The organism is Mycoplasma sp. 613B (assembly GCF_054343485.1).
In genome coordinates this window covers 1-57,671 of the sequence record NZ_JBTGVH010000001.1, presented here as the reverse complement: position 1 = coordinate 57,671, position 57,671 = coordinate 1, and the positions used below count along the sequence as shown (strand labels likewise).

Sequence of the window (57,671 nt, the reverse complement as noted above, 5' to 3'; positions counted from 1 at the left end):
TTGTTATTCAAGGAAATTTCACATCAAGTGAAGCAAAACAGTTAGCTTTAAATATAAATTATGGAACCGATAATTATTCATTAAAACTTTTATCTTCATCATTTGTACCTAGAGATTTAGGAGAGAATGCATTTAATGGAGCTTTAATTGCAGGAATAATTTCAATTTCTATAATTGCTTTATTTATGATAGTTAATTATGGACTTCTTGGTTTCTTATCTACAATTTCTTTAAGTTTATATATATTTCTAACTTTATTATTATTCACAACAGTAAGAGGGGAATATTCACCTTCTACTATTGCTGCTTTAATAATAGGAATTGGTATGTCTGTCGATGCGAATATAATATCGTTTGAATCGATTAAAAAAGAAATTTATATGGGTTCTAGCAGCATTAAAGCAAATAGTAAAGCAAATAAATTTTCTTTTTCTACAATTCTGGATTCGAATATAACGACATTAATTGTTGCTGTAATTCTCTTCTTTTTTGGGACCAAAGATATTAAAGGTTTTGCAGTAACTTTACTATTTTCTGTGTTATTTACATTGTTAATTATGCTGTTCTTTACAAAATGAATTACAACAATGCTTGTAAAAACGGGTGTATTTGATAAAAATAAATTTTTATTAGGGGTTAGAAAAAAATACATTCCTTTATATGCAAGAGGTTATGTTGCAAAAATAGAAAGACCAGAATACCTAAATTATGTTAAATTTACTCACTACATTCCAGTTATTATTTTTATAGCTGCTTTTATTGTATTTACCACATTTGCAGTAATAAATAAGGATTTTATAAAAGGATTTAACCTTTCTTTAGAGTTTAGTGGTGGAACAAATATTTTAGTTGAAACTAAAGATAAAGATTTTGATTTTCTAACTTTAAATAAAGCAAATGAAATCAAAGACTTTCTTGAAAATAAAGGAATAATAAACGATAATCATCAAATTATTATTCAAAAAGTAGATCAACAAGCAGATATTTATAATGTTATAGTTAGAACTAATCAAAATATAACTAATATTCTTAATGAAATTAGTTCAGAATTAAATACTAAGTTTCAAAATATAAATATTATTACATATAGTATTTCTTCAGAAGAAGCAAGAAGTTTAGTAAATAATGCTATTATTTCTGTATTAGTTGCACTATTTGCTGTTATCTTCTATATAATTTTAAGATTAAGATGAACATTTGCAATAGCTGCAATTATTTCGCTAATTCATAATGTTATAATAGTTTTCTTAATCTTTATCATTTTCAGATTACAAATCTCACCAATTTTTATAGCCGCTATACTTTCAATAATTGGTTACTCTATTAACGATACTATAGTTGTTTTTGATAGAATTAAAGAAATCTTTAAAGAATTACCATATAAAGAAGTTAACGACTATAATAGATTAAGATTTATAGTTAATAAAACTATTAAAGAAACTATAAAACGTTCAATCTTTACTTCTTTAACAACAATTTTAACTGTATTAATTTTAATTATTTTTAAAGATTCAACTGATTTATACTTTAACATTGCATTGGTAACTGGTGTTGTGTTTGGAACATATTCATCATTATTTATCGCAAGTCATATTTGATTATTAGTTGAGACTTGAAGAAACAAAAGAAAAGCAAAAAGAATTGCAAATAAATACTGAAATACTCAAAAAATAAAAGAACAAACTTTTGTTGGTATTAATGATTTTGAAGCATAAAAAAGGAAAAAAATGTATATAAAACCAAAAGGCACAAAAGATATATACGATAAAGAAGTGTTCTTGTTACAAAAAATACAAGAAACTTTTTTTAATATTATAAAAAATTGAAATTTTAAATATATAGAAACTCCAATTTTTGAATATTCAAATTTATTTATTAGAACATCTGGAGAAACATCGGATATAGTAAATAAAGAAATGTATTTATTTAAAGATAAATCCGATAGAGAGTTAGCTCTTAGACCGGAAGGAACCGCTTCAACAGTAAGGGCTATTTTGGAAAATAAGTTATATATAAATAATAATAAGTTTGCTTATTTTGGACCTATGTTTCGTTATGAACGCCCACAAAAAGGACGTTTTAGACAATTTTATCAAGCTGGAATTGAATATATTAGCCAAAGCAATTATCTATATGATTTTGAAATTATAAGTTTTGCTACAAGATTTTTAGAACTTTTAAAAATTAAAGAAGTAAAGTTAAAAATTAACTGTTTAGGTTCAAGAGAAGACAGGAAAAAATATTTAGTTGAATTAAAAAAATATTTGATTACTCATCAAGATGAATTAGAAAAAGAATCAATTATTAGATTAGAAAAAAATCCTTTAAGAATTTTAGATGATAAAATAGAACAGACTAAAACATTTATCAAACAAGCACCAAAAATTTTAGACTTTATTAATGAAAAATCAAAAAATGAATTTAATAAATTGCAGGAGTTGATGCAAAAACAAAATATTGATTTTGAAGTAGATGAATTTTTAGTTCGTGGACTTGATTATTATGATGATTTTGTTTTTGAGTTTGAGTCAAGTTCAAAAGCTCTTGGTTCTAAAAGTACATTAATTGGTGGTGGAAGATATAATAATCTTTTTTGAGAACTAAATGGTCCACAAATGTCTGCAATTGGACTTGGAATTGGAGTTGAAAGAATTATTGAAATTTTAGACTTTAATAATGATTTTAATTATAATTCTGGAATTGATATTTATGTAGCAAGTTTTAATGAAGATGAATTTAATATAAATAATAAACTAATTCTAGAATTAAGAAAACACAACTTTAAGGTAGAATCCAATAAAGAAATTCAAAAAATAGCTAAAATTTTTGCAAAAGCAGAAAACATTAAAGCAAAATATATTTTATTTAAAGAAAAGAATCAAAAAAATACAGAACTAACATTAAAAAACCTTAGTACAAATGAAAAAAAGATTTTGCAAATAGTTGATATAAAAGCTTTTATAAAGGAAATACACAATGAAATTAATTAATAATAACGAATTAAATATAAAAAATGTAGGACAAACAGTTACTTTATATGGTTGAGTTCATAACATAAGAAAATTTAAAAATTTCACTTTTATTGATTTAAGAGATCGTTGAGGAATTACACAAATTATCTTTAATAATGAAGAAAAAAACTTGTTTATTGCTAAAGAGTATGTAATCCAAGTTACAGGAAAAGTTTTTGAAAGAAAAGAATATAATGATAATTTAGCTACCGGACAAATTGAAGTTATTGCTGATGAATTAATTATTCTTTCTAAATCAAAAGAATTGCCTTTTGAAATTAATGATAAAATTAATGTATCTGAAGAACTAAGATTAAAATATAGATTTTTAGACTTAAGAAGAAATATTTTAAAAGACACCATTATTTTTAAAAATAAAGTTTTTAAATATTTAAGAGATTTCTTAGATGAAAATGATTTTATCGATATCGAAACCCCAATTTTATCTAAATCAACACCAGAAGGAGCAAGAGATTTTTTAGTACCAACAAGAACTAAAGGAAAATTCTTTGCTTTACCACAATCACCACAATTATTTAAACAAATTTTAATGGTTTCTGGATTTGAAAGATACTTCCAATTTGCAAAAGTTTTTAGAGATGAAGATTTAAGAAAAGATAGACAATTTGAATTCTTTCAACTTGATCTTGAAATGTCTTTTATAGATGAAAAAGATATTCAAAATCTTGTAGAAAAAATGATGAAATACCTGTTTTCAAAATTAAATATTCCTTTAGAAATTCCTTTCCAAAGAATTGATTATGATTATGCAATCGATAATTATGGTAGCGATAAACCTGATTTAAGATACCAAAATAAATTAATTAATGCAAACATTTTAAATAACGAAAATGAATTTTTATTTAGTAACTCTACAACAAAAACTCTTTTTTTAGAAAAAGAAACAATTTCAAAAAAAGATTTCAAACATTTAGATGAAATAGTTCGTAAAAATAAAGGAAATAGATTACTTTATTTAATTTTAGAAAAAGGTCAAATAACATCTACTTCTTTTAAAATTGCTGATTTTTCAAAAATAAACAATTTTATACAAGAGCAAAAATTTAGTGATGGAACATTATTTATAGTTAATGATGAATATGAAAAAGTTTGTCAATCACTTGGAGCTTTAAGAGTAGAATTAAATAATTTATTTAAACTTGCTGATGAAAGTCTTTATAAATTTGCTTGAATAGTAAATTGACCAATGTTTGAATACGATGAAGAAAACAAAAGATATGCAGCTGCTCACCATCCTTTTACAATGTTTCAAGAACAATCAATTGACACTTTCCAAAGTGATCCAAAATCAGCAAAAGCTAAAGCATATGATTTAGTCTTAAATGGTTTTGAAGTTGCAGGAGGTTCTATTAGAATTCACGATAGTGAAATTCAAAGAAAAATGTTTGAAACCATTTCAATGTCTAAGGAACAAGCAGAAAGTCAATTTGGATTCTTTTTAAATGCTTTAGAATACGGTGTTCCACCTCATGGAGGAATTGCTTTTGGTTTAGACAGACTAATTATGATTTTAACAAAATCAGAATCCATTAGAGACGTTATTCCTTTCCCTGTAAATTCAAAAGGTATAAACTTAATGATTGATTCACCTTCAGAAGTTACACAAGAACAACTAGATGAATACTTTTTAGAACCAAAGCAAAAATAACGAAAATAAAGAAAAATCACAAAAATTCATCTGTGATTTTATTTTTTAAACTCCTTCAGGGAATAAAGCAGTATGAGTAAATCCTTCATAATCTGCTTTCATTTTGGTAAGATTTTCTTTATAAGATTTTGTTTGTTTTGGATATTTTTGTTTATTTGATCCATCGATTAAATTATGAGCTGGTCCGTAGAAAGCATCGTCTGCATATTGCGTTAGAAAGACAACGCCACCTTTACCAGAAATATCTTTTCAATCTCCTTTATTGGCTGTTGTTGCAAAAATTCCTACTGCAATACCATATTCATTAAGAGCTAATGAGCCAGAAGAACCTCAAAAGAGACCGGAATTACTTATAAGACCTTGATAACCAATCCCTTTCATTGTTCTATTATTATCAAGTTCAGATTTAACATCTTGGCCATTAGTAAAGTTTGCTCTTTGTGCAAATGCTGCACTGTCTCTTTCTATATTTTTGGAGTAATTACGCATTCAAAATTGTTGATTGTCTGTTGATGGATAACCAGCAATGTATATTGATTTAAGATTTGCGTGAGAACGATTTTTAGAATTATATTGATTAATTTTAGCATCTTCTTTATTTAATCATTGACTTGCATAATCAATATCAAGATAAGGAATAGAATTATTTTCAACATTAGGTATATTATTTTTACCTTTTGATCTTGTGATACTATTTTTTAATGCAGCAATTGCATTATCTATTTTAGTTTTAAATTGAGTTAAATTAGCATCTGTTGCATTTTTCAAATTATTATAGTGAATTTTTAATGAAAAGACTGCAAAATCTTTTCCTACAACTAAATCTTTATTTTTGTCTTCTTCTTGTTTTTGAGCACTTTCTACTAATTTTTTATTCGTTTGATCATCAAAGAAATTTGTAGCAACAAAGACTGTTTTTGGATTATCAAAAACATTTGTAGTTTTAATAAAACTATTTAATGTTGTGTCATCATACTTTGTAGTTTGTGCTGATGTTGCATTAGTATAATAGATTGCTTTATTACCTTGTCCAGGGTGTTCCAAATTATTTATTGAAGCATTATTTGCTATGTTTTTAGGAGCAAAACCGATGTTAAAACTTTCAATTGAATCTGTAGAATTTTTAGAGAAATAATCAGGAAAATCAGTTTTTCATTTTTGATCTAAAGCATTATATGCACGTTGATACACGTGAGCATTAGTAGCAAGGAAAAGAACTAATTCATCAGAATTTTCTTGATTATTTTTTCAAGCATAATCCAATAATCAAGCAGTACCATTTGGATTATTTGCTATTACACCAGATTGATTGTCTTCAGGATCAACTCCGTTAGAATTAAAGGAAATTGCAAAACTTCTATCTAAAATTTCATTATAAGCTTCACTTTCAGAAATAATTAAATCAGAATCTTGTGGACCTAAATCATCCCTTTTTATTTGATCTTCTCTTTCTCGTTTTTCTCTAGCTTCTCTTAATTGTTTTTCAACATTGGAAGGATCAAAATAAGGTGGCATTCCGTTGTTTGGGTTTTCTTTTGGTGTTTCGGTTTCTGGGAGATTATCTTTAGGATTTGTAACTGGCTGTGTTGGTTTGGGTTCTTTTGAAGGAGGATTTTGAGGGTTTTCTGGTTTGTTTTCTTTACTTTTTTGTTTGTAAAAGAAACCAAAACCAAAGGATTCTTCTATATTTTTGATTTTAAAAGCTCAATACATTCTTGTTGGTTGGAGAGTTACAGAACTAACAGAAATATCACTAGAAAGTGTTAAATTTTGTTCTTGTAAAAATTCTTTTAATATTTCTAATTGTTTTGCATGAGAGATTTTATCAATCTTTTTTTCAAAAAATTTAGAAATATTTTTTTCTTCATCAGAGAATGTTTTCTTAGCTTTCTTTAGAGTTTTATAGTCATTTGATTTTTCATATTGATGTTCATTGGTTGGTTTCACAGAAATTTCATTTTTAGTGTTTGAGCAAGAAAAAAGCATTAATGGAGTAAAAGAAGCAAGTGGAATAAATAACTTTTTAATAAATTTTTGTTTTTTCATTTTTGTAAAATATAAAAATAAAATCTAAAAAAATAGATTTTATTTAGTTAATTATTTATTTTGAATTGCTTTAATTCCAGGCAATTCTTTCCCCTCTAAGAATTCAATAGAAGCTCCACCACCTGTTGAAATATGACTAAATGCTTGTTCAAAACCAAGTTTTTCAACTGCTGCTACAGAGTCTCCCCCACCTATTACAGAGTAAGCATCATTTAGTTTAGAAATTGCTTTTGCAACTTCTTCTGTTCCATATTTAAAGTTGGAAAATTCTGTTACTCCCATTGGTCCATTTCAAAGAACTGTTTTAGCACCTTCAAGTTCTTTTTTAAATAATTCTATTGAATATTTGTCAATATCTAGTCCCATTGTGTTATCAAGAATTTGTAAAGGATTTGAGTCATTTAAAATTCTTGGTTGATCTTCAAAAGATTTACCCATAGCGTGATCAACTGGTAAAATAATTTTGTTTTTGTATTTATTTAAATATTCTTTTGCTAACTCAATCTTATCTTCTTCAACAAGAGAAGTTCCAATATTAAAACCTAAAGCTTTATTGAATGTATAAGCCATACCACCACCAATAATAACTTTATCAGCTTTTTCTAAAAGTGATGATACAACACCGATTTTGTCTGAAATTTTAGCCCCACCTATAATTGCAACAAAAGGTTTTTCTGGATTTGTAACAATTTTGGAAAGTGCTTTCACTTCTTTTTCTAATAAGTAACCCATTGCAGATTCTTTGATGTTAGAAGCAATACCCACATTTGAAGCGTGTGCTCTATGAGCGGTTCCAAAAGCATCATTAATAAATACATCACCTAAAGAAGCTCAGTATTTTCCTAATTCTGGATTATTTTTTGATTCAGCTTTATCATTTAAATCTTCAAATCTTGTATTTTCAAATAATAAAATTTGCCCATCTTTTAATTTTTTAATTGCATCTTCAAGTTTTTTTCCTTTAGTTTCGCTAATAAAAAGAACTTCTTGATTTAATTGTTTAGAAAGTTCAATAGCAACTGGTTGAAGAGATTTTTTTGCTTTATCTGCTTCTTCTTTAATTCTTCCAAGGTGAGAAAAGACAATTGCTTTTCCCCCTTCACTAATAACTTTTTTAATTGTTGGAAGAGAAGCTACAATTCTTTTTGTAGAAGTAATTTTACCATCTTTAATTGGAACGTTAAAATCTACTCTTATTAAAACTTTTTTACCTTTTAATTGTAGATCATCAATTGTTTTTTTAACTGTTGATTTCATTTATTCTCCTATTTTTTATTTTTATTAATAATATTATAAAACTTTTTTATTATTATAGTTATTTTTTATCTTTAATATTTAAATTATTTCACTGGTCAATGTTGTTTTCAATTTTGGCAAAAATAGTTTGTTTATGATCTATTTTGGAACTTAAATAAGTAAAAATTATGTCTGCAATGATAAAGGCAGAAATTTTTGAACCAATTGAACCAATTCTGTAATTTTGTTCAATACTATCTAAAAATATTACGTTTTGCACATTTTTAGTAACAGTTATTTTGCTATTTTTAGTCCATATGCTTGTAGCAATGGAAAATTTGTCTAAATATTCCTTTATTTGTTTAATTTCTAATGTTTTGCAACTTTTAGAAATTAAAGTAATATGCATATGGTCTTTTAATAAGTTACTAAAAGAAAAAAATTCGTGGATATCATTGATAAAAATAGTGTTAAAACCTATTTTTCTTAAATTGGTTGCAAGGTATTTTGCTACAAGAGCAGATTCTCCAACACCAAAGAAAATTGTCATTTTCCTGTATTTTAAAAGGGTATTAATATAATCTGTAATGTTTTTTTCTAGATTTAAATTAGTTAAAGTGCTTTCTAAAGAAAAAAGATAATGTGATTTTATATTATTCATTACTTGAGTTAAAGTTAAATTATTTTCATCTTTAATATCTATTTCTAAATCTTTTTTATATTGAATTCTTTGAGATACATAAATTTGTAAATCTTTAAAACTAGCAAACCCTATTTTTGTTGCAAAACGCGAAACAGTAGATTGAGAAATATCTAATTTTTTAGATAAATCCGTTGAATTTGTTTTAATAAAGTTAAAAGGTTCTTTCTCAATAAAATTTCAAATTTTTTTAAAAGAAGAAATAGAAAAGTTCTTTTTATCAATTTCTTCAATTAAATCCTTGTCAAAAATTAAAATGTTTTTATTCATATTGCTTTAATTATATTCATAACTTAAGAATTTGATTAAAAAATTCAAGTCTTTTTATAACTTGAACTTTTTAATTATTCTAAAGGAGCACCGATGTTTGCGGTTATTTGGTTATTTAAAAGTTCTGCTTCAACACCAATAATTACTTGGAATGAATTTTCAGAAATTTTAATTAATCCAAAAGTTCCAGCGCTTTTCATCAGTTTTTCATCGATTTTAGAACCATCTTTAACAATATATCTTAATCTTGTTGAACAGTTATTGTATTCTACAATATTTTCTCAACCACCAAATGCTTTTATGATGGTTACTGCTTTTTTAGATAAAGTACTTTTAGATTTAGAATCTGTTTGTTCTATTTTGCTTGATTTTTGGTTTTCTATTTCTTCATCAGCAATTTTTCCTGTACCTCTACCTGGGGTATTTAGATTTAATTTTTTAATTAATAGTGTTCCAACAAAGAAATATGTAGTTGCTGTTAAAGCACCGATAGGAATTATTCAACCTGGGTTTGCAAATACTTTATTTGCACCAGTAAATCCTGATTCTTTAATTATAGCAAGTGATTTGGGAATACTTAAAATATAATCCATCAATCCAGCTGAAAAACCAAATCCTAATTGAATTCCAAATGCACCTGTTATAAAGGCAAAAATACCAGTTAAAACAGCATGTACAACAAATAATAGTGGTGATGCATAAAGGAATGCAAATTCCAGTGGTTCTGTTATTCCTGAAAGGAAACTTACAAGTGCAGCAGAACCAAGAAGTGCTATAACTCTGATTTTTTGTTCTTTATTTTCTGCTGTATATACAAAAGCTCCAACTAATGCAGGTAATCCAAACATCATCATTGGGAAGAATCCTGATTGGAATAATCCACCTGGGTTGTTTTTAGCAACTCCTTGTAAGAAAATAAAGATATCTCCATTTACAACTTCATCTGCTTTTCCACCTTCTTTAGCAAAACTTCCTAATTGGAATCAGAATAAATTATTTGGGATGTGGTGTAATCCAAAAGGAATTAATAGTCTATTTAAGAAACCATAAACTCCTTCAATGGAAGCTCTTGTGAATCTTACAGAAAGTGTGTTTGCTTCTCCTGGGCTCGTTGCATCAGAAAGTAATTTTGATAGTTTGAATATTACAAATGCTACTCAAGGGAAAATTAGTGAATAAACAACTGAGAAAATTACTGCAAAAACAACAGCTAATGAAGGTATTAGTCTTTTTCCTGAGAAAAATCCAAGCACTTTTGGTAATTCAACCATATTAGTTTTATTATAAATTCAAGCAACAAAAGAACCAACTATAATTCCACTTAAAACGTTGTTTCCAAGAATTGCTTCATATTTACCTCTAAATAATGCTTCAAATCCAAGCACTATAGTTTTTGAATCTTTTGCTCAAGATTCTCCTAAATTAATTTGAGAATATAAAGCTGTAGTTAAAATAGGAACGAGTTTTGCAACTATAAACATTGCAACAGCTCCTGAAAAAGCAGCTTCTCCCCTTCTTGATTTAGTAAATCCAAATGCTAAACCAATAGCAAATAGCAAGTAAAGATTTGAAAAAACAAGATCTCCAGACTGAGTTACAATATTTTGAATAAGTTTAGAAAATGTAGTATCTTGCGGAACATCAGCTCCGATTCTTAATAAAATAGCAGCTATTGGTAAAATAGCTATAGGGAATAATAAAGCAGTACCAATTTTTCCAAGTCTTTCTAACATTTTTTTGAAAAAACCTGAACTTGCTTTTCCATCATTCATTGTTTTTAAACTACTCATTTTTTTGTTTTACTCCTTTCACTTTTTTAATAAAGAATCCATGTATAATAACAGTTGAAAGAATTGCTGCAAAGAAAACAATTACAAAAACCAAAACAAAAGAAGCAATTACATCTGCTCTAACTTTCAATGCTGCTGTTTGAAGTGCAGCATTGCTTAAACTTGGTTTTGTGTAAAGAGTTAGCAATAAAACAACAGTTATTAGTAAAATTGAAAACAAAATTCATAGTGAAATGTATATTCATTGAATTTTTTCAATCTTTTTAAAGTCAATTTTTTTGAAAAGTGACATTTACTTTTCCTCCTTAGTGTTAAATAAGTCTTTAACAATTAAATTATTATACATTTTGAACTTTAATGAAATAAAATAAATATTTTATGCATTTTTTTTGAAATTTAATGAATATTTATAAATTCTTATGCATAATTTATGCAACTTTTTTTTATTTTGTTGATAAATTGTAAAATAAAATAAGGTGAAATATGACAATAATAAAAAACTGTAAAATAATTAATCCAGAATATACTATTGACAATGCAAATATTTATTTAGAAAAAAATAAAATATTAAAAATAGAACTAATAGAAGGACAAGGAAGTAATTTAATAGTTCCAGGTTTTGTTGATTTACATATTCATGGAATTGCAAATTATGATGTTATGGATAATAAAGAATCTTTATATAAAGTTTCTAAAAAATTAGCTAAACTAGGAACAACTTCATTTATGCCTACTGCAATGTCTAAACAATGAACTAAAATTTTGGACTCTTTAAATTTAATGTCTCTTGTAGAAAAAACAGTTTCTAGAAATTTAGGAATTCATTTAGAAGGTCCTTTTATTAATTTTGATAAAAAAGGAGCTCATAGTGCTGAATTTTTAAAAAAAGCAACTAAATTTAAAATTCAAAAACTATTATTTGCTTCCAATAATAAATTGAAAAGAATTTCCTTTGATCCTACAATGGCAAATTTAGATATTTTAAAATTTATGAAAAAGAAAGAAATTTTTCCTTCTATAGGTCATTCATCTGCATCATTTACTTTAGCTTCTAAATATTTTGAAAATGGGTGTGATTCAGTTTGTCATTTGTGAAATGCAATGTCTGGAGTGGATTCAAGATATCCCGGAATAGCACAAGCAACCTTATCAAATAAAAATGTTTATAGTGAAATGATTATTGATTTTATTCATATTAAAAAAGAAACTGTAAAATTCACAATTGATATAAAAGGAGTGGATAAAATTATTGCAATTTCTGATGCTATTAAACCTGCTTATTATAAAGATGGAGAGAGTGTTTCTGGTGATCTTGTTGTTTATAAAAAGGCAAAAGTTATCAAATTACTTGCAACAAATACAATAGCAGGTTCAGGAATAGTAATACATGATGCATTTAAAAATATTTTAAAATTAGGTTATTCTTTAAATGAAGCTGTAAAAATGACTTCATATAATGCTTTTAGATATCTTGGAATTCAAAATTTAGGTAAAATTGAAGAAAATTATTTAGCAGATTTTTTAATTTTAGATTCAAAAAATTATTCAATAAAAAAAGTTTATATTAATGGAGAAGTGGTGAAATAATGAAAATTTTTATAAAAAATAATGAAGAAAAAGTGGCAGAATTTACTGCTAATTTAATAAAAGAAGAAATTTTTAAAAAAGAAGATTTAAAAATTTGTTTTGCTACAGGAAATTCACCTATTTTAACATACAAAAATCTTATTAAAATGTATGAAAATAAAGAAATTTCCTTTGCAAAAGTCACATCTTTTAATTTAGATGAATATGTAGGAGTTTCTAATGAAAATCCTTGTTCTTATCATTATTTTATGTATCAAAATTTATTTAATCATATTGATATTGTTAAAAAAAATATTAATTTACCTAATGGAATTGGTGATATTAAAAAAAATTCACTTATCTATGAAGAAAAAATAAAAAATAGTGGTGGAATTGATTTAATGATTTTAGGAATAGGAACAAATGGACATATTGCATTCAATGAACCGGGTTCTCAAATTTATGATAGGACAAGAGAAGTAACATTAACAGAAAGCACAATTCAATCTAATAAAATATATTTCAATAATGAAAATGAAGTTCCTAAAACAGCTATTTCCATGGGGATTGGAACTATATTAGAAGCAAAAAAAATTCTTTTAATTGCGACTGGAAATTCCAAAGCAGAAGCAATTAAAAGAATGATAACAGAAGAAATTTCTGGTAATTTACCTGCAAGTTTTTTAAGATTACATAAAGATGTAACTATTATTTTAGATGAACAAGCAGCTAAATTATTGGACTTTCAAAATAAAGAAAAATAAAAATTTTAAATTATACTATTTTCTTTCCCAGTTGAAAGTTTATATTATCGATTTTACTTTATTTTAAGGCATTTTAGTCTTTTTCTCTTTATACTTTACTTGTTAAATTAGTAAATATTAAAATAATAAAAAAGATATAAATTTGTAAAATTTAACCTATTAATAAAGATGATATTAAACAACTTTGCAAACCTTGAATTTAAAAACACCACATACTTTTGTGGTGTTTTTGAAATTATAATAAATCTGCAGGTTTTTCAGAAAAATGTTTTGCTCCATATCGTTCTGGGAATAAGTATGAAAGTAAACGAATTTTTTCATAAAATGAATAAGGATTTTGAGGATTGTGTCCGTTACCAATGTAACCAATTCTTTGTCCATCCAGTAACATAATTGAAGCAGTTCCTTGTTCTGCAGTTTGTCCATCTTGATCTTGTGTTACAAGTCCAGCTAAATTACCTTGACTATCAAAAACATTAGAACCTGATGAACCAGCTGCAAAATCAACACTATTTCAACCATATACAATGGTTTCATTTTTATGATTTAAAGAACCAAGACTATTAATATTTCCTTGGAATCTGAAGTTTCCTAATAAATATTCACGGAAACGAGTTTGTCCGTTTTTGCCTACTGGAGAATCAGGGTTTTTAGAATTTTGTCCTGGCATAGAACCAACAAGTCAATTTAAATTGTTGTAAGCATTTTGATGTAATAATTCATTAGAAATTTTAATTTCTTTAGCAGTTTTTCAGTTTAAAAAGAATTTAATAATTCGTTTTTGATCATCACTGAGTTTTTTACCTTCAAAGGTAAAATCAGTGCTATCTATATTTTTGTTTGCAAAATTATTTTCAAATCAAGAGATGTCTATAATTGCAACAGTGATATCTGAATATTTTTCACCTCTGCTAAGTGGATTTCCATAGTTATCGCGAAAATCTTGAAAGTAAGGATCTTTATAGGAATCTTCATCAGATTTACCATTTGCAAAAAAGTGTGAAACCATTTCAATACTTAAATTATTAATCATATTGTGCCCTAAACCATGATTTTCTAAAATGGGTTCTTTATTAGGTGTATTAGCAGTAGGTCTATTTAAGAAAATAGGAGATAGGATATTACTTCTTGTTCTTTTTTCAATGTTTAATCCATCTAGTGATTGACCTGCTCTTACTCATGAAGGACTAGAACCATCATCTAGCAAATCGATATTATGGGAGTTAGAGACAATGTAGTAACGATGATCGTTTGGATCATCTGGTTTTACTTTGTTGAATAAACCTCATGTTCCTCTTCCATGGTAATCAAAAGCGAAAGTTCTTTTTCTTACATCGTTTAATACATCAAATTTATCTTCTAAATAAAGGCGTTTAACAATTCCTTCTTCAGTTTTTAATTTTGATGTTTGTTGAAATTTATCATAGGAAGAATTGTTTCTTTTTCCTTCTTCAGCTTGCTGACGTGATTGGATAGTTTCAGTGAGTGAAATTGACATCGAATCTTTTAGTGCTTTTGCTAGATATGAAGGATTTTTAGTTGGATTAACTTTATTATCAACATAGTTCATAGTTAGAAAGACATTTCCAACAAAAGCTGTTGATTTATTTGCTAAAATATGCTCAGATAAAATATCTGTGAAATAAATATCAGAATTTTTTGGAATTACTTCTAATTTTAACTTTTTATTATTTTGATCATAAGTAATTTTAAAGGAATATCTATCTTTCATTATTGCAACTAAAGTTTGATTAAATAAAGCATCTTCATTTCTTGCGGTAATTGTAAAACTTGCATCTTCAATTGTGTGTCTTTCTAAAAGTTCTTTAAAAGAAACTGAAACATTTACAAATGATAACAATCCACGGGGAACTGGAACTGAAGAATTTCGATTAGTTTTAGTTGTAATAATTTTAGTATTTTCTAATTCAAATCTAAAAGTAAAATATGTTTCATTTTTAAAATCTTCTCAGTTTTTATATTCATCTAAATCTTTTTCAATTCAAATTGAATGGTGTTTTTCACCAAATTTGAAAATAGTATTAGCAAGAATTTCACGTGGTGTAAAAAAGTAATAATCAAGTTGATTACCTGAGTCATCAACTAAAATAAAGTTCTTTTTAGCTAAAGTACTATCATCTTCAAGTGTACGATATTTTCACATTCTTTCGTATTCAACTAAAGCAAAATGGTTTTGTAATGAATAAGGAATTTTGCTTTTTGTTTCTTTATTTAATCAATATCCAATTAAATCATCAACAGTTAAGTTTTTATTTTGAGTTATTAAATCATTGTCATTATAAGAAGTAGTGGTGTTAACTTCGAAATTATTAGTTAATAAATATGGACTGCTTCCTTTTGATGAATAATTAAAATGATATCTAAAGGATTTTTCCGTATTATTGGAAATTTCAAATTTATCATAATACATATCCATTCTTTGTTTTTCGGTTGCATAGATTTTAGAAATGGTGTATTTTGTATTTTCAAAATATCCAGAAATTTGGAATTTTCATAGTTTTTCAAAAGGAACAATTAATTTTAAAGTTGTAGGTAAAACAAATTGATATGCATCGGCATTGCCTTCTTTTATTTCAGGTTTTAGTTCAAAAACTATTCATTTATTTTTGAACAGTTTTAAGTCTTGTGCATCAAAATTAAATTTCACTGATCCATATAATTTCTTATTATTTTGATCAATATAAGTTGTAAAACTAGATAAATTAAAGGTTTTAGTTGATATCGGTGTACTAAATTTATATTTATCTAAAAATGAAAATCCTGTTTGTTGTTCACCTAATTGTGCTGCTGTAATAATGTAATTAGAGATATTTTTAGGTAGAACTGATACATCAAACGAAGCACTGTTATTGGTTTTATCAACTGTTGCATTAATAAGCTTAGAATAAGGATCAAATGGATTTAAATTTTTAACTAAAAACTTAATTGAACTTATGCTATCTTGGATAGACTCAGAATATCTAACAACAACTTTGTTGTTTTCTACCTTTGATGATAAAACATTTAAAATAGGGTTTTGGTAATTATTAGTAAGTTGACCAGAAGAACTGTTAAATCCAGGAAAGTATTTTACATCATAATATTTAGAATCACTTCCAGAGTTTTTTTGTAAGGATAATCCTACATAATTATCAAAAATGAATGCTTCATTTGGTGCTAAATATGTGTTGTATTTACGAACATTGCTTGAACCATCTATTGCTGAACGATTTAATTCTTTATAACCAAATGTATTATTTTGTTTATATTTAATAAAGTATTGTGGAAATTCTACACTAGAATCTGCGTCTGATTTTTTAGTAGCAAAAAATTCAAGAGAAACACCATTATTAGGTCATCTTTTAGCCTCAAAATTAGTTTCACTGCTAAACTCAAAATCACTTGATTCTGTTGTATAATTTTTATTTTCATAGACAGTATTTAATCCACTAAAATGTTCTATTGGATTAGAATAATTGCTTAATCCTGTTATTTTTACAAAATCATTTGTAGCTAAACCACTAATTGAAAAAGTTACTAAATTATTATTTACAGTGCCACTTATACTTGATTCAGTTGCTGCATCAAGTTGTTCTTTAGAAGCTTTTTTATATTTTAAAGTAAGTTGTGTATTGTTAGCTAAATTAACAGTTTTAATTTCTAACTGAATGCTATTATTAGCGATTGTAGATTTAACAATATCAGTTGTTTTTTGTGGAATTAAAACATCATTTGAAACTTGATTATAGTCGCTGCTATCAATAAAGGAAAAATAGTCACTTAGTGAACTATCTGCTTTAATTGTAGCATCAGTTGTATCTGTATATGTATTTGCATTTAATAATTCTTTGCTATATGAACCAAAAACATGTGATTCATTAAAAACTCTTTTAAAGTTTTCACTAACAAATGTTTCATCACTAACATTTGTTGTTGTAAAATTTGGATTAGTGTCTGGTAAGTTCAAAGCAACATTATTTAATTTTAATGATGAAAGTTTATAAGTAGTATTAGAAGTTAAGTTGCTAAAATTTAAATATAAATTATTTCCTTCACTATAGTTTGTAACTTGTAAACTAGCAGAATCAGATAACATTGCATCAAAAGTGTGTATATTTGGATTATGTAATTTACTATCGGATGTAAATGAAATTCTTAGTGATGCTGATGTAGTTGCAACATTTGTTACGTCGATAGAATTTATGGTAAATTGGTCTGTTTCTGGTCTTGGTTTTTCTGTATTTGGTTTGCTTGGTTCAGGATTATTATTTGTTGGTGGATTTTGATCAATTGGTTTAGTATCTTCTGGTGGTGTTTCTGGTTTTGGTTCAGGTTGAGGTTGATTAGTAGGGGTATTAAAATTAATTGATAAATTACTATGATATTGATTTTTAGCAATTTCTAAATATGAAATTACCAATTTATTATCTTTTGGTTTTGTAATACTTGAAATGTCAAAAGTCAATAGATTTGTGCTTTCATCGTATGATTTTGAGGTAATAAGTGTATCAATATTTTTTAATTTTATTTTTGCTTCGTTTTTAAACATTGATGAATTTGCGTTTGCTAGTTTTACATATAATTTGCTATTATCTTCAGAAAGTGATAGTTGAGCAATTTGTAGTTCTTGCTTAATGGATTCTGTATGAAAAAATAATTTATTTTGATCGCTGTTAGATAATTTTAAAATAGTATTACCTATTTTTAGTTGTGATAAATTATAATCAGTATTAGGGGTAAGGTTGTTATAACTAATAGTAATTACATCGTTTTTTCTTGTAATTACAGCATTTGCAGCAGGATTTAGAGTTGCAGATAACTTAGTTATATCTAAATTTTTATTAGTTAATTTTAAATTAATTTGAGCAGTAGTGGAATCTGAATAAACAGACAAGATGCTTGCATCAGTTTTAGGATTTTGTTCGTTTTTTGGTGTTTTAAATTTTAATTTTAATTTATCAGATTGTGAGAATCTTAATTCACTGTTTTTAGCAAAAATTTTGTCAATTTGATATTCAGTATTAGCTTTTAGATTATGAAAACTAATTGTTAATATATCAGAAGAAATACTAATTTTAGGTATATCGTATTGTGATGGTTTGCTTAAATATACGGAAATATCTGTATTTTTGTAAGTTTTAAGCAGTTGTATTTTAACAAATGCAGAGTTATTGTATATATTAACTGATTTCACTTTTGCATCAAAGTTTTCTTCCTTTTTTACTTCTGTATTTCCACATGAAATTGTTATTGCAGACAAAGTTGTAGTAACAAGAGCACTGGAAATAAGTAATTTTTTCATTTTTTTCATCATTACCCCTTATTTTTTAATTGGATTTTCAAATTGATTGAAAATATCAATCATTTTATATTTTTTAGGATACAAACGATTTAGTCGTTGTATCTTGTAAGCAAATGAACTATTATTATAATCATTTAATTCACCAAAGAAATTAATTCTTTGTGAAGATAGTAAATATGAAGATGCCTCTCCGTTTTCTTCATTAGCATGAATTCCTAAGAAATTTCCTTCATGATCGTATAAACCTGTTCCAGAAGAACCGCCTGCTAATTGAAATCTTGAATTAGGCATAATAGTTTCACCATTTGAATAGATAAATTTTTTCATAAAACCGAGTTTTTCTGTTTTTGCTTCAGGAACTAAGTTTCCTGGATAAAATAATATGTCACTAATAAAGTTTTGACGAACTTGAATATTCTTTTTAGTGTGTTCTCTAGTAGAACCAGGGAAAGAAGACATATACATTGTGTAATACATGTTTGGATGTAAGTAACGACCCATTTTAGATACTTTATTATGTCTTAGATTTTTTCATTTTGCCGCGTGTTCAGCAACTTTAAATCTTGGATCAGTTTCTTTATTTGGATCATTTTTATGAGCGTTGTAATATGTAAGAAGTTCACTTATATCAATTATATGAATTTTAAAGTCTGTTCTGTTTTTTGCACTAATATTTGATAAACTTCCATCTACACTTTTATTATCATTGTTTTCTGATGTTCAAAAAACAGAATTATTTGTATTTCAGTAGTCTCCTAAAAATAAACCTACATCTTCCTTAGAAGTGTGTGGTTTTGGTGCTGAGATAAATCCAGTTGATTTTACAGGAACGTGAATATTTGTTCCAAAATAGTATCTATTATCATTTTCATTATCAGGATCAACTTTTGCTATTATTCAAGCAGTTCCATAAAAAGTTCCAAATGATCTAGCGATAATATCATCTTGAATTTCATTTCTTGGGGAAGAATTTGTATATCAGGTTGTAACTTCAACATTTACAGGATTATCAGCATCATTGTATCCAACACTTTTAAACTTAGTGTCTTTATCAAACTCAAATCCATCTATTTTTAATTGATTTTTTGCTTTAGTGTGCTCATTTTTATATGAAAAAGCTTCACCATTTTTTAAATACATAATAGATAGATAATTTCAAGTTTTATCAACAAAAGTCGAATAACTTGAAGAAAGATTGTGAATATACATATCTTTATTAATGTGCCCTTCTCGAGCAATTAATGAGATTTTCAATTTATCTCCATTTATTGAAACTTGGGCTTTAAGATGTTTATTCATTAAATCTTCAAGTTGTTGGTCATTTAATGTTAAATGATAGTTACTATTTGAATCGATTTTTCTTCCTATTTCTTTTAATAAATCTTCAGTTTTACCTATAAGTTTGATTTTTATGTCTGAAAGAGTTTTGTTGTTGGTTGAATTAAGTTTGTTTCAACTAAAAGAAACTGCTCAATCAAAACTACCAAAAGAAAATTGTCTAAAGTTAACTTGTTTTGGACTTGCTACAAAGCTAAAGTTAAGAATTGCTTCTTTGCTAGTGTCTAAATTTTTAAAGTTTCTAAGATCTTTTTCTACATAAAATTGAGTTCTATCGGAGTTTTCGTGCATTTCTTTATCAAGAGCATGTTCTTTGATTGCTCCATAGTTATATTCTTGATTATTATCAAATAATACAACAGGTAAAGGATTGTTATATTGTGAATATGAACCAGCTAGATATGAATTAACATCTCCACTATAATGTGTTAAAAATAAGGTATTTTTTAAATAAGCATTGTTTAAAGTTGTATAGTTATGTCAATTAAATGGTATTGATTCTGGAACATCTCCATTAATGTTGTTAGTTAACTGTGATTCTTGGTATTGATAACTATTGATTGTATTTAAATTATTTGCTATAAAATTAACTCCAAGTGCATCATTGTATGTATTTTGTGAAACATCTAAAGTTGGTTTTAATTCAGTTATTCCACTTTGTTGAATTAGACTTAATTTGCGATGTTTTAGTTTTCCTTCTTGTCCTTTGTCATCATAGTCTATAACTGAAGATAAATCATATTTATTAACAATTTGTACTTGATTTAGCTTTCAAGTAATTCCTTCAGTTAAACCAGTAAAATAGAATTTTTTAAGTTCATCAAAATTTAAAAATATTGATTTGGTATTTTCTTGACGAAATTGTCTTTCAAATCAATCTCCACCATCACCTGTATATCCATAACTTCTTTTGTCACTTTCACTATCGGTTGGAATATTTTTTTGTACTGAATCTACAAAAGTGAGTTTTAAATATTTAGTTCTAAATTGTTCCATTTCTGAATCAGTTGCATTGATGTTAATTGCCCCTACAAATGCATTATTTGTAGCATCTGCAACAGCAAACTGTATTTTGGAAATGGTAGGATTAAATGTTTGATTAGATTGTCATGAAAGTTCTTCAGGAACATTAAATGAATAATTATTATTTAGAGCCACCACATCACTAAGAATATATTTACTATATCCTTGATTAAATTTAATAATATTTTCAGATTCGATATGTCCATTTTTATAAGTTCCTACAACTGTTATGTCACCATCATAGGCATTTACATCAGGTTTTATTGTAATGAGGTATTTATTATTTGCTGAATTAGGTAAATAATTTACATTGACATTAACTTTGTTGTCACTAAGGTTAAAAGAATTAATGGAGTATGTAGCACTTGTTCCGGTTTTGCTCATATTTACAATATTTTTACTAAATTCTACGGAATTTATGCCATAAGTTATATTAGAAATGCTATTATTTGAATTAGCATTATTTACATTAACTAAAATATTTTGGGAAGTTCCATTATATTTGGTTGTATAAGTATGTCCGTTAAATGTAAAGGTAAAATCGTTATTTTTTAAAGTAGGTAAATGATCAAAAGAAAATCATAAAGTTTTATTATCAATTAAAGAAATGTCTTTAATATGTAAATTATCTTTTGCATTAAATTTGCTTACTTGCTCATCGTATTTTGTAAACGGATCTAAAAGAGAGTAGTCTATTTTATTAAATTCTACATCGTTATTATTTGTTATAAAAGACTTATTATTTAAAGAAATATTTTGAGTTCCTATTTGTAGATTAGTAAGATAATATGTTGTATTTGCTTTAAGATTATATAAATCAAAAGTTAAATTTGTATTATTTGATTTTGGACTACTAAAATCTAAACGTTGCCCACTTGTGTCTTGAATGGATAAAGTTGCAGTATCTGATGAATCTAATGAAGTATCTAAAGAAATGGTAATTTGTGCTTTATTAGTTTGAATATTAGAAATTGTGGTATTTTGTAAATGATAGGTTTTTTTCTCTTTTTTTGGTGGTGTTTCAGGTTCTATTTCTTTTTGTTCCATTGCTGTTGTAATGCTTAAGTTATCACTTGGTAAAGATAAAGTCTTTCCATTTAACAACACAGAAGTTAAAGTATAAGTTGTATTTGCTAGAAGAGAATTAAAAGTTGTAAAAATTGTAGGTGATTCAGTTATTAAAAGATTTTGAGTATGATTTTGTCCATCTGAAATAGTAACTAAAAGATTATTTTTGTTTGAATCAGAAAGTGAGTAGTTAGAAAAGTTTAAAGTTAAAGTAACATTATTTGTATTGACATCTTTTCAAGAAATACTTGATATTGTAAAATTATCTTTTTTCTCTTGAACAGGTTCATTATCTTTATCTTTTGGTTTTGTAGGGGAAGTTGGATTTTCTGGAAGTTTTGGATTTTTATCCGGATTAGGTTTTGTAGGTGGTTTAGTTATACCGGGGTTAGGATTTTCTTGCTTTTCTTGTTTTTTAGTTTTAAACAAGAATTGACTTTCTTGTTGTTTAGTTTTTAGTGATTTTCCATTATATTTAATGTCAAAAGTATATATTTTATTTGATGATAAATTATTTATGAAAAATGTTATAGATTTTTTATCGCTTGATAAGTTTCCATTAACATTTTGATTATCATAAGTTAAAGAAAAATTACCATTTTGAAAAACGGGTTTTTCTAAAAAAACTTTAATATTAGCTGAATTTTCTGTAGTTTTATTATCTATTTTTTTAATTTCTATTTCTTTATCATTATTATCAAATTTTTCTACTTCTACTTTTTCATTACAAGCAACTGCTAAAATAGGAGATATACCTAAAAAAGTAGGAATTATATATTTTTTAAATTTCTTTTTTTGCATAATTAATCCTTATATTTTAATTATATAAAAATACTTATAAATTGTCTTACAAATAGGGATTTCAAAAGAAATTATGCGTAAATTTTGATTAAAATATCTTTTTTTAATATTTTTTAAAATATAGAATTTTTTATAAAAGAAATAATAATATTTAAAATTTGTTATTGTTTTAGAATAACAAAGAGTATATATATATATATATCATAATTAAAATAAATCTTCTTTTTTAATAATTTTATATTGACCTAACTCCAAATCATCAGGAAGATTTAAATTGTTAAATTTAACTCTTTTTAAATATGCAACTTTATAATCAAAAGAAAGAAACATTCTTTTTACTTGATGAAATTTCCCCTCACTAATGCTTAAAAAACATTTATTTTTTTCTATTAATTCTAAAAAGGAAGGTTTAACTTTTTCGGTTTGGGAAATGTAAAAACCTTGTGCAAATTTTTCTTTTAAAAAATCAAAATTGATTTCTTTATCTAACTCTACATAATATTTTTTAATTATGTGTTTTTTAGGTGCTAAAAGATTATGAGTGCTTTCGCCGTCATTTGTAATTATCAGTAGTCCTTCTGTATCTAAATCTAATCTTCCGATTGTATGTAGATTTTTTATATTAGTAATAGATTCAGGAAGTAAATTGAAAACTGTTTTATGTAAATTATCTTTATTTGCACAAACATATCCGGCAGGTTTATTTAATAAAATATAAATAAATTTTTCTCTTAAATAAAGATAATTCCCATTAATTGTGATTTGTAAATCGCTTTCTTGAAATAATTGACCTACTTTAATTTTAGAATTATTTACAAGAATTTGACCTTTTAAAATTAACTTTTTAATTTCTGTTCTAGAGAGATTGCAATTATCCGAAATTATTTTTTCTATTCTTTTCATTGTAACCTTATAAATTGTTTAAATCTATTATTTTTTCAAATTTATCATAATGCTTAAGATCTAAATTGTGATTAACTAAAATAAGGGTTATTTCTTTATCTTCAATTAATCTATCTAAAATTATTTCAATATTTTTTTTATCTAAATTTGAAAAAACTTCATCAAAAACTAGGAATTTTCTATTTAAATAAAATACTCTAGCAAGTGATAATCTTTGTTTTTGTCCTTCAGATAAAGCAATGGTAGACTCTTTGTGTTCAATTTTTTGCTGAACTTCATTTCATAAATTAGCTTTTTTAAGTGCTTCTATTACTTTTTCATCATTGTTTTGTTCTCATAAAGAAACATTTTTGTAAATCTCTTCATCAAAAATGATATTTTCACTATTTAAATAAGTTATTTTATTTTTATAGGAACTATCTGAAATAGTTTTTAAATCTGCTTTGTTAACTAAGATTTGCCCTTCATAATCTTGCTCAATACCAAGAATTAGTTTTAATAATGTAGATTTTCCTGTTCCTGAAGCGCCTTTGATGAAGTATTTTTTTCCTTGTTCAAAACTAAAATTAAAGTTATTGAAAATTAAATTTTTTCCATTTTTGTAACTAAAATTAATATTTTTTAGTTCAATTTTCTCTATTTCTTTTTCTAAAGTATTTCCTAAATCTTTTTCAATATTAAATTCAATTTTTTCTATTATTTTTTTAGATGTTTTTATTTTTTTGATTCCTGAAATATATGAAGGAACAGTGGTAATTAGTTTAGGAAATAGAAAATTAATAAAAGTAAGAGTAAAAATAGTAATATGTGGAACTTTTAAAAATAATAAAATAGCCATAGTGATTATTGAAACAAATTGTAGTATTCTTAAAATTCTTTCAGGAATCATTTCATTTAAAGCTTGAGCGTTGTTAACTTTTAAAGATGCTTTATAAAGTTGTCAATTTTTTTCTCTTGAGTTTTGATAAATTAAATGAGTTTTGTTGTTATAAAATAGAATTTTAAATCCATTTAAATAATTATCAATAACTTGTAAAAATTCAGTTCTTGCATTGGAATAATCTTTTTGTTTTTTTGTTTGTTTTTTATTGAAAAATAAAGAAAGCAGAACTGAAAAAAACACAATAATTAAAATAATGGGAATTAAATAAAAACTAATCAATCCTGCTGAAATTAAACTAGCTATTAGTCCAATTGTGGAACCGATTGTTCTAACCATTGTTAAAATAACTTGATCAAAAACAAGATTGCTATCATTGAAAATAATACTAAAAATTTTAGCACTATCAAATTCATAGTTGTTTTTAGCAGTTGAATTTATAAATTTATTAAACACGTTTTCTATTAATTTATTAATTAATTTCATTCTAAAATAAACTTCAAGTCGCACTCTTCATCAAATGGAAAATTTAGTAAAAAAATCAGTTGCTAAAATAAATATAATAACAATTAAAAAACTTTTAAAAAAAGCATATTTATCATTTGTAGGAACAATTGCATCATAAATTAAAGAAGAAGCATAAGACATTAAAATTCCAAAAAGAAGTGTTGAAACAACATTAATAATTTCAGCAATAATATACAAAATTGTATATTTTTTAGATGCTCTTAGCGATCATTTCATCTTTAATTTTCTCCACATCTATAATATAATCATACATTTCATAATTTTCAGCATGGTGACTGATATTTAAAATTGTTAATTCTTTATTTTGAAATAAGAAATTTTCAATTAATTCAATATTTTCTTTATCTATGTTAGCAAGTGCTTCATCTAAAATTAAAAGATTTTTGTTTCTTAAAAAAGTTCTTGCAAAATTAATCCTTTGCTTTTGTCCTGTGGATAAACTATTATTTAAATTGATTTCATAATCTAAAGAAATTTCTGTTAAGTTAACTTTTTCCAACGCCTCTTGTGCTTCGTTATTCATACCTTGTTCTCAAAGTGTTAAATTATTATAAACAGTATCAAAGAAAACAAATTCTTTTGAGTCTAAATAAGTAAAGAAGTTATTAACTTCAGATTGAGAAATTTCTTTTAAATCATAACCATTTAAAAGGATTTTTCCTTTATATTCGTTAATTTGTTTAGTAATTATATTTAAAAAAGTAGACTTTCCTGAACCAGATGGTCCTTTGATTAAATACTTTTTTCCTTTTTCGATTTTTAAGTTAAAATCTTTAAAAATTACATTTTTTTCATTATATGAATAACTTAAATTTTCTATTATTAATTCTTCAAATTTAGGATTATCTCCTTTGAAAAATAATTTTTCATTTTTTGGTGTACTTTTGAATTCTTCTAATTTTTCTTTTAAACTTTTATAATGGACAAAGAATCACGAAGAGATTCTAAATGATAAACTAATTTTAAAGCTAAGTGCAGGAATTATTATAATGTTTGCAACCATTTCGTTTTCAAAAAGGATAAAATAAGCTGTTACTATTAATAAAGCAATATCAGTTATTGTTATTACATATCAAGTTACAACATCAACCAAAAATAATATAGAAAATATTTTCAATAATTTCATTCTAAATTTTGTGTTTAAATTATTTAATTGTTCTTGAAAAATGTGTCTAACATCTAGAAAATAAAACATTTTATAAGTAGATAAAAAAGCAGATAGTTTTACATTCCCTTCTTCAAAAGTTTTCATTAATAATTTTCATTTTTTTGAATTAAATGAAGAAATAATTAAAGGAATAACTGTTGTAATAAAAGAAAAAAGAAGGATAAATATACTTAGTTTTCAACTTGAAATTAATGCTAAAATAATGGCACAAATAATACTTCCGATATTGAAAAATAAGTTAAAAAAAGCAGAATACAACCTTTCAATAATTATTGGAATTTGATCCTGAATTTGTGAAATAAATTTACCTTTTGTTTTTATTTCAAAATTCATTGGATTTTCATTAACAGTTGATCTTAAAATATCTTCTCTAAGATGAAACTGAATTTTATTAAAAATTTTATTTTTTAAAAATAATCGTACAAATGCTAGAATTGTTGCAAAAAACAATAAACACCCTTCTATTGTAATTCAAAAATAAAATTCTTTATTGTTGTTTTCTTGAATGTATTGATTAATCAATCCAGGAATGTATAAAGAAAAAGTTATTTTTGTAGCTATGAGCATTTCGATAATTGCAATAAAAAAAGTAAGCATTTTTTCTTTATTCAAATATTTAAACATTATTCAATTATACAACTTTCTGCTAGTAGTTTTAAGGATTTAATAACCATTTCTTCAATTATATTTTGTTTTTCTTTGATTTTATTTTTTAGATATTTTATATTTCCTCCTGTAAAAAATACTGGAAGATTTTCTTTATTCATTTGTTTAATCAATCCTTTTATTGCAAAATAATTTCCGTTTATTATACCTATCGATAAAGCATCAACTGTGTTGGTTCCAATCTCTTTATCAATTTTATTATTTAAATTGATTTTATTTATTTGTGAAGTTGAATTAAAAAGAGAATTTAGTCCCTTTTCTATTCCTGGAAAAATTACAACCCCTTCGATTTCTTTTTTATATATTTTTGAAATAACAGTTGCTGTCCCAAGAGACACAATTATTGCTGATTTAAATTGTTTTGCAGCATAAAAAGCATTTAATAAAATATCTGTTCCAATTTCAGAAAGATTAATTTGATTACTAATAATTAAATCAGTTAACTTAAAGACTTCGTTTTTTATTTGGTGAATTTTAATATTATTTTCTTTTAAAACATTTTCTATTATTATATTTTTTTCAGGTTTAACTGAAGAAAAATAAGCATTTATAAAGAAAAAACCTTTATTTTTGATTTCTTTCAATTTGGAATTTAAAATATTTTCATCCATTTTATCAACTGGAATTTTTTCTATTTCTAACTCTTTGTTTGTGTTTAAAAATCCAATTTTTAAAAGCGAATTTCCTAAATCTAAATAAAGCATTTATCCCTTTCTGTAAAAACTTTTGAAAAGGTTTTCAAAAGTTTGTCAATTTAATTCTTGTGGTCTTGTGTTTTCAATAATATTATTTTCTTTAAAAATATTTAAAATGTCTTGACTTGAGAATTTATTTTTTAAATTATTGTAAAGAGTTTTTCTTTTCATAGAAAAACAAAGTTTTACAAATTCTAAAAATTCATTAACATAATTTTGATCTAAATTTTCTTTAATTTTTAATGTTATAATAGCGGAATTTACTTTTGGTTTTGGAAAAAAACAAGTAGGAGGCACAATAAATTCTTTTGTAACATCTGCTATAAACTGACAACTAACTGACAATTTTCCATATTCACTTTTATTATTTATTGAAACCATTCTTTGTGCAACTTCATCTTGAACCATTATTGTTAATTTTGAAAAACTATTTATATTTTCAAATATTTTAAATAAAATTTTGCTTGTAATATAGTAAGGTAAATTTGCAACAACTTCTTTTTTTGAATCAAAAGAAATTTCTTCTTTTAAAAAATCATTATGAATTAAATTAAAATTTTTGTTTGTTATTTTGTTTTTTAAAATTTCTATCATATCGTTATCAATTTCAAAAGCAGTTAAATGTTTTGCTTTTAAAACAAGGATTTCAGTTAAAGCACCTTGTCCTGGTCCTATTTCTATGATTTCTTTATTTTCTACATTTGCTATTTCTATAATTTTATTGATAATATTTTTGTCAATTAAAAAATTTTGTCCCAATTGTTTTTTAGCTCTAATTTCTTTATTCATTATTTTATACCCCAAAGACTCTTTTAACATTATTTAAAATAATTTGTTTCATTTTTTCTTTTGAAATTCCTTTTATTAAACTTATTGTTTCGAGTGTATATTTTACATAGTGAGAATGATTAGTTTCAGAACGAAAAGGTTCTGGAGTTAAATAAGGAGCATCTGTTTCTGTAAAAATTTTTTCTAAAGGAATCATTTCTATCACTTTTCTGGATTCAATATTTTTTTTAAAAGTTATAATGCCTGAAAAAGAAAAGTAAACATTTTTAAATTTAAGAAATTTTTCAGTTCATAATCTATTACCAGAATAAGTGTGAAAAACAAAGAGAACATTTTTATATTTTTTAATAATTTCATATATATCTTCAAAAGCATCCCTAATATGTAAAATTACAGGTAAATCGTGTTTTTTTGCTATCTCAATTTGTTTAATTAAAGAATTAATTTGAATATCTTTAGGTGGATTATCTTCATAATAAAAATCCAAACCAACTTCACCTATTGCCACAATGTCTTTTGTTATTAATTTATCTAAATTTTCATAATCATCATTGATAGAAACAGTATTAGGATGTATTCCAAGAACTGGAAAAACATTTTTATGTTTTCTAAATTCCTGCATAATTTCTGTATTTTCGTTTCAATTCGTTGAAACGAAAAACATTTTAGAAATTCCATTTTTAAAATTTTCTTCAATTTCCTCTGAAGGATTTTGATAATATTCTTTAAATGGATGAGCATGTAAGTCAATTAAATTATTTTCCATAATATTAGTACTTATTTCATAAAAGAAAGCAGACTCTTTTTCTCTTTTAATTTCTTTTTTAAAAAAAGGATTAAATTTTTCAATTATTTTTTGAGAAAATAAGTTAGTTTTATTTGCTGTTATAAAACAAGTATCTAGATTATATTCATTATTTATCAATTTAAGTGCTTTTTCTAAACACAAAGTACCTATTCCTTTTTGTCTTAATTTTGGATTAACTCAATAACCGATATTACCAAAATTATTAATGATTTCATTATTTGAATAATTACTTTTTCTTATATTAAATCAGGCTGCTATTTCATCAAATTCACCATCTTCATCTATTAAAAATAAAAATTTACCTTTTAAAATTTCGCTATCTGCTTCTTTTTTAGTTAGTTCTTTCAAAAAATTTACAATTTTAGGAAAATTTTCTTCTGAAATTTCAATTTTTGAAAAATTTATTGGATTATTTTCAAAATTTGTATTTAAAAAAAGTTCTTTATGTTTGATTTTTAATTCACTAAATCTAAAATTAGCCATTTTTATTCCTTTAATTCTTTTTTTTCTTTCTTTTAAGTTTATAATTTAAATAATAATTCAATTTTACAACAAAGGAGAAAAAATGCTAATAAACGAACGAAATGTTCTATTTGGAATGGAAAATTCCTTAAATCTAGCTAAAAAAATTTCACAAAAGGTAAATTTACCATTAACACCAATTAAAAAAGAGGTTTTTGCTGATGGAGAAGTTATGCTTAATTCAGCTGAAACTGTAAGAAATTCAAATGTTTTCATAGTTGCAAGTACCCATACACCAGTAAATGACAATATTATGGAACTTTTAATTTTTATTGATTCATTAAAAAGAGCAAGTGCAAAAGAAATAACTGTAATTTTATCATATTATGGTTATGCAAGACAAGATAGAAAAGCAAAAGGAAGACAACCAATTGCTGCAAAATTAGTTGCAAATTTATTAGAAACTGCTGGTGCTACAAAAATAATCACTGTCGACTTACATAATCCATCAATTCAAGGTTTTTTCAATATACCTTTAGATGATTTAAGAGGGCAATATGTTCTTGCAAAAAGAATTAAACAGAAAAAACACTCTTTTACAGTTGTTTCACCAGATCATGGTGGAGCTGTTAGAGCAAGAATTTTATCTGAATTGCTATCAAATTCAGTTAAAATCGCTATTATCGATAAAAGAAGAGTAGGAACAAATCAAACAGAAGTTCTTGGTATAATTGGAACTGTCGATGAAGAGCATGCAATTATAGTTGATGATATTATTGATACAGGTGGAACCATTTTAAAAGCAGCTCAAACAGTAAAAGAACACGGAGCAAAAAGTGTTACAATAGTAGCTACTCATGGAATTTTTTCCCGTGGATTTGAAATGTTTGAAGAAAGTCCGTTTGTAGATAAAGTTATAATAACTGATTCTATTGAAAAACCAAAATTAAGTAAATTTTCAAAAATAGAAATAGTTTCACTTTGTGATTTTATATCAGAAGTTATTATAGCAACAATTAATAAATCATCTGTTTCAGATATTTATAAAGGTTTCAAAAATGAACTTCTATAAAGAAAAAACCCGTATTTTTGTAAATAATGAAGACAATTTTAAAATATTAGAACAATATGTAAATTTAATAGAAGAGAAAAACAAGGTTATGAATTTAACAGGATTTAGCGGAGATGTTCTTTGAAAAGAAGGAATTTATGAATCGCTTCTTTTTATGGAAGAAAGTTTTGCCAATAAAATAACTGCAGAACAAAATCATTTTCTTGATGTTGGTGCAGGTGCAGGATTTCCTTCAGTTCCATTTTTAATAACTAAACCTAATATTAAATTAACTATTTATGAACCTTTAAAAAAGAGAGTAAATTTTTTGAATATAGTAAAAGAAGAATTAAATTTAAATATGGAAATTTTTCCATTAAGAGCAGAAGAATCTAAAGAAAAAGAAGTTTTTGATTTTGTTTGTGCAAGAGCAGTTATGGACTTTAAAAAAATATTTGAAATAACTCATCATTTAGGTAAAAAAGGTTCATTTTTTAGTTTTTTAAAAGGTCCTAAAGCACAAGAAGAAGTTCAAAGTTCTGTGAATTTAACTCAAAAATTTAATGAAGAAATTAATGTAAATGAATTAAAAATTTTTGAAGACAAACAAAATTTTACTATTAATTTTTACAAACTACACTCTACTCCAATTGGTTTTCCAAGAAAGTGAGATAAAATTTTAAAAGAAAAATAAAAGAACAATTTGTTATTTTGTTCTTTTTCATTCTCTTTGTCTTTCTTCTAAAGTTTTTGATACAACTTTAATTTTGTCTATAAATTCTTTGTCATCAAAAGGTTTTATTTCTTGAGCATTTACTCATAAAATAATTAAATAAAGAACTAAAATTCTGTGTTGTAAAACAAATTCGTAGTCATAAGAATCATAGGCATTTAAAAAAATAGTTTCCTGTTCATCACTTAATCTTGATGATTCAATAAAATAAGCTAAATCAAAATGTTTATCACCTTTTGAAGCATATTCTCAATCTATGATTCAAATTTTATTATTTGGGTCAATTATAATATTATTTGCTCACAAATCATTATGAAGAGGAGTATCTTTTTTCATATTTCTCAAAATTAAATTAATCTTTTTATAATATTCGTTAATTATTGGAATATTAATGTTTTTATTTTTTAATATTTCTCTATATTTTTTAATTCTTGCCGCATGATTTGAATTAGGCATTTCTACTTTGGAAGTATGTATTTTTTTGATTAAATTAGCAATGTTTATTAAATTTTCATTTGTAATTTCTATATTTTTTCCATCAATTCACTCATATTTTAATAAAGAATCTGAATTTTCTAAAAGTTTAGGAACAAAATCAAAAACACTTAAGTTTTCATAATTTATTTTGTGATTAAATTCGTTATATTTTTTTTCTTGAAGAAAAGTGTCATTTTCTTTATATGAAATATTTGTATACCCATTATTTATCTTTATTTTCATTTTTTAATTATATAATTTTTATATGAAATTAAAAGAGTTTCCATTAGAAATTAATAAAAAATTAAAAAAAATTTCTTTTTTTTATGAAGGAAATCATAATAAAACTTATATTGGATATTTTGAAAATAAAAAAGTACAAATAAGAGTTAAAAAAAACAATATTGTTAATTCAAAAAATGAAGAAAATTTCTTTTTACAAACACAAAAAAATAATTTTGTTTATTACAAAGAAGGTAACTATATAAAATTTTGAATTTCAGGAGAAAATTTAGAAAAAATTTTTTTAACAAAGAAAAAACAAAGAAAAATTCTAGAACATTTGTATTATTTTTCGTCTTTAAAAGCAAAAGATATAGAAGTTTTTAATTGGGAAACTTGAAATCATAATGATAAGAAAATTACTAAATTATTAAATGGATACAAAAATGAAAAAATGACACTTTCTCACGGAGATTTAAGGAAGAAAAATATTATAATAGACAAAAAAAACGATATTTATTTTATTGATTTTGAATGAACTAGACTAAATTATTTAATGTTTGATTTAGCTTCTTTATATTTATACGTTAATATAAGTAAAAAATTAATTATTAAATATTTTAAAATCAAAAAAAATAATTTAGACAAATGAATATATTTGGTTAAAAAGTTTAATAATGAGTGAAACGAAAAAATGTATTAAATTTTAAACTCAAATTACTCTTGCAAACAGTGGTAAAATAAAATAAAACTTAAAAGAATTTAAAAAAATATAAAAATGGTAAAATTTAATTAAAAAATAAGGAGAAAAAATGAAAAAACCAGTTATTTTAACAGTTATTGATGGATTAGGTTTAAGAGAAGAAAAACAAGGAAATGCGTTTGCATTAGCAAAAACACCTACATTTGATGAATATTTTAAAAATTATCCTCATTCTATAATTCAAGCATCTGAAGATTTTGTAGGATTGCCAAAAGGACAAATGGGTAATAGTGAAGTAGGACATTTAAATATAGGGGCTGGTTTTGTTGTTTATACAGGATTATCCCTTATAAATAAAGCTTTAGAAGATGGAGAATTTAAGAAAAATCCAAAATTTTTAAGTGCTTTTGAAAATTCAAAAAAAACAAATACAGCCTTACAAATTATGGGTCTTTTATCTCCAGGGGGAGTGCATTCATTAGAAAATCATTTATTTGAATTAGTGGAAGCAGCTCATGAAAATGGAGTTAAAAAAGTTTCTATTCACTTATTTGGAGATGGAAGAGACGTTGCTCCACAATCCATATTAACATCACTTGAAAAATTAAATGCAATACTTTCTAAATATCCAGATTATAAAATAGCTTCTATTTCCGGAAGATTTTATGCAATGGATAGAGATAAAGTTTTTGAAAGAGTTGAGAAAGCTTATGATGCAATTTTAGGGTTTTCTAATGAAAAATTTACTGATGTAACTGATTATGTAAAACAACAATATGAAAAAGGAATTTATGATGAATTTTTAGTTCCAGCAGTAAATTATGAAGTTGAAAAAAATGACTTTTTAAGAAATAAAAACTCTGTAATATTCTTTAACTTTAGACCAGATAGAGCAAGACAATTAAGTCATTTGATTTTAAGAACTAATCTTTATGATTTTATGCCAGAAAAACAAGTTCATGTACATAATTTTGTTTCAATGATGAAATACGAAGGAATTGAAACAAATATTGCATTTGAAGAAACTGAAGTAAAAGAACCAATTGGAAAAGTTATAGAACAAGCAGGTTTAAAACAATTAAGACTTGCAGAAACTCAAAAATATGCTCATGTAACATTCTTTATGGATGGTGGTAATGATGTAGAATACAAAAACAGTGAAAGAATAATGGTTCCTTCTTTAAAAGTTGAATCTTATGCTGATGCTCCACAAATGTCTGCAAAAGAAATTACTGATAAATTATTAGAAAGAGCAAAAGAATTTGACCTTGTGATTATGAATTTTGCTAACCCAGATATGGTTGGACATACAGGGAATTTAAAATCAGCAATAAAAGCAGTCGAAATTTTAGATGAGCAACTTGGAAGAATTAAAAAATGAGTTGAAGAAAACAATGCAATTCAATTTATAACAGCAGATCATGGAAATGCCGAAATTACAGAAGATGAAAATGGTAAACCAGCAACAAAACATACTTCTCAACCTGTAATGTTAATTACAACAGATAAAACTTTAAAATTAAAAGATGGAAAATTAGCAAATATCGCACCAACAGTTTTAGATTATATGGGTATACAAAAATCCAAATATATGACTGAAGAATCACTGATTATAAAAAAATAATTTAAATTAATAGGAAAAATAAAGAAAATTTCCTATTTTTTTATTTTTTTAAAATTTTTTCACAAAAAAAGAAATATTAAATAGAATGAAAAAAAGAATTGTTAGAATTATTATGTTTTTACTTATTTGTTTTTTATTACCTTTTTTCAGTTTTTCAGCAGGTGTGCAAAAATATGAAAATAAAGATAAAATTTCTATATTAAACAAAGAAAAGTTATTCAGTAACATTAATTATATTGAAACTTTTAAAAAAGACTTTGACTTAGATTCACAAAATATAGCATTTTTAATAAAGAATCAAGAAAAAGAAAAATTTAGTCAAAAAAACAAATTTTTAATTCAAGTTATAAGTGAAATTAGCCCTAAAACAAAAGTCAATATTTATTATTTTAATAATGAAGATGATTATAAAACCATTCTTAATAAGATTAATACAGAAAAAAATAAAGGAATTTTTCATTTTTATGATCAGGTTGATAAAAATGATGAAAAAAATGAAGAAGCTTTAAAATTTCTTGAAAAATTTTCAGATATTAATTATATAGGTAATTTTTTTCCTGCAATTTATAAAGAAAATAATATTTTTTTAGATAGTTTTAATTCTATTTTGGTAGGAAATATAGGAACTCGTTTAAAAGGAAATATTGTTGATTTTAATTCTTTAAAAAAAGAAAATCAGTATGAAAATAAAAAAACAAAAAATGGCAAAATTTCTGCAAGCATTGTAGCAACAACTGCTTGAATTTCAAATACTGAAGAAGGTAGTATGGAAGATGCTTATTTAGCAACAGCAATAATAATAGCTACATTTTCAAGAATGATTATTGAAGATACAAGAAAAAATTTAAAAGAAAAAACTCTTTTAGCAATTAATTCTTTGCTTTCTTCTGCTAAAAATAATTTAAATTTTAATGAAAAATATTTTAATAATTTTTGACTTAAAATAGGTAGTGGAGTTTTTGATTTTGAAAAGTCCATTAAAAACTATCAAAAGTCTAAACTTATTAAAATTGAGAACACATCAAAAGAAAATGAAATAGCATATTTACAGGAATTCTCTTTTTTAAAGGAACAAGACTTAAATTTAACTATTTTTTGATATGATCAAGAAGGAGTGCGAGATAAAGAAAAATATCAAAAATATTTAGAACTTAAAATGAGTCAAGTGGCAGCAAGCTGACAACCTAATCCTGTATTTGGTGATATAACTAGTGAATATTTAAGAAAAGAGTACAAAAAAACTTTTTATTCTAAAAATGACTTAGATTTATTTTTAGATTTTTACGATGGTGGTTGAATAGAAATAGGTAGTTCAACAAGCAAAAAAGCTAATGTTGAGAAAATTTCACTGAAAATTCCTTATTCTGGAAAATATAGAATAAGAGTTAAAAAACCAAAAGAAAAAATAAAAGAGAACAGTAAATTTGTTCTCAATTACTAAGAAAGACCATTTTTTGTGTTTTTTTCTTTATAAAATGTGTTTATTTTCTTTCTTTTTTCAAAAAATAATGTAAAATTTTTATATATTAAAAAATAAAAATAAATTTAAAAGTTTTTATTCAAAATAAAAATTTTAAAAGTAATATAGAAAACAAAATTTTAAAAAAGAGGAAATATGATTAGAAAATTTTATTGTTCTAAAGTAGAAAACCATAATACAAAAACAGTTGAATTTCAATTTAAAGCAGCTAAACAACCAGATCATTTAGTTTTTAACAGTTTAGAAGAAACTATTAATTATTTCAAATCATTAAAATTAAATGCAACAATGTGACTAAGAGAAAACGGAATTTTTGTTAGTTCAATAAAAACAAGAATTGGTGAAGAAGAAGATTCAGAAGTTGAAGTTGAAATTGTTCATTTTGAACCTAAGAAAAAAGAAGTAGAAGTTGAATGAAACGTTTCTGATGATTGTGAAGAGTGCAAAAAACTAGATGCAAGTGTAGAGACTTGAAATAAAGTTGAAGAAGTTAAAAAAGAAGAAGTGAAAGTTGTTTCTCATTCTTCTTCAAATGTTGCAGAAGGAAATTGTAATTGCGAAATGTGTGCAATTGCCTCTTCTATCGAAGATTCAAACAAAGTGGTTGAATTAAAAGATGAAACTTTAGATTGTTCAGAATGTAAAGAATGCTCTGAATTTGAAGAAGAAGATGACAATAAATGTAATTGCGAATTGGAAGAAGAAAAAACTCCAATTTTAGAAACAAAAGAAAATATTGTTGTTGAAGAAGAATGTTTAGAATGCAAATTAGAAGCAGAAGTTGGTTCTGACTGTTATGAATGTAAAGAATGTGATTTAGAGGAAAATACATCTAAAGTTGTTTCTGCTGTAGAAATATCATCTGATTTACCAAACTCTAATTCATGTGAAGTATGTGAAAATAATGTAGAAATTGAAAAAGAAGAATGCAAAGGTTGTCAACTACAAGAAAATGAACAAACTTGTTCAGAATGTGACTATAGTGCAAATGATAATAAAGAAATTATTTCATCTACAAACAAAGAAGTTGAATTGTCACATATAGATTGTGATGAATGTTTAAGATTACTTGAAATTGAAAATCAAAATTTAATAAATGGATGTAATATTTGTGATTCATTTGTTAAATCAAACGTATCACCTTCAACTCAAGTTTTAGCTGAAAATGAAGAAAAATCAAAAGATTTTGTAACTTTAGAAGAAAAAAATAAAGTAGAAATTTCTTCAGATTGTGAAGCTTGTGCAAAAGCAAATCAAGTAGAATTAGAAGAAAAATGTTCAGGATGCGAAATCTTATTCAAAAAATCAGATATTCACCATGTAACAAACTTGGAATCAAAAGAAGGATGTCAAGAATGTTATAATATAGAACAAGAAATCGCTAAATGAAATGCTGAATTAAATAAATATTCAACTATTGAAAAAGAAGAACAAACAATTATTTCTTCTCCAAAAACTTCATCTGTTGTATCTAATAAAGAAAATCCACAACTAATAATAAATGAAAATTCTGAATCTTTAGTTGTTTCAGGTAAGGTTTTAGTTTACCACACTAATGAAAAAATAAATGTAGATGAAGAATATGTTTTAGTTAAAAAATCTACAAAAGAAGCAATTGATGTTGAAGTTGTTGAAATTTCTAGTTTAGATATTAATACAGGTACTCAAAACGTACAACAAACTAAAGAAAGTATCTGAACTAGAACAAACTATGTTCTATGATTTATTTTCTGAATATTACTATTACTTTTATTAGTATCATTATTAATTTTCTTCTTGGCAGTTTAATAATAAAAATTAAAACGTATCAAATTTATTAAGATACGTTTTTTTAAAAAGAATAATAATGTTAGCATTAGTTATACTTACTTTTATACTTGTCTTTATAATATTTCTATCAATAGGAATAAAAGAAATATTAATTTTAATTAAAGATATAAAAAGTAAAAAATCAAAATTCAGAGAATTAGCTGATTCTAATAAAAATAGAGTAATAATAGAATTAAAAAACGCAGTTGATGAACTTTCAAGAACTAAAACAGGAGCAATAATAACTATAGAAAATCACGATAATATTGAAAATTTAAGAACAGATGGAATAAAAATTGATTCCAATATTTCTTCTTCACTTTTACTTTCTATATTTAATAAAAACTCTCCACTTCATGATGGAGCAGTGATAATTCGTGGAAATAAAATGATTTATGCTTCCACCTATTACAAAATAACATCTAAATCAATTAATAATAAATTTGGTTCTAGACATAGAGCGGCAATGGGAATTAGTGAACAATCAGATTCAACAACTATTGTTGTTTCAGAAGAAACAGGAGGAATTACCATTGCAAAAAATGGTAAATTTGAATACGTTTTAATAGATGATTTTAGAAAAATTTTAGAAACAAAACTTAAAAATTAAGAAACAAAGGAGGGCAGAATATGACACCTATTGAAAATGCTATTGAAAAAAAAGATATTTCTTGGATTAGGGAATATTCGAAAAATACTCCTATTGTAACAATCGCCGATGAGGTAGAAAAATTAAATGATATTCATAGAATAATTTTCTTTAGAATGTTAAATACAGAAGTAGCAGGAGATGTTTTTTCTTATTTGCCAATTGAAATACAAGAAAATTTGATTCATAATTTTTCTCAAGATATGCTTAATCAAATTGTTGATGAACTTTATACAGATGAAATTGCAGATTTAATTGAAGAAATTCCACAAAATTTAGCACAAAAAATATTAAAAAACATCGATCCAGAAACAAGAAAAGCATTAAACAGAATCTTAAGATATAATGAAGATCAAATTGGTTCGGTGATGTCTGTAGACATTATAACTTTAAAAGAAAATTGAACCGCAGGACAAGCTTTAGAATATATTAGAAATAAAAAAGATGAAGTAGAGTTAACTCATTATTACTACATTGTTAATAAAAATAAAAAATTAGTTGGTGCTTTAACTTTAGAAGATATCGTTTTTTCAAAAGTATCTTACCAACTTAAAGATATTATGTTTGCAGTTCCTAATGTTTATACAACAGACTCAAAAGAAGAAGTTGCTAATATCTTTGCTGAACACGATATGTCAGTAATTCCGGTAATGAATTCATCTAATAAGCTTGTTGGAATGGTGACTTCAGATGATATTATTGATATTTTTCAAGAAGAAGCTACAGAAGATATTTATAAAATGGCAGGAATTAGTTCGAAGGTAGTTGAAGAAGAATACTTAAAAACTAAAGTATTAACCATTGTAAAATCAAGAATATTTTGATTAATAATTTTGATGTTAGGTTCTACTTTATCACAAGTTGTTATTCAACTTTTTACCGATTCACTTGAAAATAGTTCAAGTTTAAAAGCTTTAGGACTAGGGATATTTATTTCAACAATTGTTTCGATAATTCCTGTAATTTCGGGTTCAGCTGGAAATGCTGGTTCGCAATCAGCAACTACCATAACAAGAGCCCTTTCTTTAGGGGAAATAGAAAAAAGAGGATATTTAAAAAAGGTATTTTTCAAAGAAGTTAATGTTGGAGCAATTATTGGATTAATATTAATGCTAGTAAATTTTTCAAGATTAGTAATTTATTTTATGATAACAAAAGATATTTTTAATACAGAATTTATTACATCCAGTGAAGGAATTGTTACTAAATTACCTAAATATGCCTATATTTTAATAATTTCAGCAGCAGCTTCTGTATCAATGTTTTTGGTAATTATCTTTTCAAAAATTTTAGGTTCTGTAATACCTTTATTAGCAGCAAGAATGGGTAAAGATCCAGCTGTTATGTCTGCACCTATTTTAGCAACTTTAACAGATGCAACTTCAACTTTTATCTTTTTTGGTATAACTATTTTAATATTCTTATTAATTTAATATAATTTATATAAGGAGAAAATAATATGGATCAAGTAACAATATGAGTTATTGCTGGGGTTTTACTAGCTTTAATTATCGGAGTTCTTTTATTTCAAATAATTTCAGAAAGAATCAAAAGAAAAAAAATCAAAAAAGAAAAAGCAGAATTAAATAAAATAGAGCAAGAAGTAATTGAAGCATCTGTATATAAAGTGAATGCAATAATGGAAATTAACGATGACTTTTTAAAAAAATTTGTAGTTTCTGTTGGTGATAAAAAAATGAAGGACATTCGTAGTTTTGCAGAAAAACAATTAAAAGAAATCACTCATGAAAAAAAATATAAAAAAATTTTTATTCATAATAAATTGGAAAGAGATACTACAATTCATCAAAATATTTTAAATTTAATTGAAAATAAATCAAATTTATGATCTAAAAAAAATCAAGAAGAAATAAAATATTTTAAAGATATGGAAAAAATCTTTTTAGAAAAAAATTCAGAAGAATATTTATCTAAAAAAGAACAATTTAAGCAAGAGGTTTTATCAAATGTCTAAAAAGAAAAATATTCCCAATTATTTAACTATTTTTAGAATGATTTTATGAATTCCTTTTGTTATTCTTTTAGTCATTTATTACAATAATGCACATTATAAATATGCCTTTAAAGATAGTTTTATTAATTTTCATCTTTTAGCAGTTTCTGTTATCATCTTCTTGCTTGCAATGTTTACAGACTTTTTAGACGGATATTTAGCAAGAAAATGAAATGTAGTTAGCAATTTTGGAAAACTATTTGATCCAATTGCAGATAAAGTTATCACAACAACTGCATTAATATTTTTAGGACTATTTAATTTTACAGAAATTTGAGTAGTAATTGTTTTCATTGTTAGAGATATTGTTGTGGATGGATGTAGAAATTTAGCAGCAAAAAATAATTTAAATATTAGTGCTTCTATTTGAGGAAAATGAAAAACCTTTATTCAAAGCTTTGCTATTCCTTTCCTTTTCTGAATAACACCATTTTTTATTAATAATACAAACTGAGTTTGAATCTACTGAGTTGTAAATATCCCGCTTTTTATAGCACTTATTTTCTCTTTATTTTCTGGATTTTTATATGTGAAAGAAATGACAAAAATTCTAAAAAAATAATATAAATTAAACTTCTTTTTCCCAAGAAGTTTTTTATTTATTTTATATTTCTTTTTAGATAAATTTAAAAACTTTTAGATAACTTTATTGTATAATAGTAATAATAAATTAGTTAAATTAAGGAGAAAAAATGACCCCACATATTAATGCAAAACCAGGGAAAATTGCTAAAACAGTTTTAATGCCTGGAGATCCATTAAGAGCAAAATTTATTGCTGAAAAATTTTTAACAAATGTTGAACTTGTAAATACAGTTAGAAATATGTTTATGTACACTGGATTATACAAAGGAAAACCAATTACAATCGCTGCATCAGGAATGGGAGTCCCATCAATTGGAATTTACTCATATGAATTATTTAAATTTTATGATGTAGATAGAATTGTAAGAATAGGTTCTGCAGGAGCTTATACAGCAGATTTAAAATTATACGATGTTTTATTAGCTGATAGTGCTTATTCAGATTCACACGCATTTTCACAACTTGTGCTTGGAGAAAATACACATTTATTAGAACCATCTAAAAAATTAAATGCACAATTATTAGAAAATGCTTTAAAATTAGGAATTAATTTACATGTAGGAAGAGTTCACTCATCTGATGTTTTCTACTCTTCTAGACCATTAAATAAGACAATTGAATTAACAAAAGCAGTTGCTGTTGAAATGGAATCATTTGCTTTATTTGCAAATGCTAAAAAATTAAATAAAGAAGCTGCTTGTTTATTAACCATTTCAGATAATTTAATTACAAAAGAAGAAACTTCATCAGAAGAACGTGAAACTAAATTTTTACAAATGATGGAAATTGCTTTAGAACTTGCATAAAACAAAAATAGACTAACTTTTAGGTTGGTCTATTTTAAAAAAAGAAAAGTGAGAAAAAAATGAGAATAGTTGATTTAATAATAAAAAAAAGAGAAGGTTTTGAACTTACAGATAAAGAAATTGAATTTATTATTCATAATTATGTAAGTGGAGAAATTAAAGATTATCAAATGTCTTCCTTTCTAACAACAATTTTATTTAAAGGAATGACACCTAAAGAAATTGGTAAATTTACTTTAGAAATGATGAAATCAGGAAAAATAATTGATTTATCTTCAATTCACGGAATAAAAGTTGATAAGCATTCAACTGGTGGTGTTGGTGATAAAACAACTTTAGTAGTAGGTCCAATTATAGCAGCTTTAGGTGTTCCGGTTGCTAAAATGTCAGGTCGTGGACTTGGACATACAGGTGGAACTATTGATAAGTTAGAATCAATTCCAGGTTTTGGAGTTGAGTTAACTGAAGAACAATTTATCAATCAAGTAAATAAAATCAAAATTGCAGTTATAGGACAGAGCAATGACTTAGTTCCTGCTGATAAAAAACTTTATGCTTTAAGAGATGTTACGGGAAATGTATCATCAATTCCACTTATTGCATCTTCAATTATGTCTAAAAAACTAGCAACTGGTTCAGATGCAATTCTTTTAGATGTAAAATGTGGAAATGGTGCTTTTATGAGTAATTTAGAAGAAGCAAAAAAATTATCCGAACAAATGATTACTATAGGAAAACAACTTAATAGAGATGTTAGAGTAGAAATAACCAATATGTCTAGACCAATGGGAAAAGCTATTGGAAATAAAAATGAAGTTTTAGAAGCTATTGAAACTTTAAAAGGTAATGGACCAAAAGATTTTGTTGAGCTATGTTATTCTGCTTGTTCTACAATTCTAAAACAAGCAAAAGTTACAAACGATGAACAAGAAGCTTTAAAAATGATTGAAGAAGTAGTTCACAACGGTAAAGCACTTGATAAATTTTATGAATTTGTAAAATTCCAAGGCGGAGATGTTGATAAATTGAAAGCTGCTGATTTTTGAAATCCAAAATACAAATTAGAAGTATTTGCCCAAAAAGATGGATATATGGAAATCACTTCCGCATTAGATTTTGGTATCGTTGCTTCAAAACTTGGTGCAGGAAGGGAAACAAAAGAAGATTCAATCGATTTTGAAGCAGGAATACAAATTAACAAAAAAACAAATGACAAAGTTAATAAAAACGATCTTTTATTCACACTATATTCTTCAAATCCAATAAATGAAGAATTAGTTCAAGAATTAAAAGATTCATATAAAATAAATTCTCAAACAGTAGAAAATAAAATAATTTTAGAAAAAATGGAGTAAAAATGAATTGAGCAAAATTAATTGATCACACTTATTTAAAACCAGAAGGAACAACAAAAGAAATTAATAAACTTGTTGCTGAAGCAAAAGAATACGGTTTTAAAACAGTTTGTGTAAACTCATCATGAGTAAAATATGTAAAAGAAAAATTAGAAAATTCTGAAGTAGGAATCACAGCAGTGGTTGGTTTCCCTTTAGGTGCAATGATTACACAAGCAAAAGCACAAGAAGCAAAACTCGCTGTTAACCACGGAGCTGATGAAATTGATATGGTTATTAATATTGGAAAATTAAAAGATGAACAATACGAATTTGTTTTAAATGATATTAAAGCAGTTAAAAAAGAAATCGGTTCTAAAATTTTAAAAGTTATTGTAGAAACAGCTTTATTAACTAAGGAGGAAATCAAAAAAGCAACAGAAATAGTTTTAGCTTCCGGAGCAGAATTTGTTAAAACTTCAACAGGTTTTTCATATAGAGGTGCTTCAGAAGAAGATATTAAAATTATGAAAGAAGTTGTAGGAGACAAAATTGAAATCAAAGCAGCCGGTGGAGTAAAAAGTTTAGAAGACTTGAAAAAAATGTATGATCTTGGTGCTACAAGATTTGGAACATCATCAGGTGTTCAAATTATGCAAGGAATAGCTTTAGATAAAAATAATAACTATTAAAAAATCAAATATACAGAAAAATAAAGGAGAAATATAAATGGTAAAAGTTTTAAATCACCCCCTAATCACTACAAAATTAACAATAATGAGAGATGAAAACACAACACACCATTTATTTAGGGAATTACTAAAAGAAATTTCAACATTAATGGTGTATGAAATTTTAAGAGATTATAAAACTGTCGATTGTAAAGTTAAAACAGCAGTGGGAGTGGAAACTATTGGACAAAAAATGGAACAAGAAATTGTCATAGTACCAATTTTAAGAGCTGGTCTTGGGATGGTAGAAGGAATTTTATCACTTGTTCCAACATCAAGAGTTGGACATATTGGAGTTTATAGAGATGAAAAAACTTTTGAAGTTCATGAATACTTTTATAAAATACCTAATGTTTCTAAAGATTCTTTAATTTTAGTGGTAGATCCAATGCTTGCCACTGGAACATCAGCAGTAGATTCTATTAGTAGATTAAAGGCTGATGGATTTAAAAATATAAATTTAGTTTGTCTTGTCGGTGTTCAAGAAGGAATTGATCACGTTTCTTCCAAACATCCAGATGTTAAAATCTTTTTAGCAGCAAAAGACGAAAAATTAAATGATAAAAAATATATATTACCCGGTCTTGGAGATGCAGGAGATAGGATTTTCGGTACAAAATAATGAATAAATTTGCAACAGTTGATATTGGCGGAACTAATGTTCGTTTTGCTTTAATAAAAGAACACAAAATTACAAAAAAAATTAAATTTCAAACCAACACAACTAACTGACAAGAAACACTTGATAAAATAGTTAAACTCATCAATAGATATGAAATTAATAAATTAGCAGTTTGCATTCCAGGGCCTGCTAACTACAAAGATGGTATCATCTTTAACACCCCTAATTTAAAAGGTTGAAAAAATTTAAATGTTAAAAAATATCTTTTAAATAACACTAAATTAGAAAAAATTGTTTTTGAAAATGACGCTAATGCTATGGCTTTAGCTAACCATCATTTTTATAATCAAAATAAAGAAGATATAACTCAATTTTTTACCATTTCTACAGGATTTGGTGCAGGATTAGTTATTAACAACCAAATTTATACTGGAGTAAATCATTTAGGACAAGAAATTGCTAGAATCCCTCTTGGTGAACCGCTTTTTAGCACGTTTCACTTATCTAAATATGCTGCAGAACTATTTGTTTCAGGAACAGGATTTGCACTAAGAGCTAGCCAATTAAAAGATAAAAAAGTAGAAGCAAAAGAGGTTTTAGAAAATTATAACAAAGATGAAACTTTTGAAATAATTTATAATGAATCTGTTATAACTTTAGCTAAAACTATTGCTACATTTATAGGGATTTTAGCTCCAAATTTAATTGTTTTTGGAGGTTCAGTAACTCACAAAAACAGTTTCTTTGTAAAAGAAGCTATTAAAATGGCAAAAACACTTTGTGATAAACAACAATTTAAACAAGTTAAGTTTAAATTTGATAAATTAAAGGACAATTCAGCACTTATTGGATTAAGTTATTTATTAAATGCATAAAAACTTTTCTTACTCTAAAGAAAGAGTTGTGTTTTCAATTGTATTTACAGCTATTTTTCTTTGTTTATCTTTAATAGCTCTTTTTGTAAGTAAATATATAGCGTGACCACTTGGGGATTTTGGTTTAAAAATTGACTTATCAATTATCTTTATATTTCCAATTGCATTCTTTTTGCGTTATAGATACACTTTAATTGCTTTATGAATAAGATTTCTTTTAGGACCAGTAATTCAATTAAATATAGATGCAACGGGTTATTTGGGACATTTTATTTTATTGGTAGCAAACTTAATCTTTATATTTAGTTTTTTCTTGTTTAAAAAACTTTTTGAAAAAATAATTAAAAATAAAAACTGGTTTATTATTTTATCTTTAGTTTTATCTATTATAGTTACAACTATTGTAATTACCACACTAAATATTTTTGTTTTTAATTGACCATATTTTTATTTATATGGTATACCAATGAGTTATAAACAATATTTAACTAAATATTTTACAGATTCTTTAATTATCTTTATTCCATTTAATTTAGCTAATTACCTTCTTTCTTCAATATTAACCTTTGGAATTATTGTATTTTTAGAAACTTATTATAAAAATCACAGAAAACAAAAACATCATATTTAAAAAACAAAATATGATGTTTTTTTATTGAAGTGGGTCCAAAATTTAATTAACTAAAAGGGCATAAAATGAATTTTTCTATAAAAATTCATAAAAAATGCAACTTTTTGATTTTATTTGATAAAAATTATTCATATTTTTCTATAATTTTATATGTAATCAAAAATTAATATTTTTAAGGAGAAAAATGAAATTAAAGAATATTTTAATTAAATCAAGTCTAGTGTTAACACCAGCAATCGCTTTTGCAACTGTTGTTTCTTGTGGTGAAAAAACAACAAATCAAACTTCAACTAACCAAAATTCAGAAGATAAAAACATTTTAGATAATCAAAGATGATTAGCTAATGTTTGAAATTCAGTTTCAGCAGAAAAAGATGCTATGGCATACACTTTATACCAATCAGCAATGAAACAATTTGATACTTTAGTAGAAGGACAAACAAGTGTTTTTGAACTTGATAAAGTAAAAACAAATGGAGAACATGTAACTGTTACAAATACAACAGAAGGAAAATCTATTCCAGTTGTATTTATGGATTTAGATGAAACAGTTTTAAATAACTATGCTTACCAAAATTACTTAGTGTTACATAAACAAACATTTAATGCAGATTCATGAAATCAATTTGTTCAAGATAAAAAAGCTAAAAAAATAGCAGGAGCTATTGAATTTATTAAACACGTATGATCAAAAGGTGGAGTTGTTATGTTCAACTCAAATAGAGAACAAGAAAATCAACTAGAACCTACAAAAGCAAATTTAGTAGCTGAAGGATTAGAAGCAAAATACATGCCAAAATGAATTTGATGAATGCAAGGAGTTGATTTAACCAAAGACAAACCATGAGATCACATTCAAAAAGATGCTAATGGAAAAAGGGTAAAATCTGCTAAAGAAGCAAGAATGAATTTAGTAAGTTCTGATAAAAAATTTGACTTAAGTGCTGAACAATCAGGAGCAACTGCTGTTTCCTTTAAAGTTGTTATGAGAGTTGGAGATAACTTTGATGATTTCAACGACATAGCATCAGCTAAAAAATCTAATACAGATAGAAAAACAGTATTAGAAACAACAAAAAAATTATTTGGTAACTTTGATGTTAATACAAAAGGAATCAAATATACAAAAGGCACAGATGGTCAAGTAACTCACGAAAATGAAACTTGAGCAGAAGGATATGTTCTAATTGGTGGTAATGCTTCATATGGTGGATTTGAAGAAGGACTTGCAGAAGGATATTATGGACTTTCTGATGATAAAAAAGTTGCAGCACTAAAAGCAGCACTTAATTCATTAAAATGAAAAGATTAAAATAGATTTTAAAAAAATTAGCACTTTTTATTGGAGAGTGCTAATTTTTATTATATAATTTTATTTATTGTATAATTAAATAATTAAATTAAGCAAAGGGGAGATATGCAAAATAAAACAAAAAACAAAATGTTATTATTAAATTTCGATGAAGTCTTTCTTTTTACTAAAAAAGTAATTAGACTAGATGAACAAGAATTTAAATTTTTATGAAAAGAAAGGGAAAAATACGGGGAAAATAACGATTTAAGTGAAGGTTTTCCTGTAGTTATTTCTCATTTTGATTTATGAATCGACTCTACAATGAATATGGAAGTAATTCCTGATGAAGAAAAAGTTGGTATAGTTTGAAGAATAATTGATATAAAAAGAGAGATGAAAACTTTTGTTGAATTAAATATGTTGCCAACAGCTCAAAAGGTTAAAATTAATTCTTTTTCTCCAGTAGATAAAAGTTTTAGTAGAATCATCGGTCAAGATGTTGATGCAGAATTTATAAAATTTAATTCTTCTAGTCTTGGCGCTGTAAAAGCTGGTATTAGAAAAATGGAAGAAGAATTTTCAAATCATTCCTTTTTAAAACCAATTAAAGAATTTTTTGAACCACTTTTTTCATTAAAAAATTTAATGGATGAAAATGAAATTATTTTTCCACTTTTAGCAATTGCTGAAGAAGTAGATTTACCAAAAGAATATAAAAAACGTTTAATTTTTGCAACAGATAATTTACAAAGATTAGCAGCAATGGCAGATTTTATTAATAGTTTGATTCAAGAAAGAGCAATTGTTAATGAAATAGAAAATAAAATGAAAAAAACTCTTGATAAACAACAAAAAGAATTTATTTTAAGAGAAAAAATGAGAGCAATTCGTCAAACATTGGGTGATGAAGATTCACAAGAAGAAAAAAATGAAAAAGAACTATTTAAAAAAGATGATGAAAATAAATTTCCTTTAGAAGTAAGAGAAATAATTAAAAATGAAACAAGAAAATTAAAAGGAATGTTGTCTAGCTCTCCTGAAGCCAATGTAACTAAAAATTATTTAGATTTAATTTATAATTTACCTTGAAGAAAAGTAAAAATTGATCATTTAGACATAGAACAAGCATCCAAGGAATTAGCAAAAAAACACTTTGGTTTAAAAGATGTTAAAGAAAGAATTTTAGAATTTCTTGCTGTTTTAACAAACATAAAAAACAAAAATGATGAGAAAAAATTAAATATTATTAAGCCATTGCCAACAGAAAATGCTGCTTTAGATTTAAGTTTATTTGATAAACATTCTAATAAATTAAATAATAATATGCCTATTTTAACTTTAGTTGGTCCTCCTGGAACAGGAAAAACTTCTATTGCTCAATCTATTTCTGACGCCATTGGGAGAAAAATGATAAAAATTTCTCTTGGTGGAGTTAGAGATGAATCAGAAATTAGAGGACATAGAAGAACTTATGTTGGAGCTATGCCAGGAAAAATAATTAATGCAATTAAAAAAGCAGGTGTTTCTAACCCGGTTATCTTGTTAGATGAAATTGATAAAATGTCTTCAGATTTTAGAGGAGATCCTGCATCAGCAATGCTAGAAGTTTTAGATCCAGAGCAAAATAAATTTTTCCAAGATCATTATTTAGAAACAGAATATGATTTATCTAAAGTTATTTTTATTGCAACAGCAAATTACTTTGATGGTATTCCCGAAGCTCTTGCAGATAGAATGGAAATTATTGAATTATCTTCCTATACTTTATTAGAAAAAAAAGAAATTGCTAAAAATCATTTATTAGATAAAGTTTTAAGCGAAACTCAATTAGATAAAAAATACTTTAATATTGATTTAGAAACAATTGAATACATTATTAAATCTTATACAAGAGAAGCGGGAGTAAGGGATTTAAAAAGAAATTTAGATAAAATTACTAGAAAAATTATCGTTAAACTATTAAAAAACGAAATTAGCAAAGACAAAGATTTTATAGTTGATAAAAAAGTTGTAACAGATATGCTTGGAATTGAAAAATTCTCAGATGATATAAACGAAACTAAACCACAAATAGGGATAGTTAATGGACTAGCTTACACTGCTTATGGTGGTTCAACATTATCAATTGAAGTTAATACCGTTCCTTCTACCAAAGCTGAAATTAAATTAACTGGTCAATTAAAAGATGTTATGAGAGAATCTGCAGAAATAGCTATTAGTTATGTTCGTGCAAATGCTAAAGAATTTGGTATTGATTTTGATTTTGAAAATAATCAAATTCACATTCACGTTCCTGAAGGTGCGGTTCCAAAAGACGGACCTTCTGCCGGTGTAACTTTCACTACCGCAATTATTTCTGCTTTAGCTAAAAAACCTGTTTCTCCAACAATAGGAATGACTGGAGAGATAACATTAAGAGGAAAAGTATTAGCAATTGGTGGTTTAAAAGAAAAAACTCTTGCAGCATATAAATTTGGTATTAAAACTATTTTCATTCCTAAAGATAATGAAAAAAACATTGTTGATTTAGCTGAAGAAGTTAAAGAAAATATTACTTTCCACCCAGTTTCTAACTATCAAGAAATTTACAATTATATTTTTAAATCTCAAACAAAAAGTAAATAATTTAAAAACAAAAATTCAACCAAAATCATAATGGTTGATTTTTTTATTTAATGAATACCTTTTTTCAAAAAGTTAAAATAATATTAAAAAAACAATTTTTTATTTTGTTTTTTACCAAAAAAATATAAAATTATACATATGAAAAAGCTTGATAAAATTACACCTTGAAAAGAAAACTTTGCACAGTGATATGTGGATGTTATAAAAAACGGAGAATTAATAGAATATGGTCCTGTAAAAGGAACTATTATTTTTAAACCTAATTCTTATGCTATTTGAGAAAATATTCAAACAGAAATGAATAAATTATTTAAAGAAAAAGGAATTCAAAATGTTTATTTACCAATGTTAATTCCTGATTTCTTTATTAATACAGAAAAAGAGCATGTGGCAGGTTTTGCTCCTGAACTTGTTACTGTAACACATATTGGTGATAAAAAATTACACAATAACCTGTATATTAGACCTACTAGTGAAGTTTTATTTGCTGATTTGTTTAAAAAAAATATTGAATCTTATAAGGATATGCCTTTGATTTATAACCAATGAACTTCAGTTATGAGATGAGAAAAAACAACAAATCCTTTTTTAAGAACTAGTGAATTTTTATGACAAGAAGGACATACAGTTCACTCCGATGCTATGGAAGCTAGAAAATTCACAAGAGACATGATTAAACTTTATGAAAGATTTTTAAAAAAATATTTAGCTATTCCTACAGTTGTTGGTAAAAAAACACCAAGAGAAAAATTTGCAGGTGCTTGTTCTACTTATACAATTGAAGCTATGATGAAGGATGGAAAAGCACTTCAATCAGGAACTTCCCATTATTTAGCTCAAAATTTTTCACGTGCTTTCAAAATTATTTTTACAAATAAAGATAATAAAGATGAATTTGCTTATCAAACATCTTGAGGTTTATCTACAAGATTATTAGGTGCTTTAATTATGACTCACGGAGATGATTCTGGAATTGTAATTCCACCAAGAATAGCTCCAATTCAAGTTGATATTCTCGAACTTTTTGCAAATAAAAACCCACAAGTGTCAAAAACAGTAAATCAACTAGAAAAATGACTAGCTAAAAAACTAAAAGTTAGAGTAGATAGAAGCGATAATCAACCAGGATATAAAGCAGCTAATTCAGAAATTCAAGGAGTTCCTATCAGAGTGGAAGTGGGACCTAAAGATGTTGAAGAAGGTGTAGTTACAGTAGTTAGAAGAGATACATTACAAAAAGAAAAAGTAAAAATTTCTATTTTAAGAGATTATCTTGAAGACAAATTAATTGAAATTCAAGATAGTATGTATCAAAGAGCTAAAAAAAGACTTGAAGACAATACAGTAGTTGTAAATAACTATGAAGATTTCAAAAAAGAAATTGCTAAAAATAAATTTGTTATTACTGCATTTAATGGTGATGAAAAAGAAGAAGAAATGATTCAAAAAGAAACTGGTGCTACTTCTAGATGTATTCCATTTAAATATTTAAAACCAGTTGATGAAGGATTATGTATGTTTTCACAAAAACCTTCAAAAAGATATGTTCTTTTTGCAAAAGCTTACTAAAAACACAAGTTATCTAAACTTGTGTTTTTCTTTGTTTATGTTCAAATAATTATTTATCACTATTTTGGTTATTTGATTCGTTTTTGTTTTGTTTTTCTGTATTTTTGGTATTTTTATGTTTTTCTTTTTTTTCAATTTTAGTTTGCACTTTTGATAAAAATGCTCCTGCAATAACCCCGGAAGGGATTGCAAAGATAGCTATACCTATAATTGACATAATTACTACTAAACTTCTAGCAATATCAGAATGGGGAGTTATATCTCCATATCCAATAGTTGTTAAAGTAATAGTTGTAAAATAAATAGCCTTAGGAAACGTATTTACATAACTACCTAAATCTTCTTCTGATATTTTATTGTTTTTAATATAATCTAATTCTGCATCTAAAATAATTAAAGAGAAGAGTAAAATAACAATTATTATAAAAACAAAAATATTGGTTAAAATTGTTTTTTGTGTTTTAAAAACAGAAAATAATGAAGAAAATGATGAAAATAAATTTAATAATAAAATTATTCTAATCATTCTTAAAAATTTAAAACTTTTTAATAATGTTATTCAAGAAATATTTAGTTCTGTTGGTGTTAATAAATCAATAGAATATAATGAAGGTAATATTGATAATATTAAATTAAAAGATAAGACAGAAAACACAAAGAAAATTCTTGGATATTTATGTTTTTTTACATTTCTAACAGGAGCGCTTCACACTCATAAAAGATAGTCAAATATCATTAAAAAGAATGTGAATACCTCCATAAACCCTACTAAATGTTTGATTCCTGAAGAATCATTGTTATTTAAGTAAAGTGCTAAAATTGTGGTACTGAAAATTGAAAGAATAGAAAAGAAGAAAATCACTGAAAAATATATTATCTTAGTTATTTTAACTTTTTGTTGATGTTCGTCTTTAATACCTTTCATATTTTCTCTAGTAGCAACTATATTGTCCAAAATAGTTAGAAAATAGTCACTTTTTAAAAAAAATAATTTGTTTTTCATAATTGTATTATACTAAAATGTAATAAAATTATATAAATATGAAAGATAAAATAATTTTTATAAAAAAAGAAGAAAATTTAGAAGATATAGTTAACTACATTTTTCAATTTAATTGAAAATATTTATATTTAAATGGAGATTTAGGAGCAGGAAAAACAACTTTGACAAAATTAATTGCAAAAAAGTTAGGTATTAAAGAAAATGTAGTTTCTCCTACTTTTAACAAAATGAAAGTATATTCTAACTTAATACATATCGATGCTTATAATTTGTTAGGTGATTTAGAAGAATTTGAAGATTATTTTGAAGATAAAAAAGTTATAATCGAATGATCTAAAAATTTAAATTTAGATTATGAAAATTTTATTGCTATTGATATAAAATTTTCAAACAATGAAAGAATTTATGAAATTACTATAAATACGGAGGATTAAAATGAAAATTTTTATAGATACAACGTTAAATGATTTAGTTGTGGCTCTTTTTGATTCTCAATATAAACTTATTAATTATGTTTTAGAAACTGAATTAAAAGAAAAATCAGAAAAATTACCTTTAGTTTTTAAAAACCTTTTAGAAAGAAACAATTTTAGCTTACAAAATATTAATAGTTTTTACATTAATTTAGGTCCAGGAACATTTACAGGAAGCAGAATAGCTTTAGTTTTTTGTCGTACCATTGCACAATTAAGTAACATTAATATTTACACAACTTCTAGTTTTAATTTAGTTTCTTTACATACAAAAAATAAAGAAATTGCATATATTGATGCTCGTGGCAAATCTTCTTATAAAGCATTTGTTCAAAAAGGAAAAATCCTTTCAGATATAGAAGTGGTTGAAAGAAATCAAAACTGAGCAATCGATTATTTAGATGTAATAAATAATTTCTTTGATTATCAAAAATTATTTAAACTAGAAGAAAATTTGCTCGAAATTCAATCGATTTATGTAAAAAAACCACATATCGGTTAAGCTGGTAAAAATTTTTCTTTTTGTGTTAAAATTAAATTAGACAAAAAGAGGGAAAAATGAAAAGAAATATTTTTATTAAGAAAATTAAAAATATTATTACTATAAGTATTAGTAATTATTTTTTCATTTTTCAAGTAAATTAATTTTTTAATAATTGTTATATTTAAAAATAAATAATTACTTGAAAAAGTAATTTTTTGTCAAAAAAAGAAAGGAAATTATTGTATGAAAAAATATTTTAGCAATAAATGAATTATCATATTTTTTACAATTTTTTATTTATTTACTATATTAAGTTCATCTCTATTAGTTTTATATTTGGTAAATTTAATAGATGCAATAGAACAAAGAAATTGGGAAGAATATAATAAATTTATTATTGCAAATGCAGTTTTATCATCTTTATTTGTAATTTCAACGTTTTGTTATTTATTTTTAAAAAATAAATTAAATATGAAAATAAATCAAACATTAACAAAAGATGCTATTACAAAAATTTCTTCTATTTCTAATTATGAAATAGAGAAAAATAAAGAAGGAAAATATTTAATTTGAATTAAAGAAAGAATTCCTGAAATTACTAGTTTAGTTTTTGAACATTCCTTAGAAGGTTTTTTAAAAACTTTAACTAATATTGTAGTTTTAATCATTATGTTTTTTATAAGTTGAAAACTTGCTTTAATAGGAATTGCAGTTTTAATTTTAGCCTTTATAATTCCTTTATTTTTAAGTATTTTAGCTGGTAAGATAAATGAAAAATATATTGTAAATCAAGAAAATCTTATTTCTTCTTTACAGACAGTTTTCAATGGTTTTAAAATTTTATATTATTTAAATAAAGAAGAAAAAATTATTCAATTGGTTAATTCAATTTTGAATAATTGAATAAAAGAAATAAATACTAAAAAATCTAAAGTAATTTTGCTTGAACTAATTAATAGTTTTTTTCAAATTATTTCATCAATATTATTGCTTTTTATAGCAGGATATTTTATTTTTTATCTAAATGAACCTGTGGGAACAATTTTTGTTATACCTTCTTTCTTTATGGGATTTGCTCATAATTTTAGAGAAATAATTATGTTACTTCAATATTTTGGAACTTACAAAGAATATATTAAAGAATTTACGGGTGCAAAAGAAATTACTAAAGAAAATATCGTAAAACAAAATATAGATAAAATTGAAGTAGAATCTCTTGATTTTAACTATGAAGAAAAAGAAATTTTCAAAAATTTTAATTTTACTTTTGAAAAAGGTAAAAAATATGCCCTTATAGGAAAATCAGGATCAGGAAAATCTACTTTGTTAAATATTTTATTAAAACAAATTGATGATTATAAAGGAAATATCCGTATAAATGGAAAAGATTTAAGAGAAATTAATATAAATAATTTAAAAGAAAATTTAATATTTTTATCTAATAGAGAAGAATTGTTTTTTGATTCTATTTATAATAATATTTCTCTTTGAGAAGAGAATCAAGAGCAAAAAGTTCAACAAGCATTATTAAAAGTAAATTTAGAAAATTTAGATTTAAATAGAGAACTTAAACAAGATGATGAATTATCAGTAGGAGAGAAGCAAAGAATTAACATTGCAAGATATTTCTTTAAAAAGCCAGATTTATTAATTTTAGATGAAGCAATGTCTAATATTGATGAGAAAAATGCAAAAATAATTTTAGAAAATATTTTCAAAAATAATCCCAATTTACTATTTATAAATTGTACACATCATCTTAAAAATCCAGAATTTTATGATCACGTTATAGAACTAAAAGGAGATGAAAATGAATAAAACATTAAAAAATATGAAATTTACTTTTTCTGTTTTTCTAATTTGTTCTATTTTAATAAGTGTTATAGAAATGGTTCTCTCAATTATTGAAGGTTATGCAATTGATAGTGTTTTAAAAACCTTATCATTTATTAAAAATGATCCTTTTTTAACTTTTGGTATTTTAATAATAATATTAATTTTAGCAAATGTGGTTTTATTTGTAAGTAATTATTTTTACTTTACTTTTTATAATAAGCTTTTGCTTTATGTTGCAAAAAGTATTTCTAAAAACTTTTATAGTGATTTTTTAAATACTAATGCAAAAGGGATGAAAAAATATAGTCCAGATTTAGCTTTTAATTCAATTATAAATAATGGTAGTGCAATTACATCTCAATCCATCATTCCTTTAGCACAATTAACTGCAATATTAGTGAATTTACTATTTATTTTCTTATTTTTTGGAATAACTAATTGAGTAATTTTATTAATAGTTTTAGCAATTTTTACTTTAAGTACTATTCCAAATTTAATTTCAGTTAAAAAAGCAAAAATATATACAGAACAAAAACAAATTTCTTTTAATCAACTCTCTTCTAAACTTACTTATTGAATAGATAGATATACTGTTTTATATTATGCTAATAAAGAAAATATGCTTTATTCCTTTATAGAAAAAGAAATTTTAGATTATTATTTAAAAACTTATAAAAAAGAAAGATTTAATATTTTTAATAATAGTCTTTCACAATTAGTTGTGGAAGCAGGTGAAATAATAGGAATAATTATTTTGGTATTTATGTATTTTAAAAACGATTCTTCTGTAAGTATAGGGATGATTTATATTTTTAAAAAAGTTATTGAAAATTCTAAAACTGAATTTCTAGATTTTATTTCTGAATTTAAAAAATTTGTTGCTTCAAAAGAAATTTATAAACTTTTAGAAACAAATCTTGAAAAAGAAGAAAATCAGTTAAAACTTGATTCAATAGAGCAAATAGAAATTAAAAATTTAAATTTAAGTTTTGATAATAAAGTAATTTTTAAAGATTTCAATCAAACCTTTTCTAAAGGGCAAAAATACGCATTAATTGGTGCTTCTGGTTCTGGTAAATCAACACTGCTTAGTGTTTTATTAAATGATTTAGATAATTATCAAGGACAAGTTCTTATTAACAACCAAGATATAAAAACATTCAACGATAAAAGTATAAAAAATGCTATTTCTTACTTAGATAATCAAAATTTTGTTTTTGACAAAAATGTTTCTGAAAATGTTTCCTTGCTTGAAAATGATGAACAAAAAATAAAAGAAGCATTAGAATTTGTAGACTTAAATAAAGAATTAGAACAAAACGCATTTTCTAGTGATTTTGATAGTTTTACATCTTTATCTTTAGGACAAAAACAAAGACTTGCACTTTCTAGATTGATTTACTTTAATAAAGATTTTATTATTTTAGATGAATCATTATCTAATTTAAATAAAGAATTAGCACAGCAAATTTTAGATAAATTTTTAGATAGCAATAAAACTTTAATTTACGTATCACATCATTTAGATTCAAAACAATTAAATAAATTTAATAAAATAATAAATTTAAATGAAATATAATAAAATCAAGAACACTAAAATAAGTGTTCTTTTCTTATTATTTTTTTAATAAATATGCCTTTAAAAATAAATTTAAAAAAAATTATTAAAAAATATTTTGATTTTTGTATTTTATGTTATAATTTTCAACGGAGAAGTAGCTCAGCTTGGCAGAGCGCTACGTTTGGGTCGTAGTGGTCGCAGGTTCAAATCCTGTCTTCTTCACCATGGGGGGGTAGCTCACTTGGCTAGAGCGCCTGCCTTGCACGCAGGAGGTAGAGGGTTCGACTCCCTTCCTCTCCACCATGGCTCTGTAGCTCAGTTGGTTAGAGCGTTCGGTTCATACCCGAAAGGTCAAGAGTTCGACTCTCTTCGGAGCCACCATATGGAAACCCAGCGGGTTTATTTTGGACCTATAGCTCAGTTGGTTAGAGCAACCGGCTCATAACCGGTCGGTCACTGGTTCGAGTCCAGTTGGGTCCACCATGGGCAATTACCCAAGAGGCTGAAGGGACTAGTCTTGAAAACTAGCAGGGGCTTCACCGCCCGCGGGGGTTCAAATCCCTCATTGCCCGCCATTTATTATTAAATAAGGTAATAACTTAAAAATAATTCCAATGTTGTCAATTTACAACATTTATATAGCGGAGTGGAGCAGTTGGTAGCTCGTCGGGCTCATAACCCGAAGGCCATAGGTTCGAGTCCTATCTCCGCAACCAACGGTTCAGTGGTAAAGTGGTTTAATACGTCTCCCTGTCACGGAGAAGATCGCGGGTTCGATCCCCGTCTGGACCGCCATGGCTCTGTAGCTCAGTAGGTAGAGCAACGGATTGAAGCTCCGTGTGTCACTGGTTCGATTCCTGTCGGAGCCACCATTTCAAAAAATGACCTCACCTTTTGAAGGTGATTTTTTTATTCTTTTTAAAAAGAATGATTAAATTAAAACCTAAATTTTTACTATTTTTCTATACTTAGCAAAAAATGACACATTTTCAACAAA

The 57,671-nt window shown here is 25.2% G+C and carries 43 protein-coding genes and 8 tRNA genes (1 of these 51 running past the window's edge); 36 read left to right on the top strand and 15 right to left on the bottom strand.

Going from position 1 to position 57,671, the window contains the following annotated elements; all coding sequences use genetic code 4:
* The 3 genes in view from secDF to aspS are tightly spaced (at most 12 nt apart) and all read left to right on the top strand, a layout consistent with a single transcriptional unit that may run on beyond the window.
* Nucleotides 1-1,715, top strand: partial view of a protein translocase subunit SecDF gene (gene secDF, locus ACXX87_RS00255; protein ID WP_458573048.1) — the 3' portion only. It extends 895 nt beyond the left edge of the window; the window shows 1,715 of its 2,610 coding nt (coding positions 896-2,610); the start codon falls outside the window, past its left edge; it ends in the stop codon at nucleotides 1,713-1,715.
* A 12-nt stretch (nucleotides 1,716-1,727) separates the two neighbouring features.
* Nucleotides 1,728-2,990 carry a histidine--tRNA ligase gene (hisS, locus tag ACXX87_RS00250; protein WP_436358538.1) on the top strand — a complete coding sequence of 421 codons (1,263 nt, stop codon included), beginning with the start codon at nucleotides 1,728-1,730 and terminating at the stop codon, nucleotides 2,988-2,990.
* Nucleotides 2,977-4,680 carry an aspartate--tRNA ligase gene (aspS, locus tag ACXX87_RS00245; RefSeq protein ID WP_436358537.1) on the top strand — a complete coding sequence of 568 codons (1,704 nt, stop codon included), beginning with the start codon at nucleotides 2,977-2,979 and terminating at the stop codon, nucleotides 4,678-4,680. Before hisS ends, aspS begins: the two co-directional genes overlap by 14 nt.
* Before the next feature lie 45 nt (nucleotides 4,681-4,725).
* Here aspS and ACXX87_RS00240 read toward each other — a convergent pair whose 3' ends face one another.
* The 5 genes from ACXX87_RS00240 to ACXX87_RS00220 all read right to left on the bottom strand — a co-directional run bounded on the left by ACXX87_RS00240 (nucleotide 4,726) and on the right by ACXX87_RS00220 (nucleotide 11,014).
* Nucleotides 4,726-6,726 carry an MIP family Ig-specific serine endopeptidase gene (locus ACXX87_RS00240; RefSeq protein WP_458573047.1) on the bottom strand — a complete coding sequence of 667 codons (2,001 nt, stop codon included), beginning with the start codon at nucleotides 6,724-6,726 and terminating at the stop codon, nucleotides 4,726-4,728.
* Nucleotides 6,727-6,777: 51 nt separating this feature from the next.
* Nucleotides 6,778-7,983, bottom strand: a complete 1,206-nt coding sequence (locus tag ACXX87_RS00235; protein ID WP_436358535.1) for a phosphoglycerate kinase — start codon at nucleotides 7,981-7,983, stop codon at nucleotides 6,778-6,780.
* A gap of 58 nt (nucleotides 7,984-8,041) precedes the next feature.
* Complete coding sequence (locus tag ACXX87_RS00230) at nucleotides 8,042-8,932, bottom strand: MurR/RpiR family transcriptional regulator (protein ID WP_436358534.1); 891 nt, start codon at nucleotides 8,930-8,932, stop codon at nucleotides 8,042-8,044.
* A 74-nt stretch (nucleotides 8,933-9,006) separates the two neighbouring features.
* Nucleotides 9,007-10,722: a PTS transporter subunit EIIC gene (locus ACXX87_RS00225; RefSeq protein ID WP_458573046.1), complete on the bottom strand. Its 1,716-nt coding sequence runs from the start codon at nucleotides 10,720-10,722 to the stop codon at nucleotides 9,007-9,009.
* A complete protein-coding gene (locus ACXX87_RS00220) occupies nucleotides 10,715-11,014 on the bottom strand; it encodes a hypothetical protein (protein WP_458573045.1) in 300 nt (99 codons plus the stop codon). The genes ACXX87_RS00225 and ACXX87_RS00220 overlap by 8 nt, the downstream gene beginning before the upstream one ends.
* A 191-nt stretch (nucleotides 11,015-11,205) precedes the next feature.
* Here ACXX87_RS00220 and nagA point away from each other — a divergent pair, with 191 nt between their 5' ends.
* Together nagA and nagB are read left to right on the top strand one after the other, a co-directional pair.
* Nucleotides 11,206-12,309: an N-acetylglucosamine-6-phosphate deacetylase gene (nagA, locus tag ACXX87_RS00215; protein WP_458573044.1), complete on the top strand. Its 1,104-nt coding sequence runs from the start codon at nucleotides 11,206-11,208 to the stop codon at nucleotides 12,307-12,309.
* The gene (gene nagB, locus ACXX87_RS00210; protein ID WP_458573043.1) at nucleotides 12,309-13,052 is read left to right on the top strand and encodes a glucosamine-6-phosphate deaminase; all 744 of its coding nucleotides are present in this window, start codon (nucleotides 12,309-12,311) and stop codon (nucleotides 13,050-13,052) included. The genes nagA and nagB overlap by 1 nt, the downstream gene beginning before the upstream one ends.
* A 235-nt stretch (nucleotides 13,053-13,287) precedes the next feature.
* Here the strand turns inward: nagB and ACXX87_RS00205 are convergent, their stop codons facing one another.
* From ACXX87_RS00205 to ACXX87_RS00170, 8 genes are all read right to left on the bottom strand, one after another.
* Nucleotides 13,288-18,363, bottom strand: a complete 5,076-nt coding sequence (locus ACXX87_RS00205; protein WP_458573042.1) for a hypothetical protein — start codon at nucleotides 18,361-18,363, stop codon at nucleotides 13,288-13,290.
* 9 nt (nucleotides 18,364-18,372) lie between these two features.
* Entirely contained in the window at nucleotides 18,373-22,584 is a 4,212-nt protein-coding gene (locus tag ACXX87_RS00200) for a hypothetical protein (protein WP_458573041.1), read from the bottom strand.
* A gap of 207 nt (nucleotides 22,585-22,791) precedes the next feature.
* Complete coding sequence (locus ACXX87_RS00195; RefSeq protein ID WP_458559322.1) at nucleotides 22,792-23,487, bottom strand: pseudouridine synthase; 696 nt, start codon at nucleotides 23,485-23,487, stop codon at nucleotides 22,792-22,794.
* Between the two features lie 7 nt (nucleotides 23,488-23,494).
* Complete coding sequence (locus tag ACXX87_RS00190) at nucleotides 23,495-25,111, bottom strand: ATP-binding cassette domain-containing protein (protein WP_458573040.1); 1,617 nt, start codon at nucleotides 25,109-25,111, stop codon at nucleotides 23,495-23,497.
* Nucleotides 25,086-26,687: an ATP-binding cassette domain-containing protein gene (locus tag ACXX87_RS00185; protein WP_458573039.1), complete on the bottom strand. Its 1,602-nt coding sequence runs from the start codon at nucleotides 26,685-26,687 to the stop codon at nucleotides 25,086-25,088. The genes ACXX87_RS00190 and ACXX87_RS00185 overlap by 26 nt, the downstream gene beginning before the upstream one ends.
* Nucleotides 26,687-27,433, bottom strand: coding sequence for a type III pantothenate kinase (locus ACXX87_RS00180; RefSeq protein WP_458573038.1), 747 nt, complete (start codon nucleotides 27,431-27,433; stop codon nucleotides 26,687-26,689). The genes ACXX87_RS00185 and ACXX87_RS00180 overlap by 1 nt, the downstream gene beginning before the upstream one ends.
* Nucleotides 27,434-28,213 (bottom strand): 16S rRNA (adenine(1518)-N(6)/adenine(1519)-N(6))-dimethyltransferase RsmA, encoded by a 780-nt coding sequence (gene rsmA, locus ACXX87_RS00175; RefSeq protein ID WP_458573037.1) that lies wholly within the window; start codon nucleotides 28,211-28,213, stop codon nucleotides 27,434-27,436. It lies immediately after the preceding gene.
* Nucleotides 28,214-28,217: 4 nt separating this feature from the next.
* Nucleotides 28,218-29,504: a TatD family hydrolase gene (locus tag ACXX87_RS00170; RefSeq protein ID WP_458573036.1), complete on the bottom strand. Its 1,287-nt coding sequence runs from the start codon at nucleotides 29,502-29,504 to the stop codon at nucleotides 28,218-28,220.
* Nucleotides 29,505-29,586: 82 nt separating this feature from the next.
* On the opposite strand from ACXX87_RS00170, the gene ACXX87_RS00165 reads away from it, so the two are divergent.
* Nucleotides 29,587-30,555 carry a ribose-phosphate pyrophosphokinase gene (locus ACXX87_RS00165; protein ID WP_436358517.1) on the top strand — a complete coding sequence of 323 codons (969 nt, stop codon included), beginning with the start codon at nucleotides 29,587-29,589 and terminating at the stop codon, nucleotides 30,553-30,555.
* The gene (gene rsmG, locus ACXX87_RS00160) at nucleotides 30,542-31,228 is read left to right on the top strand and encodes a 16S rRNA (guanine(527)-N(7))-methyltransferase RsmG (RefSeq protein WP_458573035.1); all 687 of its coding nucleotides are present in this window, start codon (nucleotides 30,542-30,544) and stop codon (nucleotides 31,226-31,228) included. Before ACXX87_RS00165 ends, rsmG begins: the two co-directional genes overlap by 14 nt.
* Before the next feature lie 12 nt (nucleotides 31,229-31,240).
* Here rsmG and ACXX87_RS00155 read toward each other — a convergent pair whose 3' ends face one another.
* Nucleotides 31,241-31,987, bottom strand: coding sequence for a phosphotransferase (locus ACXX87_RS00155; RefSeq protein ID WP_458573034.1), 747 nt, complete (start codon nucleotides 31,985-31,987; stop codon nucleotides 31,241-31,243).
* A 22-nt stretch (nucleotides 31,988-32,009) separates the two neighbouring features.
* On the opposite strand from ACXX87_RS00155, the gene ACXX87_RS00150 reads away from it, so the two are divergent.
* From ACXX87_RS00150 to proS, 17 genes are all read left to right on the top strand, one after another.
* A complete protein-coding gene (locus ACXX87_RS00150; RefSeq protein WP_436358513.1) occupies nucleotides 32,010-32,669 on the top strand; it encodes a phosphotransferase in 660 nt (219 codons plus the stop codon).
* A gap of 109 nt (nucleotides 32,670-32,778) precedes the next feature.
* Nucleotides 32,779-34,293 (top strand): 2,3-bisphosphoglycerate-independent phosphoglycerate mutase, encoded by a 1,515-nt coding sequence (gene gpmI / locus ACXX87_RS00145; RefSeq protein ID WP_436358512.1) that lies wholly within the window; start codon nucleotides 32,779-32,781, stop codon nucleotides 34,291-34,293.
* 85 nt (nucleotides 34,294-34,378) lie between these two features.
* A complete protein-coding gene (locus tag ACXX87_RS00140; RefSeq protein ID WP_458573033.1) occupies nucleotides 34,379-35,734 on the top strand; it encodes a hypothetical protein in 1,356 nt (451 codons plus the stop codon).
* A gap of 174 nt (nucleotides 35,735-35,908) precedes the next feature.
* A complete protein-coding gene (locus ACXX87_RS00135; protein WP_458557227.1) occupies nucleotides 35,909-37,561 on the top strand; it encodes a hypothetical protein in 1,653 nt (550 codons plus the stop codon).
* 58 nt (nucleotides 37,562-37,619) lie between these two features.
* Entirely contained in the window at nucleotides 37,620-38,192 is a 573-nt protein-coding gene (locus ACXX87_RS00130; RefSeq protein WP_436358508.1) for a diadenylate cyclase, read from the top strand.
* 20 nt (nucleotides 38,193-38,212) lie between these two features.
* Complete coding sequence (mgtE, locus tag ACXX87_RS00125; RefSeq protein WP_436358506.1) at nucleotides 38,213-39,664, top strand: magnesium transporter; 1,452 nt, start codon at nucleotides 38,213-38,215, stop codon at nucleotides 39,662-39,664.
* A gap of 26 nt (nucleotides 39,665-39,690) precedes the next feature.
* Nucleotides 39,691-40,206 carry an MHJ_0274 family protein gene (locus tag ACXX87_RS00120; RefSeq protein ID WP_436358505.1) on the top strand — a complete coding sequence of 172 codons (516 nt, stop codon included), beginning with the start codon at nucleotides 39,691-39,693 and terminating at the stop codon, nucleotides 40,204-40,206.
* Nucleotides 40,199-40,807 carry a CDP-diacylglycerol--glycerol-3-phosphate 3-phosphatidyltransferase gene (gene pgsA, locus ACXX87_RS00115; RefSeq protein ID WP_436358504.1) on the top strand — a complete coding sequence of 203 codons (609 nt, stop codon included), beginning with the start codon at nucleotides 40,199-40,201 and terminating at the stop codon, nucleotides 40,805-40,807. The genes ACXX87_RS00120 and pgsA overlap by 8 nt, the downstream gene beginning before the upstream one ends.
* Nucleotides 40,808-40,937: 130 nt before the next feature.
* Nucleotides 40,938-41,636 carry a purine-nucleoside phosphorylase gene (gene deoD / locus ACXX87_RS00110; protein ID WP_436358503.1) on the top strand — a complete coding sequence of 233 codons (699 nt, stop codon included), beginning with the start codon at nucleotides 40,938-40,940 and terminating at the stop codon, nucleotides 41,634-41,636.
* Nucleotides 41,637-41,695: 59 nt separating this feature from the next.
* Nucleotides 41,696-42,991, top strand: coding sequence for a pyrimidine-nucleoside phosphorylase (locus ACXX87_RS00105; protein WP_436358502.1), 1,296 nt, complete (start codon nucleotides 41,696-41,698; stop codon nucleotides 42,989-42,991).
* 2 nt (nucleotides 42,992-42,993) lie between these two features.
* Complete coding sequence (gene deoC / locus ACXX87_RS00100; protein ID WP_458573032.1) at nucleotides 42,994-43,662, top strand: deoxyribose-phosphate aldolase; 669 nt, start codon at nucleotides 42,994-42,996, stop codon at nucleotides 43,660-43,662.
* A gap of 37 nt (nucleotides 43,663-43,699) precedes the next feature.
* The gene (gene upp, locus ACXX87_RS00095) at nucleotides 43,700-44,323 is read left to right on the top strand and encodes a uracil phosphoribosyltransferase (protein WP_458573031.1); all 624 of its coding nucleotides are present in this window, start codon (nucleotides 43,700-43,702) and stop codon (nucleotides 44,321-44,323) included.
* Entirely contained in the window at nucleotides 44,323-45,198 is an 876-nt protein-coding gene (locus ACXX87_RS00090) for an ROK family protein (protein ID WP_458573030.1), read from the top strand. The genes upp and ACXX87_RS00090 overlap by 1 nt, the downstream gene beginning before the upstream one ends.
* On the top strand, nucleotides 45,191-45,829 hold the full coding sequence (locus tag ACXX87_RS00085) for an MPN527 family putative ECF transporter permease subunit (protein ID WP_458573029.1): 639 nt from the start codon (nucleotides 45,191-45,193) through the stop codon (nucleotides 45,827-45,829). The genes ACXX87_RS00090 and ACXX87_RS00085 overlap by 8 nt, the downstream gene beginning before the upstream one ends.
* A gap of 184 nt (nucleotides 45,830-46,013) precedes the next feature.
* On the top strand, nucleotides 46,014-47,141 hold the full coding sequence (locus tag ACXX87_RS00080) for an HAD family acid phosphatase (RefSeq protein ID WP_436358496.1): 1,128 nt from the start codon (nucleotides 46,014-46,016) through the stop codon (nucleotides 47,139-47,141).
* A gap of 105 nt (nucleotides 47,142-47,246) precedes the next feature.
* Complete coding sequence (gene lon / locus ACXX87_RS00075; RefSeq protein ID WP_458573028.1) at nucleotides 47,247-49,748, top strand: endopeptidase La; 2,502 nt, start codon at nucleotides 47,247-47,249, stop codon at nucleotides 49,746-49,748.
* Between the two features lie 138 nt (nucleotides 49,749-49,886).
* Nucleotides 49,887-51,317 carry a proline--tRNA ligase gene (gene proS, locus ACXX87_RS00070; RefSeq protein WP_436358494.1) on the top strand — a complete coding sequence of 477 codons (1,431 nt, stop codon included), beginning with the start codon at nucleotides 49,887-49,889 and terminating at the stop codon, nucleotides 51,315-51,317.
* 49 nt (nucleotides 51,318-51,366) lie between these two features.
* On the opposite strand, the gene ACXX87_RS00065 is transcribed toward proS, so the two are convergent.
* Nucleotides 51,367-52,320, bottom strand: a complete 954-nt coding sequence (locus tag ACXX87_RS00065) for a potassium channel family protein (protein WP_458573027.1) — start codon at nucleotides 52,318-52,320, stop codon at nucleotides 51,367-51,369.
* Between the two features lie 38 nt (nucleotides 52,321-52,358).
* On the opposite strand from ACXX87_RS00065, the gene tsaE reads away from it, so the two are divergent.
* The 12 genes from tsaE to ACXX87_RS00005 all read left to right on the top strand — a co-directional run bounded on the left by tsaE (nucleotide 52,359) and on the right by ACXX87_RS00005 (nucleotide 57,546).
* A complete protein-coding gene (tsaE, locus tag ACXX87_RS00060) occupies nucleotides 52,359-52,754 on the top strand; it encodes a tRNA (adenosine(37)-N6)-threonylcarbamoyltransferase complex ATPase subunit type 1 TsaE (protein ID WP_458559611.1) in 396 nt (131 codons plus the stop codon).
* Nucleotide 52,755: 1 nt separating this feature from the next.
* Nucleotides 52,756-53,295: a tRNA (adenosine(37)-N6)-threonylcarbamoyltransferase complex dimerization subunit type 1 TsaB gene (tsaB, locus tag ACXX87_RS00055; protein WP_458560939.1), complete on the top strand. Its 540-nt coding sequence runs from the start codon at nucleotides 52,756-52,758 to the stop codon at nucleotides 53,293-53,295.
* 225 nt (nucleotides 53,296-53,520) lie between these two features.
* A complete protein-coding gene (locus ACXX87_RS00050; protein ID WP_458573026.1) occupies nucleotides 53,521-55,095 on the top strand; it encodes an ATP-binding cassette domain-containing protein in 1,575 nt (524 codons plus the stop codon).
* A complete protein-coding gene (locus tag ACXX87_RS00045; RefSeq protein ID WP_458560941.1) occupies nucleotides 55,088-56,692 on the top strand; it encodes an ATP-binding cassette domain-containing protein in 1,605 nt (534 codons plus the stop codon). Before ACXX87_RS00050 ends, ACXX87_RS00045 begins: the two co-directional genes overlap by 8 nt.
* A gap of 130 nt (nucleotides 56,693-56,822) precedes the next feature.
* Nucleotides 56,823-56,899, top strand: a tRNA-Pro gene (locus ACXX87_RS00040).
* Nucleotide 56,900: 1 nt separating this feature from the next.
* Nucleotides 56,901-56,977 (top strand) — tRNA-Ala (locus tag ACXX87_RS00035).
* Nucleotide 56,978: 1 nt separating this feature from the next.
* Nucleotides 56,979-57,055 (top strand) — tRNA-Met (locus ACXX87_RS00030).
* Between the two features lie 25 nt (nucleotides 57,056-57,080).
* Nucleotides 57,081-57,157, top strand: a tRNA-Ile gene (locus tag ACXX87_RS00025).
* Between the two features lies 1 nt (nucleotide 57,158).
* Nucleotides 57,159-57,249: transfer RNA gene (locus tag ACXX87_RS00020), tRNA-Ser, on the top strand.
* A 65-nt stretch (nucleotides 57,250-57,314) separates the two neighbouring features.
* A tRNA-Met gene (locus ACXX87_RS00015) sits at nucleotides 57,315-57,390 on the top strand.
* 2 nt (nucleotides 57,391-57,392) lie between these two features.
* Nucleotides 57,393-57,469 (top strand) — tRNA-Asp (locus ACXX87_RS00010).
* A 1-nt stretch (nucleotide 57,470) separates the two neighbouring features.
* Nucleotides 57,471-57,546: transfer RNA gene (locus ACXX87_RS00005), tRNA-Phe, on the top strand.
* Nucleotides 57,547-57,671 lie beyond the last annotated feature (125 nt).